The sequence below is a fragment of the Parafrankia irregularis genome (genome assembly GCF_001536285.1).
GTDB classification, from domain to species: domain Bacteria; phylum Actinomycetota; class Actinomycetes; order Frankiales; family Frankiaceae; genus Parafrankia; species Parafrankia irregularis.
The window spans coordinates 57672-115082 of the sequence record NZ_FAOZ01000003.1 but is presented as its reverse complement, the minus strand read 5'-3'; the positions used below and the strand labels follow the sequence as shown (position 1 = coordinate 115082).

General features: G+C 71.0%; 51 protein-coding genes and 1 pseudogene. 24 read left to right on the top strand and 28 right to left on the bottom strand.

Annotated features, from left to right (window positions below; translation table 11 throughout):
* Nucleotides 1–246 precede the first annotated feature (246 nt).
* From AWX74_RS05535 to AWX74_RS05525, 3 genes are all read right to left on the bottom strand, one after another.
* A complete protein-coding gene (locus AWX74_RS05535) occupies nucleotides 247–738 on the bottom strand; it encodes a beta-class carbonic anhydrase (RefSeq protein WP_091272281.1) in 492 nt (163 codons plus the stop codon).
* A 293-nt stretch (nucleotides 739–1031) separates the two neighbouring features.
* A complete protein-coding gene (locus AWX74_RS05530; protein WP_091272279.1) occupies nucleotides 1032–1601 on the bottom strand; it encodes a heme-binding beta-barrel domain-containing protein in 570 nt (189 codons plus the stop codon).
* 156 nt (nucleotides 1602–1757) lie between these two features.
* Nucleotides 1758–2828, bottom strand: coding sequence for an alpha/beta hydrolase (locus AWX74_RS05525; RefSeq protein WP_091272276.1), 1071 nt, complete (start codon nucleotides 2826–2828; stop codon nucleotides 1758–1760).
* 923 nt (nucleotides 2829–3751) lie between these two features.
* On the opposite strand from AWX74_RS05525, the gene AWX74_RS05520 reads away from it, so the two are divergent.
* Together AWX74_RS05520 and AWX74_RS05515 are read left to right on the top strand one after the other, a co-directional pair.
* A complete protein-coding gene (locus tag AWX74_RS05520) occupies nucleotides 3752–4183 on the top strand; it encodes a Zn-ribbon domain-containing OB-fold protein (protein WP_054567376.1) in 432 nt (143 codons plus the stop codon).
* Between the two features lies 1 nt (nucleotide 4184).
* The gene (locus AWX74_RS05515; RefSeq protein WP_091272273.1) at nucleotides 4185–5330 is read left to right on the top strand and encodes a thiolase family protein; all 1146 of its coding nucleotides are present in this window, start codon (nucleotides 4185–4187) and stop codon (nucleotides 5328–5330) included.
* A gap of 61 nt (nucleotides 5331–5391) precedes the next feature.
* On the opposite strand, the gene AWX74_RS05510 is transcribed toward AWX74_RS05515, so the two are convergent.
* The gene (locus AWX74_RS05510; protein WP_091272271.1) at nucleotides 5392–6021 is read right to left on the bottom strand and encodes an SAM-dependent methyltransferase; all 630 of its coding nucleotides are present in this window, start codon (nucleotides 6019–6021) and stop codon (nucleotides 5392–5394) included.
* 557 nt (nucleotides 6022–6578) lie between these two features.
* Here AWX74_RS05510 and AWX74_RS05505 point away from each other — a divergent pair.
* Complete coding sequence (locus AWX74_RS05505; protein WP_006538464.1) at nucleotides 6579–7073, top strand: MaoC family dehydratase; 495 nt, start codon at nucleotides 6579–6581, stop codon at nucleotides 7071–7073.
* Between the two features lie 50 nt (nucleotides 7074–7123).
* On the top strand, nucleotides 7124–7930 hold the full coding sequence (locus tag AWX74_RS05500; RefSeq protein WP_091272269.1) for an HpcH/HpaI aldolase/citrate lyase family protein: 807 nt from the start codon (nucleotides 7124–7126) through the stop codon (nucleotides 7928–7930).
* A 132-nt stretch (nucleotides 7931–8062) separates the two neighbouring features.
* Here the strand turns inward: AWX74_RS05500 and AWX74_RS05495 are convergent, their stop codons facing one another.
* Entirely contained in the window at nucleotides 8063–9553 is a 1491-nt protein-coding gene (locus AWX74_RS05495) for a CoA-acylating methylmalonate-semialdehyde dehydrogenase (RefSeq protein WP_091272266.1), read from the bottom strand.
* Between the two features lie 160 nt (nucleotides 9554–9713).
* Nucleotides 9714–10889, bottom strand: coding sequence for an amidohydrolase family protein (locus tag AWX74_RS05490; protein ID WP_091272263.1), 1176 nt, complete (start codon nucleotides 10887–10889; stop codon nucleotides 9714–9716).
* A gap of 25 nt (nucleotides 10890–10914) precedes the next feature.
* Here AWX74_RS05490 and AWX74_RS05485 point away from each other — a divergent pair, with 25 nt between their 5' ends.
* From AWX74_RS05485 to AWX74_RS05475, 3 genes are all read left to right on the top strand, one after another.
* Nucleotides 10915–11778, top strand: coding sequence for an alpha/beta fold hydrolase (locus tag AWX74_RS05485; RefSeq protein WP_091272260.1), 864 nt, complete (start codon nucleotides 10915–10917; stop codon nucleotides 11776–11778).
* A gap of 103 nt (nucleotides 11779–11881) precedes the next feature.
* Complete coding sequence (locus AWX74_RS05480; protein ID WP_091272257.1) at nucleotides 11882–12544, top strand: nitroreductase family protein; 663 nt, start codon at nucleotides 11882–11884, stop codon at nucleotides 12542–12544.
* Between the two features lie 177 nt (nucleotides 12545–12721).
* Nucleotides 12722–13696, top strand: a complete 975-nt coding sequence (locus AWX74_RS05475) for a PaaI family thioesterase (RefSeq protein WP_091272255.1) — start codon at nucleotides 12722–12724, stop codon at nucleotides 13694–13696.
* 70 nt (nucleotides 13697–13766) lie between these two features.
* Here the strand turns inward: AWX74_RS05475 and AWX74_RS05470 are convergent, their stop codons facing one another.
* The 7 genes from AWX74_RS05470 to AWX74_RS05440 all read right to left on the bottom strand — a co-directional run bounded on the left by AWX74_RS05470 (nucleotide 13767) and on the right by AWX74_RS05440 (nucleotide 23919).
* Nucleotides 13767–14948, bottom strand: a complete 1182-nt coding sequence (locus AWX74_RS05470) for an ABC transporter ATP-binding protein (protein ID WP_423212962.1) — start codon at nucleotides 14946–14948, stop codon at nucleotides 13767–13769.
* A complete protein-coding gene (locus tag AWX74_RS05465) occupies nucleotides 14929–16032 on the bottom strand; it encodes an ABC transporter ATP-binding protein (protein WP_226930877.1) in 1104 nt (367 codons plus the stop codon). Before AWX74_RS05465 ends, AWX74_RS05470 begins: the two co-directional genes overlap by 20 nt.
* A 38-nt stretch (nucleotides 16033–16070) precedes the next feature.
* Nucleotides 16071–17642, bottom strand: a complete 1572-nt coding sequence (locus AWX74_RS05460; protein WP_091272878.1) for an ABC transporter substrate-binding protein — start codon at nucleotides 17640–17642, stop codon at nucleotides 16071–16073.
* Nucleotides 17643–17872: 230 nt separating this feature from the next.
* A complete protein-coding gene (locus AWX74_RS05455; RefSeq protein ID WP_091272251.1) occupies nucleotides 17873–18880 on the bottom strand; it encodes an ABC transporter permease in 1008 nt (335 codons plus the stop codon).
* Complete coding sequence (locus tag AWX74_RS05450; protein WP_091272249.1) at nucleotides 18877–19830, bottom strand: ABC transporter permease; 954 nt, start codon at nucleotides 19828–19830, stop codon at nucleotides 18877–18879. The genes AWX74_RS05455 and AWX74_RS05450 overlap by 4 nt, the downstream gene beginning before the upstream one ends.
* 1153 nt (nucleotides 19831–20983) lie before the next feature.
* Nucleotides 20984–22555, bottom strand: coding sequence for an alpha/beta hydrolase domain-containing protein (locus AWX74_RS05445; RefSeq protein ID WP_242666085.1), 1572 nt, complete (start codon nucleotides 22553–22555; stop codon nucleotides 20984–20986).
* A gap of 140 nt (nucleotides 22556–22695) precedes the next feature.
* Nucleotides 22696–23919, bottom strand: coding sequence for an RtcB family protein (locus AWX74_RS05440; protein ID WP_091272246.1), 1224 nt, complete (start codon nucleotides 23917–23919; stop codon nucleotides 22696–22698).
* A gap of 406 nt (nucleotides 23920–24325) precedes the next feature.
* On the opposite strand from AWX74_RS05440, the gene fabG reads away from it, so the two are divergent.
* Nucleotides 24326–25087 (top strand): 3-oxoacyl-ACP reductase FabG, encoded by a 762-nt coding sequence (gene fabG / locus AWX74_RS05435; protein WP_091272244.1) that lies wholly within the window; start codon nucleotides 24326–24328, stop codon nucleotides 25085–25087.
* Between the two features lie 91 nt (nucleotides 25088–25178).
* Here the strand turns inward: fabG and AWX74_RS05430 are convergent, their stop codons facing one another.
* From AWX74_RS05430 to AWX74_RS05420, 3 genes are all read right to left on the bottom strand, one after another.
* On the bottom strand, nucleotides 25179–26027 hold the full coding sequence (locus tag AWX74_RS05430; RefSeq protein ID WP_193209667.1) for an SAM-dependent methyltransferase: 849 nt from the start codon (nucleotides 26025–26027) through the stop codon (nucleotides 25179–25181).
* 201 nt (nucleotides 26028–26228) lie between these two features.
* Entirely contained in the window at nucleotides 26229–27098 is an 870-nt protein-coding gene (locus AWX74_RS05425; protein WP_091272242.1) for a fumarylacetoacetate hydrolase family protein, read from the bottom strand.
* A 173-nt stretch (nucleotides 27099–27271) separates the two neighbouring features.
* The gene (locus AWX74_RS05420; RefSeq protein ID WP_054567360.1) at nucleotides 27272–28429 is read right to left on the bottom strand and encodes an acyl-CoA dehydrogenase family protein; all 1158 of its coding nucleotides are present in this window, start codon (nucleotides 28427–28429) and stop codon (nucleotides 27272–27274) included.
* 235 nt (nucleotides 28430–28664) lie between these two features.
* On the opposite strand from AWX74_RS05420, the gene AWX74_RS05415 reads away from it, so the two are divergent.
* A complete protein-coding gene (locus tag AWX74_RS05415; protein WP_091272241.1) occupies nucleotides 28665–29525 on the top strand; it encodes an LLM class F420-dependent oxidoreductase in 861 nt (286 codons plus the stop codon).
* A gap of 64 nt (nucleotides 29526–29589) precedes the next feature.
* On the opposite strand, the gene AWX74_RS05410 is transcribed toward AWX74_RS05415, so the two are convergent.
* Nucleotides 29590–30453 (bottom strand): alpha/beta fold hydrolase, encoded by an 864-nt coding sequence (locus AWX74_RS05410; protein ID WP_091272238.1) that lies wholly within the window; start codon nucleotides 30451–30453, stop codon nucleotides 29590–29592.
* A 416-nt stretch (nucleotides 30454–30869) separates the two neighbouring features.
* On the opposite strand from AWX74_RS05410, the gene AWX74_RS05405 reads away from it, so the two are divergent.
* Nucleotides 30870–31565 carry a TetR/AcrR family transcriptional regulator gene (locus tag AWX74_RS05405; RefSeq protein WP_091272234.1) on the top strand — a complete coding sequence of 232 codons (696 nt, stop codon included), beginning with the start codon at nucleotides 30870–30872 and terminating at the stop codon, nucleotides 31563–31565.
* A 28-nt stretch (nucleotides 31566–31593) separates the two neighbouring features.
* Here AWX74_RS05405 and AWX74_RS05400 read toward each other — a convergent pair whose 3' ends face one another.
* From AWX74_RS05400 to AWX74_RS05390, 3 genes are all read right to left on the bottom strand, one after another.
* Nucleotides 31594–31782, bottom strand: coding sequence for a ferredoxin (locus tag AWX74_RS05400; RefSeq protein ID WP_091272231.1), 189 nt, complete (start codon nucleotides 31780–31782; stop codon nucleotides 31594–31596).
* Complete coding sequence (locus tag AWX74_RS05395; protein ID WP_091272229.1) at nucleotides 31782–33071, bottom strand: cytochrome P450; 1290 nt, start codon at nucleotides 33069–33071, stop codon at nucleotides 31782–31784. The genes AWX74_RS05400 and AWX74_RS05395 overlap by 1 nt, the downstream gene beginning before the upstream one ends.
* Nucleotides 33072–33306: 235 nt before the next feature.
* On the bottom strand, nucleotides 33307–34563 hold the full coding sequence (locus tag AWX74_RS05390) for a cytochrome P450 (protein ID WP_091272227.1): 1257 nt from the start codon (nucleotides 34561–34563) through the stop codon (nucleotides 33307–33309).
* A 409-nt stretch (nucleotides 34564–34972) separates the two neighbouring features.
* On the opposite strand from AWX74_RS05390, the gene AWX74_RS05385 reads away from it, so the two are divergent.
* From AWX74_RS05385 to AWX74_RS05335, 10 genes are all read left to right on the top strand, one after another.
* Nucleotides 34973–35479, top strand: coding sequence for a PaaI family thioesterase (locus AWX74_RS05385; protein WP_006543892.1), 507 nt, complete (start codon nucleotides 34973–34975; stop codon nucleotides 35477–35479).
* Nucleotides 35476–36765 (top strand): cytochrome P450, encoded by a 1290-nt coding sequence (locus AWX74_RS05380; protein WP_091272225.1) that lies wholly within the window; start codon nucleotides 35476–35478, stop codon nucleotides 36763–36765. The genes AWX74_RS05385 and AWX74_RS05380 overlap by 4 nt, the downstream gene beginning before the upstream one ends.
* A gap of 455 nt (nucleotides 36766–37220) precedes the next feature.
* Nucleotides 37221–38183: a LysR family transcriptional regulator gene (locus AWX74_RS05375; protein ID WP_091272223.1), complete on the top strand. Its 963-nt coding sequence runs from the start codon at nucleotides 37221–37223 to the stop codon at nucleotides 38181–38183.
* A 267-nt stretch (nucleotides 38184–38450) separates the two neighbouring features.
* Entirely contained in the window at nucleotides 38451–39392 is a 942-nt protein-coding gene (locus AWX74_RS05370) for a PDR/VanB family oxidoreductase (protein WP_165615494.1), read from the top strand.
* A gap of 267 nt (nucleotides 39393–39659) precedes the next feature.
* Nucleotides 39660–40787, top strand: a complete 1128-nt coding sequence (locus AWX74_RS05365) for an ABC transporter ATP-binding protein (protein ID WP_091272221.1) — start codon at nucleotides 39660–39662, stop codon at nucleotides 40785–40787.
* An 86-nt stretch (nucleotides 40788–40873) separates the two neighbouring features.
* On the top strand, nucleotides 40874–42280 hold the full coding sequence (locus AWX74_RS05360; RefSeq protein WP_091272220.1) for an ABC transporter substrate-binding protein: 1407 nt from the start codon (nucleotides 40874–40876) through the stop codon (nucleotides 42278–42280).
* Nucleotides 42281–42526: 246 nt separating this feature from the next.
* The gene (locus AWX74_RS05350) at nucleotides 42527–43477 is read left to right on the top strand and encodes a carbohydrate ABC transporter permease (RefSeq protein ID WP_091272218.1); all 951 of its coding nucleotides are present in this window, start codon (nucleotides 42527–42529) and stop codon (nucleotides 43475–43477) included.
* A 99-nt stretch (nucleotides 43478–43576) separates the two neighbouring features.
* Nucleotides 43577–44542, top strand: coding sequence for a carbohydrate ABC transporter permease (locus AWX74_RS05345; RefSeq protein ID WP_193209668.1), 966 nt, complete (start codon nucleotides 43577–43579; stop codon nucleotides 44540–44542).
* A 170-nt stretch (nucleotides 44543–44712) separates the two neighbouring features.
* The gene (locus tag AWX74_RS05340; RefSeq protein WP_091272217.1) at nucleotides 44713–45678 is read left to right on the top strand and encodes a TIGR03564 family F420-dependent LLM class oxidoreductase; all 966 of its coding nucleotides are present in this window, start codon (nucleotides 44713–44715) and stop codon (nucleotides 45676–45678) included.
* A 360-nt stretch (nucleotides 45679–46038) separates the two neighbouring features.
* Nucleotides 46039–47175, top strand: coding sequence for a hypothetical protein (locus tag AWX74_RS05335; RefSeq protein ID WP_091272216.1), 1137 nt, complete (start codon nucleotides 46039–46041; stop codon nucleotides 47173–47175).
* A gap of 25 nt (nucleotides 47176–47200) precedes the next feature.
* On the opposite strand, the gene AWX74_RS05330 is transcribed toward AWX74_RS05335, so the two are convergent.
* Entirely contained in the window at nucleotides 47201–49057 is a 1857-nt protein-coding gene (locus tag AWX74_RS05330; protein ID WP_091272215.1) for a M3 family oligoendopeptidase, read from the bottom strand.
* 654 nt (nucleotides 49058–49711) lie between these two features.
* Between AWX74_RS05330 and AWX74_RS39410 the strand changes: the two genes are divergently transcribed.
* Nucleotides 49712–50356, top strand: coding sequence for a hypothetical protein (locus AWX74_RS39410; protein WP_131799405.1), 645 nt, complete (start codon nucleotides 49712–49714; stop codon nucleotides 50354–50356).
* Nucleotides 50357–50476: 120 nt separating this feature from the next.
* A pseudogene (locus AWX74_RS42810) lies at nucleotides 50477–50581 on the top strand (IS5/IS1182 family transposase); the annotation flags it as partial.
* A gap of 113 nt (nucleotides 50582–50694) precedes the next feature.
* Here AWX74_RS42810 and AWX74_RS05320 read toward each other — a convergent pair.
* Nucleotides 50695–50949: a GlsB/YeaQ/YmgE family stress response membrane protein gene (locus AWX74_RS05320; protein WP_054567345.1), complete on the bottom strand. Its 255-nt coding sequence runs from the start codon at nucleotides 50947–50949 to the stop codon at nucleotides 50695–50697.
* A gap of 101 nt (nucleotides 50950–51050) precedes the next feature.
* Entirely contained in the window at nucleotides 51051–51329 is a 279-nt protein-coding gene (tatA, locus tag AWX74_RS05315; protein WP_091272214.1) for a Sec-independent protein translocase subunit TatA, read from the bottom strand.
* A 267-nt stretch (nucleotides 51330–51596) separates the two neighbouring features.
* On the opposite strand from tatA, the gene AWX74_RS05310 reads away from it, so the two are divergent.
* Nucleotides 51597–52064, top strand: coding sequence for an NUDIX domain-containing protein (locus AWX74_RS05310; RefSeq protein ID WP_054567343.1), 468 nt, complete (start codon nucleotides 51597–51599; stop codon nucleotides 52062–52064).
* Between the two features lie 500 nt (nucleotides 52065–52564).
* Here AWX74_RS05310 and AWX74_RS05305 read toward each other — a convergent pair whose 3' ends face one another.
* From AWX74_RS05305 to AWX74_RS05285, 5 genes are all read right to left on the bottom strand, one after another.
* Entirely contained in the window at nucleotides 52565–53950 is a 1386-nt protein-coding gene (locus tag AWX74_RS05305) for a cation:proton antiporter (RefSeq protein ID WP_091272213.1), read from the bottom strand.
* 16 nt (nucleotides 53951–53966) lie between these two features.
* Nucleotides 53967–54449, bottom strand: a complete 483-nt coding sequence (locus AWX74_RS05300; protein ID WP_076824423.1) for a cation:proton antiporter regulatory subunit — start codon at nucleotides 54447–54449, stop codon at nucleotides 53967–53969.
* 469 nt (nucleotides 54450–54918) lie between these two features.
* Nucleotides 54919–55317 (bottom strand): hypothetical protein, encoded by a 399-nt coding sequence (locus AWX74_RS05295; RefSeq protein WP_091272212.1) that lies wholly within the window; start codon nucleotides 55315–55317, stop codon nucleotides 54919–54921.
* Nucleotides 55318–55442: 125 nt separating this feature from the next.
* Nucleotides 55443–56078: a DUF4232 domain-containing protein gene (locus AWX74_RS05290; protein ID WP_242666084.1), complete on the bottom strand. Its 636-nt coding sequence runs from the start codon at nucleotides 56076–56078 to the stop codon at nucleotides 55443–55445.
* Between the two features lie 63 nt (nucleotides 56079–56141).
* The gene (locus AWX74_RS05285) at nucleotides 56142–56501 is read right to left on the bottom strand and encodes a hypothetical protein (RefSeq protein ID WP_091272870.1); all 360 of its coding nucleotides are present in this window, start codon (nucleotides 56499–56501) and stop codon (nucleotides 56142–56144) included.
* 170 nt (nucleotides 56502–56671) lie between these two features.
* Here AWX74_RS05285 and AWX74_RS05280 point away from each other — a divergent pair, with 170 nt between their 5' ends.
* Entirely contained in the window at nucleotides 56672–57397 is a 726-nt protein-coding gene (locus tag AWX74_RS05280; protein WP_226930878.1) for an O-methyltransferase, read from the top strand.
* Nucleotides 57398–57411: the final 14 nt, after the last annotated feature.

Below are 57411 nucleotides of genomic sequence, written 5' to 3'. Positions count from 1 at the left end.
CCTGCGGTCGGCGGTGCCGCCTGGTCGTCGTTCGACCCGAGATCCGCCTGCCACATGTCCGGTCCCGTCAATGTGCTGCGCGAAGGGGCCGCGACCGCGACGATCGAGTGCCGCGCCTACCCGACACGGTGCCATAGCCGCGCGACCGCGTCGGCGACCGGTACGGGTCCGCACTGGCGGCGGGCCGGACCCGGTCGGCACCGCGGCGGCGGCATCAGGACGGGACGAGCGGCCGGTTGGCCTCCGTCAGCTGACCTCGGTGAGGGTGCCCTTCTCGACCGAGTAGACGAAACCGCGGACCGCGTCGGTGTGCGGGATGAACGGGCTGGACCGGATCCGGGCGATCGACTGGCGGACGTCCTCGTCGAGGTCGGTGAAGGCCTCGGCCGCCCACGGCGGGCGGATGCCGGTGTCGGCGGCGACCTGGGCCTTGAAGCCGTCGTCGGTGAAGGTCAGCATCCCGCAATCGGTGTGGTGGATAAGGATGATCTCGCGGGTTCCGAGCAGGCGCTGGCTGATCGCCAGCGAGCGGATCTCGTCGTCGGTCACCGCGCCGCCGGCGTTGCGGATGACATGGGCCTGACCTTCGCTCAGCCCGAGCAGGCCGTAGACGTTCAGCCGGGCGTCCATGCAGGCCACGACGGCGACGCCGAGGGCCGGGGGCAGTGGCAGGTCGCCCTTGTCGAAGTCGCGGGCGTAGACGGCGGCGTTGGCCAGCAGGTCATCTGTTGCGCTCATGAGCGGTATCCCCTGACGACATAATCCACGAATACCCGACCGGTTAAGTCGGAAACGCCCTCAAGCCTACGTCGTCAGTGCCGGGAGCAGGCTGTGGCGTCGCGAGGGTCCGTCGTGGATCAGCGGGATACCGGCCGGGACGCTCCCGGCCGATGGGTGTGGGCGAGGGACGTCGCGCGGGCACCTGGGAGACGGGGCCGTGGTGAGCGCGCGGAACCGTCGTGAGTTCCCGGCCACGCTCAAATGGCACGGCCCCGGTCGGCCCGGGTGCCGCCGTTGTCAGATACCCAGGCCTATGCGGACAGCTTCCGCAGCACGTTGCGGTCGGTGTGGGCGACCGGGTCGGCGACCCGCGCGTGGTCGATCGTCGTGGTCTCCTCGTACTCCAGGCACCCGTCCGGACGGACCGTGACGGTCACCTGGTAGGCGGTGGTGTTCGCCGCGCGGGCCAGGTAGGGGTTGGAGAGGATCCCGTAGGTGGTGGAGCCGAGGTCGGAGCGCAGCGTGAAGCTGGTCGCGTCCGGAGCCGCGGTGCCGGCGGCGATCAGTGCCTGGCCTCGGGGCACCATGAAGCAGCGCATGACGTGGCCGAGCACGGAGTCCCACAGCCAGTAGCCGATCTCGGTGTGGAACGCCTTGTCCTTGCCGAGCGGCCACGCGATCATGTGATAATCCAGCCCGTAGAGCTGCTGGGCGCCGTTGTTCACCGGGCCGAACGGCTTGAACGTCATCTTCTCCCGGAACGGCGTTGTGATCATTTTGCCTTCGGCGTTACCGAAGGCGACGTCCACGCCCTGGTCGCCCTCCCATTCGCCGGCCAGAGCCGCCAACGGACCGAACTCCGGACCAATCTTCTCCGCCACCGCCGAGCCCCTCCTTGGACCGGAACCGCCCGCAAACTGAACGAAGCGGATATTTCGCCATTTAGGCTGAAGATACGTGGCGAATCGACGAAATCACTCTCTGTGGGTCACAAGCAGCAGTGCTCAGCGACTTTGGTCATGCGGCCGGGCCGTGGGTCACCGCCGGCGCATGACACCCGCCGACCGCTGGTTCGGCCCCGGCCCGAGCTCCGGCCCCGACCGGAGCTCCGGTCCCGACCTGAGCTCCGGTCCCGGCCCCACCCTCAGCTGCGCCAGCGTCGCCCGGCCCAGAGGCGTGGCCGGGTCTCCCAGGCCGAGCGGCAGGTCGAAGTGGTGACGCGCCGCGGCCACCAGCGAGGTCACGTGCGCGCCCGCCTGGCGCAGTGCGGCCTCGTACCATCCGTGCTGGGCGGCGAAGGCCGCGGTCTCCCGCTCCCCACTGGCGAGCACGAGTGGCGGAAGCCCCGCCCCGGGCTGGTGTGCCCGGGGCGCGCGGTTCGCCGCCCGGAACACGTGGCGCAGCGGGCTGTTGCGGGCGGCCTCCGCCGCGCTGAGGCCGAACGCCTCCCCGAGGTACGAGTGCCGCAGTGTCTCCAGCTCGTACACACCGCTGACCAGGCAGGCCCCCCGGATGACGTCGCGCACCCGCAACGTGATCGGCAGCCAGTGGTCCACCAGGCACATCGCCGCCAGCTGGGCCCCGGCTGAGGCGCCGGCGAGAAAGATCTGGCCGGGGTCGACGCCGAGCTCGGTCGCGTGCCGATAGAGCCACAGGACGCCCCGTCGTACCTGGGCCACGATGTCGTCCAGCCGGAACTCCGGCGCCGGGCCGTAGCCGAGCGCCGCGAAGGCCGCGCCCGCGCGCACGAAGTCCGCGGCGGCGAAGGATGACTCCCAGCGGCTCGGATCCCGCCAGTAGCCGCCATGTATGAAGATCATCAGTGGGGCTCCGCGGTGAGCCGAGTACGGCGCGCGCGAGGCGTGGACCGCGCTCGACCTGGCCGCCGACGTCGAGCCGGCCACCGCGGGAAAGAAATGGAGGGCCTCGGCGTAGGACGGGCCGTAGGAGATCTCCTCCCAGCGCAGGGTCCGCCGGGCGAGCGCCGATCGCGCCGCGTACTCGTCGAGGTGGTAGGCCAGGTCGGGTACGTACAGGCCGGGCGAATAGGCCTGGTCGAGCAGGACCCGGTCGTTCTCCCATGTGCGCTGTGTGGTCGCGCGGTTCACGGGTGGGCCACGTCGGCCGGTTCGGTCGTGCTGGTGGCACCCGTGTGCGCGGGTGGGATGAGAACGGCGCGCATACTCCACAGCTCCGGACGAAACCTGAGGGAGAGACGGGCCGGCAGGCCGGTCTGCGACGGGCGGCGGGCCGGTCGGGGACCGCAGCGGTGTCGGCGACCGCCGTTCCTCCTCCCGCGGTACCACGGTTTGGTCCGCATCTGCGAATCTATCAGGAACTTTCGGCCGTATCTACGGATTTCTGCAGGTCAGCGGGTTGCGACCGGCCTTGGCGGTGGAAAGCCAGGGGTGGCGCCGGGACTGGCGGAATCCGCCGCTGCCGGCGGCGCCTCGTGGTCGTCGGGCCGAGAGGGGCGTTCTCTGCAGGCGGAAAGCACAGAATCGGGTTGGCGTGGCCTGGTATGTCGGCATGGTCACGACGCTGCGGGGCCTGCGCGGGGCTGGCCCGGACCACGGCGGCGTGCCAGGGGCATCCGCCCTGGTCCGGCCTGGATTGGCGTCGCCCGCGGCGGAGATCCTTATCGTGCGGGTGCGGGTCGGATGCGCATATGCTCCTCCTACCCGAAGGCCGCCGGCATTCGCCGGCTGCTGATCGCCGTCGTCCGGCGAAACGAAGCTGACCACGCGGAGGGTTGGAATCCGTTGCATGCCGTCCCCGTACCGGCCGTGCTGCGCCAGCCGCAACCACCAGGCGGGCAGGGGCGGTGTCTGGCAGGGGAGTCGGCGGTGCGCTTTCGCCGGCGGCCGCGTTCCGGCGCGGCGCGGTTCCGCTCCCACCGGCCTTTTCCGGCTCAGGGCGCACGGTCAGGGGCGACGCGCGTTCGCGTCGAACGACGGAAAAGACTCATTCATTCACCTGGGCAAAGCCGGTGACCACGTTACGGGCTGGTCGAGATGCTAGGAGTGTTCTGATGGCCCAAGTTCCCTTTGCTCCGGACGTCTTCACCTGGCCCGCGGAGAAACCACAGCTCATCGGCGCGCGGTGCGCGAGCTGCGCGGCGGTGACCTTTCCCGCCCAGGATTCCTGCCCGCGGTGCGGAAAGCTGGAGATGGAGCAGCTCCTGCTGCCGCGGGAAGGAACCCTGTGGACGTGGACGACGCAGGACTTCCTGCCGAAGGAGCCCTACGCCAGCGGTGAGACCCCGCAGACCTTCAAGCCGTTCGGGATGGGTCTGGTGCAGCTCGGCGACGACGTGCGCGTCGAGGGCCGCCTGACCGTGAGTGATCCCAAGCAGATCCGCTTCGGAATGAAGCTGGAGCTGGTGATCTACCCGTTCCGTACCGACTCCGACGGCACCCAGGTGATGTCCTACGCGTTCGCGCCGGCAGAGGAAGGAAACTGAGATGGAGGACGTCGCGATCATCGGGGTGGGCATCCACCCCTTCGGGCGTTTCGGTGACAAGTCCGCTATCCAGATGGGGGCCGAGGCCATCCGGTCCGCGCTGGCCGACGCGGGCGTGGAGTGGAAGCAGGTGCAGTTCGCCTTCGGCGGCAGCTGCGAGGTGGACAACCCCGACGCGGTCGTCGGCCTGCTCGGGCTGACCGGCATCCCCTTCATGGACGTCTACAACGGCTGCGCCACCGCCGCGACCGCACTGGATCTCACCGCCGACGCCATCCGTTTCGGCAAGTACGACATCGGCGTGGCCGTCGGCATGGACAAGCACGCGTTCGGCGCCTTCACCGCGGACCCGGTCCACTACAGCGCTCCGCCGTGGTACGGGGATATCGGCCATTTCCTCACCACGAAGTTCTTCGGCATGAAGATCAACCGTTACATGCACGACCACGGGATCTCGCACCAGACGCTGGCGCGGGTGGCCGCGAAGAACTACCGCAACGGTGTGCTGAACCCCAACGCGTTCCGCCGCAAGGCGATCTCGGAGGAGGAGATCCTCTCCTCCGCGATGCTGAACTACCCGCTCACCAAGTACATGTTCTGCAGCCCGGACGAAGGGGCGGCCGCGGTCGTGCTCTGCCGGGCCGACATCGCGCGCCGGTACACGTCGAACCCGATCTACCTGCGGGCGAGCGTGCTGCGGACCCGTACCTACGGGGCCCACGAGGTGCACAGCTCCTGGGCCGCGGTCGAGCCCGCCGAGGCGCCGACGGTCTACGCCTCCCGGGCGGCCTACGAGGCGGCCGGGATCGCCCCGGGCGATGTGGACGTCATCCAGGTCCAGGACACCGACTCCGGCGCCGAGATCATCCACATGGCGGAGAACGGCTTCTGCGCCGACGGTGAGCAGGAGAAGCTCCTCGCCGAGGGCGCGACCGAGATCGGCGGTCGGCTGCCGGTCAACACCGACGGCGGTCTGATCGCGAACGGCGAGCCGGTCGGTGCCTCCGGCCTGCGCCAGATCCACGAGCTGGTCCTGCAGCTCCGAGGCCAGGCCGGCGAGCGGCAGGTCCCCGGCAACCCCCGGGTGGGCTACGCCCAGCTCTACGGCGCGCCGGGAACGGCCGGTGTGTCGATCGTGACCACCTGACGCGACTGAACCGCTCGAACCGCCTGATCCGCCTCCCGGCGACGGGCGCGGCCGCCCGGTCTCAGACCGGGCGGCCCAGCCGCAGCGCGTTCTCGACCCGGAAACCCACCTGCCCGTTCGGGCGGGACATCGGTGCCTCGTACATCTCCCGCAGGTCCACCGACCACCCCCGCACCGTCGTGCCGAGCTCGGCGAGCACGTCGTCGGGGGTCGTGAGGCGGGTGTGCGGGCTGGTCCGGGGCTGCCACGACGGGGCACCGGAATGGCCCACCACGAGGAGGGTGCCGCCCGTGGCGACACGCTGCGCCGCGGCGCGGAGCACCTCGCCGCGCGGCATGCCGACCGGTGAGTGCAGGAACATCGCGACGACCAGCCCGAACTCACCGGACGGCGGCCCACAGGCCAGGTCCCGGCACAGCGGCGTCACGCGTTCGGCGACGCCGGCGGCCCGCGCGGCATCCCGCACCCGCTCCAGCGCGGTGGGCGCGATGTCGACCGCGGTGACCTGCCAGCCGCGCGCGGCCAGCCAGACCGCGTCGCCGCCCTCGCCGCAGCCCAGGTCGAGGGCCGTGGTCGGTCCGACGGAGCCGATCTCGCGGACCAGCAGCTCGTTCGGAGCGCCCGTCCACATCCGTTCCGTCTCGCGGTAGCGGTTCTCCCAGAACGTACCGCAGTCATCCGTCCGTGCCACGAGTCATTGTCGGTTTCGGTGCCGTCCCGCCGGCCGCGACCTGTTTCCCGAGCAGGGCCGGTCCTTCGACCTGTCCGGCACCGTCACCGAACCGGCGGAGCCGGGCCGCAACCGCGTCTGGTGTCGCTACCGGACAAGCGTGAAGGATCCTGGTCGTTCTGACGACCAAAAACTTTCACGCTTGTCACTCCCCAAACCCCTCCAACGACTCATAGTTCTCATGCGAGAGCGGGTGGTAACCATATCCCGCCAAACTCCCCGCGATCCCGAAGGGTGGCGGATCTGTGCCACAGACTTTCACCCCGACCACGCTCGCGGGTGGCGGCCTCCAGGCTGATCGGGAATTCGAATACAGGCTGACATCACGACCGACATCGAAAAGCGATATTGGCCACCGTGAAGGGTGGTCGGCTCGACCGGCACCGGAAAAACTGATATGAGTCCGGCCGGGTCGCGTGCCGACGGGTCGGTGTAAACGTTGACAGTCGTCTTGCCTCCTCCGTACAGTACAGGATGTTGTGCGGCTGGGAAAACGGCGGATACATTCGGGTGGAGATGTGAAGCGAATTCAGCAGCGAGGGCTTTATTTCGAGGAACTGCAGACCGGTGTTGTCTACGCCCACAGCCCGGGCCGTACGGTCGGCGAGGCGGACAACACCCTCTTCTCCACGCTGACGATGAACCCGCAGAGCCTGCATCTGGACGCCGCCGCCAGTGCGTCGACGGAGTTCGGTGAGCGTCTCGTCAACAGCATGATGACCCTTTCCATCCTGGTCGGGCTCAGTGTCGCGCAGCTCACGCAGGGCACCACCGTCGCGAATCTGGGGTTCGGTGAAATCCGTTTCCCGGCCCCCGTCTTCGCCGGCGACACGCTCTACGCGGAGACCGAGGTGCTGTCGAAGCGGGATTCCCGGTCACGGCCGACGAACGGAATCGTCGTCTTCCAGCACCGGGCCCTGAACCAGAAGGGTGAGCTGGTGGCGCTCGCCGAGCGCACCGCGCTGATGTTGCGGGTTCCGGCCGGCGAGGCCGATTCGGATGCGGCGGGCTGAATCCCGGTGGGCATGAGTTCTCGCCGGTTCTTGTCGAGGTTGGAGAAAGCGTGACCGAGTGGACCCTGGGCGCATCCCTTCTGTTCTGCCCCGCCGATCGGCCGGACAGGTACGAGAAGGCGCTGGCCGCCGCCGAGACGGTGATCCTCGACCTTGAGGACGCGGTTTCCGCGGCGCGCCGGCCGCTGGCCCGTGAGGCGCTCGTCGAGCACCCGGTGGATCCGTCGCGGGTGATCGTGCGGGTCAACCCGCGCACCACCGCCGACTACGACGAGGACCTCCGCGCCCTCGGGCGGACCGAGTATCGCGTGATCATGCTGGCCAAGGCGGAGAGCGCCCGCCAGGTCGAGGAAGCGGCGCCGTACCAGGTGGTCGCGCTGTGCGAGACGGCCCGCGGGGTGCTGGCCTCCCCGGAGATCGTGCAGGCGTCGAACCTGGCGGGCGTGATGTGGGGCGCCGAGGACCTGATGGCCTCGATCGGCGGCAGCGGGAGCCGGCTGGCGGACGGGAGGTACCGCGACGTCGCGCGGTACGCCAAGTCCACGGTGCTGCTCAACGCCGCGGTGGCCGGTGTGCCCGCGATCGACACGGTCTTCCTCGACACCGCCGACGCGGTGGGGCTGCGGGCGGAGGCCGACGAGGCGGTCGCGTCCGGTTTCGTGGCGAAGGCCTGCATTCATCCGTCGCAGGCGGCGGTGGTGCGTGAGGCGTTCCGCCCGTCCGCGGACGAGGTCGCCTGGGCGGAGAAGGTCGTGGCGGGCAGCACCGACAGCGCGGTGTTCCTGCTCGACGGCCAGATGATCGACGCGCCGCTGGTCGCGCAGGCCCGCCAGATCCTGCGCCGCGCGCCGCAGTAGGAACGCGGGAGCAGGGAAAGCGGGAGCCGGGAACGCGAGCCGGTAAACACGGGGAGGCCGGCCGGCCGATCGACTCTGATCGGCCGGCCGACCGGTTTCTGGTGGGCGCGTCGGCAGGTGGGCCAGCGGTTGTCAGCGGTTGGCGGGGAAGACCAGGTCGACGGCGCTGACGGCGGCGGTTTCGGGCCACCGCGAGGTGACGACCTTCGGGCGGGTGTAGAAGCGGATTCCCTCGGGGCCGTAGATCGGCGCGTCGCCGAAGATGGAGGCCTTCCAGCCGCCGAAGGAATGCCAGGCCACCGGGACCGGGATCGGCACGTTGATGCCGATCATCCCGACGTCGACCTGCCGGGTGAACCGGCGGGCGGCGCCGCCGTCGCGGGTGAACAGCGCGACGCCGTTGCCGTACTGGTTGTCATTGATCAGGGCGATGGCGTCGTCGTAGGTGTCGACCCGCACGACGCTGAGAACGGGGCCGAAGATCTCGTCGTCGTAGACCCGCATTCCCGGCTTCACCCCGTCGACCAGCGAGCATCCGACGAAATATCCGTCCGGGCGGCCGGCGGTCTCGCCGTCGACGACGACACGGGCACCCTCGTCGGTCGCCCGCTGCACGTACGAGCGGACCCGGTCACGGTGCTCCGCGCTGATCAGCGGGCCCATCTGCGAGGATTCGTCCGTAGCCGGACCGACGACGACGTCCGGAATGCGGGCCGCGATCGCCTCGACGAGCCTGTCACCGATGTCGCCCACGGCGACGACGACCGAGATCGCCATGCACCGCTCACCCGCCGACCCGTAGCCGGCCGAGATGGCGGCGTTGGCGGCCGCGTCGAGGTCGGCGTCGGGCAGCACGACCATGTGGTTCTTCGCCCCGCCCAGAGCCTGCACCCGCTTGCCCGCCGCGGTGCCGGTCTCGTAGATGCTGCGGGCGACCGGCGTGCTGCCGACGAAGGAGATCGCGTCGACGTCCGGGTGGGCCAGCAGGCCGCGAACCGCCTCCGCGTCACCCTGGAGCACGTTGAAGACGCCGGGGGGGAAACCGGCCCGGGTGACGAGATCGGCCAGCAGCAGCGACGCCGACGGGTCCTTCTCCGACGGCTTGAGAACGAACGTGTTGCCGCAGGCGATCGCGTTCGAGAGCATCCACAGCGGCACCATGACCGGGAAGTTGAACGGGGTGATCCCCGCGACCACCCCGACCGGGTGCAGCTCGGTGTGGACGTCCACCCCGCGGGAGACCTCCGAGCTGTGCGCGCCCTTCAGCAGATGCGGGATGCCGCAGGCGAACTCGACGCATTCGATGCCTCGGGCGACCTCGCCGAGCGCGTCGGAGTGGACCTTGCCGTGCTCGGCCGCGATGGCCGCGGCGAGTTCGTCCCGGCTGCCGTCGAGCAGCTCACGCAGCCGGAACAGCAGCGTCGCCCGCTGGGAGAGCGAGGAGGCGCCCCAGGTGCGCGCCGCCTCCACCGCCGCGCGGACCGCGGTGTCGACATCCGCCGGTGACGCGAGAGTGACCTCGGCGGTCTGCACCCCGCGGGCCGGGTCGAACACCGGGCCCAGGCGGCTCGGGTCCGAGGGGGCTGCGGCGGTGCCGTTGATCCAGTGGCCGATCGTCTTCACGCGGGCGTACTCCTGACTCGCAGGCAGGCGCCGGGCCTGCTGCGGTGGCGGACAGGGGATGCCGCGGTGGCCGGGAACGGGAGGAGCGGGCCACCGCGGCGGCGATGCGTCAGAGCTGGTGCAAGGTCAGCGCTGGTACAAGGTCAGAGCCGGTGCAGGGTCAGAGCCGGTACAGCTTGCGTGCATTCTCCCCGAGAATCTTCGCCCGGGTCTCGGGAGCGAGCGTCGCCAGCTTGGGCGCGACGGTCTCCAGCGGGTTCGGGTACAGGCAGGTCGGATGCGGGAAGTCGGTCTCGAAAAGAATGTTGTCCTCGCCGACGGCCTCGATGAGGGCCGGTAGCTTGTTCCGGTTCTTCTCGAACCAGAAGGTGGCGTAGATGTTGCTGCGGAAGTACTCGGAGGGCGCCTTGCTCAGTGCGGCGAGTTCTTCCGGAGCGTTCTCCGACATCTCGTAGTCAAGGGCCTCGAGAATGAAGGGGATCCAGCCGACGCCGCTTTCCACCGACACCGTCTTCAGCCCCGGATGCCGGTCGAAGATACCGGAGAGAATGAGATTGGTGACGACCCTGGCGTTCCCGATGAACAGCAGTGTGCCGCCGATGGCGAGCTTGGTGTTGCTGCTGTGGGACTCCCACGGGTACTTGCCGTAGAACGTCATCGTCGTGACGCTGGCCCCGATGTGGAAGTGGACCGGCAGCCGCAGCTCGGTGCAGACCTCCCAGAACGGGTCCCAGGCCCGGTTGGCCAGGTCCGGGGCGCCCAGGTCCTGCGGGTCGGAGGTCATGTTGACCCCGCGGGCGCCGAGCGCGTGCACGCGCCTGGCCTCCCGCACGCACAGGTCGACGTCCCAGGCGGGCATCAGCGGCAGCGGGAGCAGCCGGTTGTTCGAGTCGCTCTGGATCTCGGCCATCGCGTCGTTGTAGATCTCGACGGAAAGCCTGGTCAGCGCCGGGTCGCTGGCGGCGCCGAGGTCCTGGCCGCCCAGGCCGATCGTGCTCGGGAAGATGATCTGGGCGTCGATGCCGCACTCGTCGAGCACCCCGAGGCGGACCTGGGGGTCGTAGGCCCCGACGTGCACCTGGTCGACCGTCCAGTGGTGCAGGGCGATGTCGGCGGCCTCCTTGCGGCCGTCGCGCCCGATGACACCGGCGGCGCTGAAGCGCCCCACCGGCTTGCCGTCGAAGATCCACATAGGAGTGCCGTCGACATCGGCCACCCGCGGAACCCGGTCGCGATACGCCTCCGGCGCGCGCCTGGTGAACAGATCCGGCGGCTCGGACCAGTGGGAGTCCGCGTCGACGATGAACAGGCCACTCTCTTTTAAGGAACTTGACATAGATATCAATGTTAATATGTGAGCCATGGCACTAGCAACGGTTGACGGGTTATCGATCTCCTACGACCTGATCGGCACTGCCGGGCAGCCCTGGGTGATTACTCCGGGTGGTCGGTACAGCAAGGACGATCCGGGAATCCGTGAGCTTGCGGCGGAGATCGCCGCCACCGGTCGGCGGGTACTGGTCTGGGACCGTCCCAACACCGGCGAGTCGGACGTCTGCTTCGATGGCGAGTCCGAGTCGCAGATGCAGGCCGACGCCCTCGCCGGGCTGATCCGCCACCTCGGCCTCGGCCCGACCGTCATCGCGGGTGGCTCGGGCGGCTCCCGGGTCTCCCTGCTCACCGCCGCGCGCCACCGCGACATCGCCGCCGGCCTCGCGATCTGGTGGCTCAGCGGGGGCGTGTACGGCCTGATGAGCATCGGCGTGCACTATGCGGCGGGCTCCTTCACCGCTGCCTGGCACCACGGGATGGAGGCCGTGGCCGACCTGCCGGAATGGCAGGAGCCCATCACCCGCAACCCGGCCAACCGCCAGCGCATCCTCGACCAGGACCGCCGGGAGTTCCTGGCGACCATGGAGCGGTGGATGGCGGTCTACAGCCCGCGCGACGGTGAGCTGGTCCCGGGCCTGCCCGACGACGACGCGCGCGGCCTGGACATCCCGGCCCTGGTGTTCCGCAGCGGCGAGAGCGACCTGCACCACCGGCGCGAGACCTCCGAGCACATCGCGCGGCTGCTCCCGCGGGCCGTGCTCGCCGAGCCGCCGTGGGGTGACACCGAGTGGAACGACCGGCACACCCCCGAGGCGAGGGAGGAGGGCCTGTTCGCCCGTTGGCCCCTGCTCGCCCCGCCGCTGCTCGCATGGGCGGACAAGGCCCTGGCCTGACCGGCCCGGCCCCGCTGTCGTTCAGCCACGTCGTCACCGCTGTCGTTTCCCTCATGCCGCGTCGTGTCCGTCCAGGGGCGCGGTGCCGAAGGAGTAAAGCCGAATGAGTGATTCCGAACCCGGGACCGCGCCCACCATCGACCTGCGCGAGGCCATGCGCACCGCGCGCTCGCTGCGCCGGTTCCGCCCCGACCCGGTGCCGGACGAGGTGCTCGCCCGCTGCCTGGAGGCGGCGACCTGGGCTCCGTCCGGTTCGAACGCGCAGGCCTGGCGGTTCGTGGTCCTGCGGTCGCCCGAGGCGCGGGCCGTGCTGGGCCCGGCTTTCCGCGAGGGCTGGGACTGGGTCCGCACCATCTACGGCCAGTCGGCCGAGCCGCCGGCCCCCGACGACATGTCACGCCAGGCCCGGCTCACCCGCACCATGCTGCACCTGGTCGACAACTTCGAGAAGGTGCCGGTCTACGTGCTGTTCTGCTACCGCCTGTCCGGGTTCGTCTCCGAGTTCATCGAGGCCGGCTCGATCTTCCCCGCCATGCAGAACTTCCTGCTCGCCGCCCGGGCCGAAGGGCTCGGCACGGTGCCGAGCACGTGGTTCACCTTCGGGGAGGACAAGCTTCGGTCGGTCATCGGGATGCCGGACGACTGGCGGATCGCGTCGCTGGTCGCGGCCGGCTGGCCGGAGGGCAGGCACGGTCCGGTGCGGCGCCGCCCGGTGGGCACCGTGACGGCTCTCGACACCTGGGACAACCCGTTCCTGCCGAGCTGACACCTGGCCCGACGCCTCGCCCGCTGCCCGGCCCGGCTCGGTGCCCGGAATGTGTCTTTGCTGACACGCAGGCGTCCCCGGCTTGTCCGGGCGGCGGAGCGGACCGCAGGATGCGAAGGCTGATCCTGCTGCCGCGGCACGAACCATGCGTCCGGACCTCGTGGCGGAGACGCCGCAGTGGACGAGCATGGAGGGCATCCGTTCGTGACCAGTGGTTTCGGCCTGGCGACAGGCCCGTCCGTTCCGTCTGTGCCAACCCCGGCCCCGGCCCCGGCCGCGGCGGCCACGGACGCCGCGGCTGATGAGGAGATCGGCGGGCCACAGGCGATCTTCCGGGTCGGCGGCTACCGGCAGCGGCCCGACGGCGCCGAGCTGACCATGGGGGTCGGCCCCTGGCTGACCGGCGTCGGCGCCACCACGGCGGTCGGTTCCCTGGGCGTGCTGGTCGACGATGTTCTCGGCCGGCCCGTCTTCATGGCGCGCCCCACCGGGAGTCACCTCGTGACGTTCGAGCTCTCGGTCGAGATCGTCACGCCGCCGCCCTGGTCCGGGCCGCTGCTGCGGGCATACGGCACGGTCGTCGACGTCGACGCGGCGCGTGGGCTGTCGCACTGCGAGATCGTCGACGGCGCGGGCCGGCTGGTCGCCACCGGGCGTGCGCAGCTGCGTTTCGTCGCCGCCGGCTGGGCGCAGCCCGAGCGGACCGGCGCGACGGCCGTGGCCGGGGCGAGCGATCTGTCAGCTCTCGACGTCCTCGGGCCCGCCGCGTCGAACGGTTCCTCCGCCTCCTCCGCAGCTGCCCGGACGTCCGCGGCTGCCGCAGCCGTGGCCGGGTCGGGCGACACCACGGGCGGCACGCGGATCGTGGTGCCGGCCCGCCCGGAGTTCGGCAACGGCAGCGGTGCCGTGCACGGGGGCATCCTGTTCTGCGGTGTGGAGCAGGCCGCGGTGGCGGCCGACGACCCCGAAGGCCTCCTGCGGACGACCTCGGTTACCGTGCACTACCTGCGCCGGGCCGAGGTGGATGCCCCGGTCAGCTACGACGTCGTGCCGGAGCACCGCGGGCGCACGGTCGCCGTGTACAAGGTGACCGCCCGCGGGCCGGCCGGCAAGCCCTACTGCGTCGCCACCGTCGCCCGCACCGCCCTCTGAGGCCGCGCTGCCGCCGGTTCAGCCGGTATCGCGGGTTCCGGCGCGGCCGGTCGAGGCGGTTTCCGGTGGATCACCCGGTGGCGTCCGGGCCGCTGAGCACCTTGGTCGTCTTCTGCCCGGTGGCCGGCTCGGCTTCGTTCGTGGACGTGGGTTGGGCCGTGAGCGTGGCATCGGGCGTGGGCGTGGGCGTCGCATCGGCGGTCGGGGTGGGCTCCGGCTCGACGGCGGTGTCCGCCGGTGCGGCCGACACGGCCACCGTCACCGGCGTCAGCGGGAAGTGGCAGGCGGCGAACTGTCCGGGACGGATCTCGAGGACCGGTGGCTCCTCGGCCTCGCAGCGCTCCTCGGCCCGCGGGCAGCGGGTCCGGAAGCGGCAGCCGGACGGCGGCGCCAGCGGTGAGGGCAGGTCCCCCTCGAGCGCGGGGCCGGTGAAGCCGCGACCGGCGTCGGTCAGCGGCACCGAGTCGAGCAGCGCCCGGGTGTAGGGGTGCGCGGGCTGGTCGTAGACCAGGTCGGCGTCGCCGAACTCGCACACCTTGCCGAGATACATGACCAGGACGTCGTCGCTGACCGCCCGCACCACCCCGAGGTCGTGGGCGATGAACACGACGGTCAGGTCGAACTCGGCCTTGAGCTCCTCGATCAGGTTGAGGATCTGCGCCTGCACGGAGACGTCCAGCGCGGAGACGGGCTCGTCGCAGATCAGCAGGCGGGGCCGCAGCGCGAGCGCGCGCCCGATCGCGACCCGCTGGGCCTGCCCGCCGGAGAGCTGGCGCGGCAGCATGTCGGCGAACCGCTCGCCGCCGAGCCCCACCTGCGACAGAACCTCCGCCGAGGCGGTCGCGCGCTCGGACTTCGGTACCCCGGCGACGGCGAGGCCCTCGACGACGATGTCTCTGACGGCGCGCCGGGGGTTCAGCGACCCCACCGGGTCCTGGAAGATCATCTGGATGGAGCGGCGGAGCTCGCGCATCCGGTTCTCGCTCACACCGTCGATGCGCTCGCCGGCGAAGGTGATCTCGCCGGCGGTGAGGCGGTCGAGGCGCAGCACGGCCCGACCGGTGGTGGACTTGCCGCAGCCGGACTCGCCGACGATGCCGAGCGTCCTGCCGGGCAGGACGTCGAAGCTCACCTTCGAGACGGCCTGCACGACCCCGCCGCCCGTCGGGTACTCGACGACCAGCTCCCGCACGCTGAGCAGGGCTTCCTCGCCACGTAGATGCGCGGTCCCGCTACCGGCCAACGAGCTCACCTCCGGTGAGGTTCTCGGTACCGGTCTGCGCGGGACGCAGACAGGCGACCTGGTGGTCAGCGCCGACGGAGGCCATCGTCGGCCCCGGCTCGGAGCACGCGGCGTCGGCGTGCGCGCATCTCGGCGCGAACCGGCAGCCCGCCGGTGGGTCGGTCGGGTCGGGCAGGGAGCCGGTGATGAGGCGCATCGGTGAGTGGCGTTCGTGGGTGAGGGTGGGTGTCGCCTCGAGCAGCGCGTGGGTGTAGCGGTGCCGCGGCGCGCCGAAGACCTCGCCGGTGGAGCCGGCCTCGGCGAGCCGGCCGGCGTACATCACCGCGGTCCGGTCGGTGCGTCCGGCGACGATGGCCAGGTCGTGACTGATGAGGATCATGGACATGCCGTGGCTGCGCTGCACCCGCCGCAGCAGGTCGAGGATCTGGCGCTGGACGGTGACGTCCAGCGCCGTGGTCGGCTCGTCGGCGATCAGCAGCGTCGGCTCGCACGCCAGCGCGGTCGCGATCATGACGCGTTGGCGCATCCCGCCGGAGAGCTCGTGCGGGTAGTTGCGCAGCCGCCGTTCGGGGTCGGGCACCCCGACCTCCCGCAGGAGGTCGAGGGCCCGGGTGTGCGCCTCGGTACGGCTGACGCCGAGATGGCGTCGCATTCCCTCGGTGAGCTGGCGCTCCACCCGGACGACCGGGTTGAGCGACCGACCGGGGTCCTGGAACACCATCGCGATCTGCTTGCCCCAGATCTCGGCGCGCTGCCGGCGGGGGAGGGAGAGCAGGTCCCGGCCCTGGAACAGGACCTCACCCGAACAGGCGGACCGCCCGGGCATCAGCCCCATGATCGCCCGAGCCATCACCGACTTGCCGGACCCGGACTCGCCGACCACACCGAGCGCCTGGCCGTGGTCGAGGTCGAGGGAGACGTCGTCGACGGCCCGGACGACACCGCGTGGGGTGCCGATGTACGCACGCAGGTTGCGCACCTGCAGAACAGGCCCAGCGCTGCCGGTGGGCTCAGTGCTGTTGGTGGGCTCGGCGCTGCCGGTGGGCTCGGCGCTCGTTGCCTGCGGAGCGCTCTTGACGGACTCGATGCTCATGGGATGCGGGACCTCTCCTCCGCCCTGCGGACGACCGGCTACTTCTTGATCCAGACTTCCTCGGGCAGGAGCGAGCCGCTGCCGTACTGATGCAGACCGCCGACGTCGGTACCGGCGATCGCGGCGAAGTTCGGCCGGGTGTAGAACACCAGCGGCGAGAGCTCGGCCAGCCGCTTCTGCACCGTGGTGTACGCGGTCTTGCGTTCCGCGTCCGTCGTGGCGACCCGCCCGGCGGCGAGGGCATCGGTCAACGCCTTGTCCTCGATGCCGGAGAGGTTGGCGGCGGAGCCGCTGGCGAACGCCGTGGTCAGCCGCGGGTCAGGGTTGGTGAAGAAGGCGGAGCTGACCAGGATGTCGAAGTCATAGGTGCTGCGTAGTTTGGGCACCTCCGCGTAGTCGACGACCTTGACCTCGACCTTGACGTTCTTGTAGCTGCTGAGCTGCGCCTGGATGTTCTCCGCCAGCGTGCGGTTCTCCGTGCTCGCGAACGAGGTGAAGGTGAAGGTGACCGGCTTGCCCTCGGCTGCCAGCTCGTCGAACAGCTGCTGGGCCCTCGCCTTGTCGGTCTTGTGCAGCGGGACGTCCGCGTAGAGCGGTGAGTCCTTGGTGAACAGCGTCTCGGGGACCTCACCGGTGCCGTTGTAGACGGCCAGGTTTGCCGCGTCCAGATCGATCGCGGCGTTGAACGCCTGGCGGGCCCGGATGTCGTTGAACGGCGCCCGGCGGGTGTTCAACGCCATGAAGAAGCCGCCGTTGAGCGCGGCCACGTTGACGTTGAGGTCCGCGGAGTTGCCCTTGTCGATGTTGACCGGGTTCGAGTCGATCGCGATGTCGGCGCCGCCGCTGGTCACCGTGTTGATGCGCTGGCCGGCGTCGGTCACCGCCCGCACGACGAGGCTGTCGAGGTAGGGCTTGGGCGCGTCGTAGTACTTCGGGTTCTTCACCAGGCGGAGCTCGGCCTGGCGGGTCCAGCTCGCCAGCTTGAAGGGGCCGGCGCCGACCGGGTTCTTGTCGAACTCGGCCTGGCCCTTCTTCAGTGCGTCGGGCGAGGCGATCCAGTTCAGCGAGCTGTTGATGATCGCCCCGGCGAAGGACGGTACCGGGCTCACCATGGTGGCCTTGAGCGTGACGTCGTCAACCACCTCGGTGGAGGCGATCAGTGATCCGTCCGCGAGGTACGTCGAGCGGTTGGCCGGGTCCCGGAACCGGTCCCAGTTGAACTTCACGGCCGCGGCGTCGAGCGGGGTGCCGTCGGAGAAGACCAGGCCCGCGCGCAGTTTGAGGGTGAAGCTCGCGCCCTTGTCTGTCGTCTCGAACGACTCCGCCATCCGGTAGACGACCTTGCCGTCGGCATCGTCGATCATCAGCGAGCCGTAGAGCGCGTTGCCGATGACGCCGGCGATGACCGCGTTGTTCCCGCTGACCACCGGGTCGAGACTGCTCGGTTCGCTGAGCGCGAGGATCCGCGCCTCGCCACCGGCCACCGGTTGGCCGGTGACGCCGGATGTCGACGTGGTGTCAGCGGTGTCGCTGCCACCGCCGCATGCGCCCAGGGCGAGGACCGCGCCGCCCACGATGGCGGCCACGGCAGTTCGGGTCCTACGTAACATTTGCTGCCTTTCGCTGTGGTGGAGCACGTCGATGTCCGGGCGGGCCACGGCGTCCCGACCGTCGCCCGAGGTGGCGGACATCCCGGTGAACCGCACGTGTGGCAGGCACCGCGGCCGACACCGCGCCCACGGGCCGGGTCCGGCTGCGGCGGCGGCCGCGCATCCTGCGGTCAAAGAGGTGGCTGGTCGCGCCCGGTGCTGGTCGCGCCCGGTGCTGGTCGCGCCCGGTGCTAGTCGCGCAGAGTGCGGTCGAATCGGTGGCGTAGATGGTCGCCCGCCTGGTTGAGGGCGAACACGGTGAGGAAAATGGCGGCGGCCGGCACGAAGACCATGTGCGGGGCGTTCTCGATGGCGTCCTTGCCGTCGGCGATCATGCCGCCCCAGCTCGGCTGCGGTGGTGGGATGCCCACGCCCAGGAAGCTCAGCGAGCCTTCGGCGACGATCAGGGCCGCCATCACGACGGGCAGGAACGCCCCCAGCGGGGGGAGCAGGTTGGGCAGGATCTCCTTGACCAGGATCCGGCCGTGGCCGGCGCCCATGTTCCGGGCGGCCGTGACGAACTCGCGCGACGACCAGGCGATGGTGTTGGCCAGCGCGAGGCGCACGAAGGTCGGAATGATCAGCAGTGTCAGGCCGACCAGCAGGGTCCGCACGCTGGGGGTGAGGATCGAGGACAGGGCCAGCAGCAGGATCAGCGGCGGGAAGGCCAGCATGGCGTCGGTGATCAGGCCGATGACGGCCTTGGTACGCCCGCCGAGGTAGCCGGCGAGCATCCCGAAGAAGGTGCCGATGGCCGCGCCGATGAGGCCGGCGGCGGTGCCGACGAGCAGGGACACCCGGGCGCCGTAGATGCAGCGGGAGAGGATGGATCGGCCCTGCTGGTCGGTGCCCAGAAGCATGTCGAACGACTCGAAGCTCGGTGGCTGGCGCGGCCGGCCGATCGGCACCGAGTAGGACGTCAGCGGCAGCAGGTCCGCGATGGCGGCCAGCAGGATCATCGCGATCAGCCAGCCGAAGGACAGCGCGACCAGGATCGAGCGTCGCTCGTGCACCGCGGGCACGTCGGGAAGCGCGCCGGGCGCAGCCGTGGCCGGCGGTGGGGTGTTGTCGGGCGGGGTGTTGTTGGGCGGGGTGTTGTTGGGCGAGGTGCCGTCAGGTGTGGTGCCGTCGGCTGTGGTGCCGGCCGGGGCGGTCCTGGATCCGGTGGTGGTGTTCGCCACGACATCGGGGCTGGTCACGCGGTGGCCGCCTTCCTGACGCGCGGGTCCAGCCAGCCGTAGCTGAGATCCACGAGCATGTTGATGGCCACGTAGACCACGGCGATGAACACGACGACGCCCTGGACGGTGATGATGTCGCGGGCGGTGATCGAGTAGATGACGAGCTGCCCGAGCCCGGGCAGGGAGAAGAAGGACTCGACGATCACCGTGCCGCCGATGAGGCGCCCGAGGTTGATGCCGACCAGCGTCACCAGGGAGAACGACGAGGGGCGCAGGGCGTGGCGGGCCATCACGTAGCCGGGGCTCATGCCCTTGGCCCGGGCCGCGCCGATGAAGTCCTCGCGCAGCGTTCCGACCAGGTCGGTGCGCAGCAGCCGGTGGAACGAGGCGATCTCGGTGAGCGCGATGGCGATGACGGGCAGGATGACGCCGCGCAGGTTCTCGCCGGGGTCCTCGCTGATGCGGGTCCAGCCCGTCACGGGGAACCAGCCGGCCTGCAGTGCGAACACGTAGACCAGCACCGGCCCGGCGATGAACGCGGGGACGGAGAGGAAGACCGAGGACAGGGCGGTGATCGCCCGGTCGAGCAGGGAGCCCGGCCAGGCCGCGGAGGCCACCGCCAGGGGCACGGCGACCAGCAGCGCGACGAGCAGGCCCAGCGCGGCGAGCTCCAGCGTGACCGGAAGACGTTCGATGATCGCGTCCAGCACCGGCTGATGTGTGATCGGCGAGGTGCCGAGATCACCGGTGACGGCGTCGCCGATCCAGTGCACGTACTGTGACCACAGGGGCCGGTCGAGCCCGAGCTCGGCGTTCAGGGCGTCGATCGCTTCGGGCGTCGCGTTCTCGCCCAGGATGACTGAGGCCGCCGACCCCGGAGCCAGGCTGAGAAGTGCCACGGCCCCCATGGTCACGAGTAAGACCACGAGCAGGGCGCGGCCAATACGGCGCGCAGCGGTGAGCAGCATGCAGCTCGCTTCCTTGATCGTCTGAAGGTCGCGCGGACAACGACCGAACTGACCCGAGTTCCTCACTGAGGGCGAATACGGCGATATGGCGTGGGCACCGTTATAGCCGTAGACGGCGCCGTTGCCAACATTCCTCGGGGAGGTTGACGGTCGCCGGCAGAGCTGTCTGTCGGTCCTTGGATCGGGCGCTCGCCCAAAGTTTCGGAGCTGCCACGAGATAGATGATCATGGAGGTCGCGGGCCCGTTTGGCGACATTTCGGACATCGTATTTCCATCCGAAGGAGTGTGATATCGAAATTTCGGAAATGGCGTTCTAAAGATTTTCTGGGCATTGTTAATGGCGCTGCGATGGATTCTGGAGGCGGGTTCGACCCCCGGGCCGGGCCCGGCCTCGGAGCGGGCCGCGGTGGACTCGCGGTAGCACCCGGAATGTGGGCGGATGTGGTCGAGGCCACTGTTTTGTCGGCGGGTGGCCGACCCCGACGTCCCGGGTGAGCGCAGGTCCGGCCTTCCTGGCAGTGACGGCGGTCACCAAATAGTGGACGGATCCACGTGCGTCGGACGGGAAAACCGGTGACGGATCATCCGGATAGCCGTCGATGTTGAGCCTGTCGGGGTCGACAGACAGGTGATGCCACGGCACCGGCTTCGGTTCCGCCGAGGCCCGCATCCGCCGGTTGGTGCTGGCGCGGTGGCCGTGTGCGGAGGTCGGCTGGGGGTTCGCCGCCGGGGTCGTGGCAGTGATCCGTGTCGGGCGCCAGACCGAGGCCCGAGGCGGCCGCGGCCGGCCGGTCCGCACCGGTGCGGACCGGCCGGGAAGCCCGAGAAGTCATTGAGTTGACGGGGTGCCGGCACTCGGCGCGCGGCCGTGTGGTCGCCCGTGTGGTCGATGTCGCGGGTGGCTGGCCGCGGGGGCGTCCCCCGGCGTCCCAGGCCGCGTGCGCCGCGCCGGGCCGTGTGCGTTGTGGCGCGGACGGGGAAGGACGCGGTGGCGGGCGGCGTCGACGTGGCGTTCGGCGTCGACCGGGGCGCGGTCGCCGGCTGGCGACCAGGCCGTGGATTCTCTCCCCGTCGCGACCCTGACCGAACGGTTTCCGCTGGCTGCAAATAATGCGGTTGAGAACGTGATTGGTGATTTCGGAGGATCCTCGATCAGGAGGGGATCACGGTCGTGTCGGTGGCTTTACGTAGTGATTCGAGATCTGCGGTCAGTATGAATCCGGAGTTGACCGCAGATTTGGCCGACTCGTCGTAGCGGTGACGGTAGTCGGCTGCCGACGAATAAAGTTCGCCCAACCGGGAGGAGGTGAAAGGACGGGATGAACCGGCCAGCGCGCAGATCGTCGACGTGTTCGGGCCGCCGGCACCGGAGAGGGCCGAGACGGGCACGTCGACCGGTGGTGTGCGAATTCCGCCGACGGCGATGCCGTCGGCGTCCCGGGTGATGTGAGGCTCGCTGCCGGCGGCGACCTCGATGCGGGGTGCCACCGGTGGCTGCGCGCCGGTCGTGAGCCAGACCGTCAGCGCCCGCAGTGCCGCCTTGGCCACGAAGTGCAACGGACCGTTGTTGATCGGCACGCCGCAGTCGAGGACGGCCGCCGCGGGGCCGAGCAGACGCGTGTCGGCGTGAGCGGTGCCCGCCACCTCCCACAGCCGCAGGTGTGGGTTGTCCGGCTGCCGGGCGCGGGCGGAGTTCAGCACCCCGGTGAGGTCGCTTTCGGTCTGGACGTCCAGCACCGGCGCGTCCAGATCGGTCCGGAAGATCGTCGGCGTGTCGTTGAGCACGCTGACCAGGTCGGCGTTCTCGCCGGGCCCGACCAGCCCGAGCCCGGTCGCGCCCCGGCTGTGGACGAGGAAGCCGTCGAACGCGCGGGTCAGGGGCTGCACACCGTTGTGATAGGTCACCAGGGCGTACGCGGACTGCGACTCGCCGGCCGCGATGAGGCGCTGCGGCCGCAGCCCGTCCAGGCCCGCGCCGCTCCGCACCGCGCGGGCGACCTGGGTCAGGATGTCGTAGGAGAAGCCGTCACCAGGATGGTTCAGCGTGCTGTAGCGGGCCGGGTCGATCGTGGTGAGGCCCTTCCCGGCGAGCCCGGCCGCCCCGGTGACCGGAACGAGCACCGGCCCGCCCTGGACCCCGATCCGCTGGGCGGACACCCCGACCCACACATCGCCGCGCCGGGTGATCTCCTCGTGCAACGTGGTCCACTCCGCGTCGCTGTCCAGACCGACGCTCACGTTCAGCCATTCGACGATGACCGTGCCGCTGAACCGCTCGGCCGCCGTGGGACGGCGGACCAGGACCCTGGTCCGGTAGGGCGCGCTGGTGTCGGGGGCGAACGTCCAGCGGCCGTCGGCCCCCAGCGCGCCCACCGCCCGGTAGGACGACGCGGTGCCGGTGGCGGCCACCTCCCGCTGGGTGTACCCGGCGCTGCCCAGATCCGCCGGTGTGCCCGCGGCGGTGAAGGGACCGTTGCCACCGGACAGTTCCGTGGCGAGGTCGGCCGCCGGGCCGGCCGGGCGTGCCGACCTGCCGGACCCGGCGGACGGGCCGGCGCCGGCTGTGCCCGCGTCGGCCGGGGCGGCGCTTCCCGAAGTGCCCTCGCCGTCACCTGAGCAGGCGGAGAGCAACGCCAGGATGAGTGCCAGCACCAGACCGAGGGCGGGCGTGGCCGTCAGCGCCCGGTTTCCACCATGACGTCCAGATCTCCTCCGATGCGGCACTGGTCACGGCCTCCTCCGGTCGGCGCCCGTTCGTGGCGCAGACGCGGAGACTATGAGCCGGTGCCGCGACGGACATCATGAGGAGCCTGGTTCCCGGGGATCATCCCGCCGTCGGGTTCGGGCACCCCGCCGCCGTGCCGCTAACCCTTCACGCACATCACGGCGTGCAGCTCCGCGGCGACATCGACGAGATCACGCTGGTAGGCGATGACGGCGTCGATGTCCTTGTACGCGGCGGGGATCTCGTCGAGCACGCCGGGGTCCTTGCGGCATTCGACGCCGGCGGTCTGGGTGACGAGGTCCTCGGTGGTGAACTCCTTGCGGGCGCGGGTACGGCTCATCCGCCGGCCCGCGCCGTGCGAGGCGGAGTGGAAGGACTCGGGATTGCCCAGGCCGCGCACGATGTAGGAGCGGGTGCCCATGGAGCCCGGCACGATGCCGTACTCACCGGCCCGCGCCGAGATGGCCCCCTTGCGGGTGACCAGGACGTCGGCGCCGTAGTGGTGCTCCTCGGAGACGTAGTTGTGGTGGCAGTTGACGGCGGCGAAGGCGGCGTCGCCCGCGTGCGGGCCGTCGGTCGGCGGTGTCGGCACCCGCAGCTGCGGAAGGTGGGTGCGCAGCGCGTCGACATAGAGCGCCAGCATGGTCTCCCGGTTGTGGCGGGCGTAGGTCTGGGCCCAGGTGAGATCGTGCCGGTAGGCGGCCATCTCGGGGCTGCCGGCGAGGAAGACCGCCAGGTCCCGGTCTGGCAGCCCGGTGTTGTGCGGCAGCTTCTTGGCCGCCGCGATGTGCAGCTCCGCCAGCGTCTTGCCCACGTTGCGCGACCCCGAGTGCAGCATCAGCCATACCGCGTCCGTCGAGTCCAGGCACAGCTCGACGAAGTGGTTGCCCGAGCCGAGGCTCCCCAGCTGGGACATCACCCGGTCGATGGCCCCGCTGCGCCCGGACACCTTCGGGTGCAGATCACCGAACGCCGTCCACAGCTCGCCGTAACCGCGGACCCGCCGGGAGATCTCGGCGTGCCCGCGGTGCCCGACGGGAATGGCCCGCTCGACCGCGGCCCGCACCGGGCCGAGGTCGTCCGGCAGGTCGGCAGCGGTCAGGTTGGTCCGCAGCGCGGCCATCCCGCAGCCGATGTCGACGCCGACGGCGGCGGGGGAGACGGCGTCGCGCAGCGCGATGACCGAACCCACCGTGGCGCCCTTGCCCAGGTGGACGTCCGGCATGACGGCGACGTGGTGGTGGACGTAGGGCAGGTCGGCGATCGTGCGGAGCTGGTCGAGGGCGGCGCTCTCCACCTCGTGCGGATGGGTCCACATCCAGATCGGGGCCGCTGCTCCCGCCAGCTCGTCAACCGGGGGCACGGGGATCACTCCTTTGTCTCTTGTGTGGGTCTCTCGCGTGTCTCTCGCGGGCCGATGGTCTCTCGGTGGGACCGCCTCGCGTCGCGCTCCACGATCGCTGGTGCCGCGGCTGTTGGCGAATGATTTTGCGTGCGCTCCTCGTGCTTCTGCGTCCCGGCCGGCCAGCCGGTCAGTCAGCTGGCCGGCCGACCGGCTAGCAAGTGTCCGCCCACCGGGCAGCCGGCGCGAACCGGGCCGGCCATGCCGTGCCGCCCGCCGTGGCACCCACCGGCGCTGGCCGGTGGGCTCGGGACGCGATGCGTCTGCCGGTGCCGCCTGACAGACTTCGGTACCAACGACCTGATCTGCCCCCGAGGGCCGCCTGCGGGCACTCGGGCCATCACCCGCATAGTGGGAGGACTTCAGCATGTCCGCTGTCAAGGAACGCGTCGCGATCGTCACGGGTGCCGCGCGGGGGCTCGGTGCCGCGACGGCCCGGCGGCTCGCGGCCGACGGCCTGGCCGTCGCCGTGCTCGACCTGGAGGAGGCCGCCGCCAAGGAGACCGTGGAGGCGATCGTCGCGGCCGGCGGGAAGGCCATCGCCGTCGGGGCGAACGTGAGCGACGCCGAGCAGGTCGCCGCCGCGGTGGAGCGGGTCGTGGCCGAGCTGGGCGCCCCCACGGTCCTGGTGAACAACGCCGGCATCACCCGCGACAACCTGCTGTTCAAGATGACGGAGAGCGACTGGGACGCCGTCATGGGCGTGCACCTGCGCGGCACCTTCCTGATGACCCGCGCGGTCCAGAAGTACATGGTCGACGCCGGCTGGGGGCGGGTCGTCAACCTGTCGAGCACGTCCGCGGTCGGCAACCGCGGGCAGGCCAACTACTCGACCGCGAAGGCCGGCCTGCAGGGCTTCACCAAGACCGTGGCGATCGAGCTCGGCAAGTTCGGCATCACCGTCAACGCGGTGGCGCCGGGCCTGATCGCGACGGAGATGACCCGGGCGACCGCGGAGCGGCTGGGGCGCACGTGGGACGAGTACGCGGCCGCACGGGCCAAGGACATCCCGGTGGGTCGGGTCGGCGAGCCCGACGACATCGCCAACACCGTGTCGTTCTTCGTCGGTGAGGGTGCCGGGTTCGTCACCGGCCAGGTGATCTACGTCGCCGGTGGGCCGAAGACCTGAGCGGCGATCCAGGTCAGGCCGGGCCACGGGCCGGGTCGGGCCCGGGCCGGTGCCGCCTCGCCGTGGGCGACGGCGGCACCGGCCCGCCGGGTCACGGCTTGCGGGCGAGGCCGCCGGCGACCAGCCGCTCGGTGAGGGTGAGCGGGTCGGGCAGCGGCTCCTCGGGGCGCCACAGCGGCGTGTAGGTGACGCCCGGCTCCAGCAGCTCGAACCCGTCGAAGAACGCCGTGATCTCGGCGATCGTCCGGAAGCGGCCCCGCCCGAGGTCGGCGAGCATGACCTTCTCCAGCTCCGCGGTCTCCTCCCCATGGGTCACGAAATGGCTGAGGAACAGGTAGCTGCCCGGCGCCAGGTGCTCGCGGTAGGTGGCGAGGATGCCGGCGGGATCCTCGGCGTCCTCGATGTGGTGCACGACGGCGAACAGCAGCAGCGCGACGGGCTGGTCGAAGTCGATGATCCCGGTCAGCTCGGGGTGGTTGAGCACCTGCTCCGGGCTACGGAAGTCCGCGGTGAGCACGGAGGTGTTCTCGTTCTCGGCGAGCAGCGCCCGGCCGTGCGCGAGCACGATCGGATCGTTGTCGACGTAGACCACCCGGGCGTCCGGCGCCGCGGCCTGCGCCGTCTCGTGGGTGTTCTGCGCCGTCGGCAGACCGGAGCCGAGATCGATGAACTGACGGATGCCCTGGCTGGCCATGAACCGCACACCCCGCCCCAGCAGCGCCCGGTTGTACAGGGCGGACTGCCGGCCCCGCGGCGCCAGCCGCATCAGCTCGTCGGCCACCGCGCGGTCGACGGGGAAGTTGTCCTTGCCCCCGAGGATGGCGTCGTAGACCCGGGCGATGCTCGGGACGGAGGTGTCGATTCCCTCCGGGCTCCACCCGGCGGGTGGCTCGTGGATGGCGCGCGCCAGCGGATTCCGGGCTGGCTTGTCCTGGCTCACGGGACTCCTGTCATCGGTACGCGGCTGATACGTCCTGTCGCCGGTCGCGCCCGTGCCGCGCTCCGCGGCAGTCGTTCTGCGTGACGACACCGGCTCATCGCGGCACATCATAGGACTTTCGGGTAGGTCCTCAGGCGGGTGCGTCCCCGTGCGGAGGTACCTTGTCGGATCAGCGTCCGATCGCCGACCGGGACTGATGCGCTATGACTGTGCTGCTGTGACGGGGTTGCGGATGGTGCCGAGGGTCTCGATCGAGACCTCGACGACGTCACCCGGGACGAGATAGCGGGGCGGGGTGCGCGTGTAGCCGACTCCGGCGGGCGTCCCGGTGATGAGGACGTCCCCGGGATCCAGCGGGATGGTGCGGCTGACGAAGGACAGGATCGCGCCGACCGTGAAGATCATGTCGTTGGTGTTGCCGTCCTGCATGACCTCGCCGTTGACCCGGGTGACCAGGCGCAGGCCGGCGGCCGGGTCGCCGGCCTCGTCGGTGGTGACCACCGGTCCCATCGGCCCGCTGCGGTCCGAGTTCTTGCCCAGGGTCCACTGCGCGGAGGCGCCCTGGGCCCGGCGGGCACTGAGATCGTTGAACACCGCGTAGCCGAGGACGCCCCGCTGGGCGGTGGCCTCGTCGACGTCGACGAGCCGGGTCCCGACGACCGCGGCGAGCTCGCCCTCCCAGTCCAGCCCGCGCTCGCCGGGCGGCACCGGGACGGGTGTGCCGTCCACGGTGAGCGACGCGGTCCAGCGCGCGAAGATCGGGGGCTTGCGGGGCAGCTCGAGGCCGGTCTCCGCGGCGTGGGCGTGGTAGTTCAGGCCCATGCCCAGCACGCGGGCCCCGGCCGGCACGGGCGGGGCGAGGCCGGGGCTGGCGGCGACGTCCGCGAGATCGTCCAGATCGGCGCCGCCGTGGCCACTCGCCGTGATCTCGCGGGCCGCCGACAGCCAGTGGGGGAGATCGGCGTAGAAGTCGTCGACGTCGGCGATCCGCGCCAGCTTCGACACCCCGGCGCGTTCCAGCACCAGGCCGACCACGGTCCGCCGACCATCCCGCACGCCCACGAAACGCATCGCCCAAGCCCTCCCGCCGCGCCGGCCTTCCGGCTGCACCGCCCGACGCTATCCGCCGCGGGGCAGGTGGCTATGTGTTGCCCGGCCATGACCCGGGCCATGACGGCGACCGCGTCTGGTCCGATGGTCGGGGCGGTTCCGCGGAACCGCCCCGCGCTCGGCTGCCGCTGGTGCTAGCGCACGCCCGCGTCGCGCAGCAGCTGGCGGGCGATCACGATCTGCTGGATCTGGCTGGTGCCCTCGTAGATCCGGAACAGGCGGGCGTCGCGGTAGAAACGCTCGACCGGCACACCGCGCATGTACCCGGCCCCGCCGTGGATCTGCACGGCGCGGTCCGCGACCCGCCCGACCGCCTCGGAGGCGAAGTACTTCGCGCAGGACGGCCCGATCCGGGTGTCGCTTCCGTCGTCGAAGCCGGCCGCGACCTCGGTGACCAGCGCCCGCGCCGCGTACAGGTCGGTCGCGGAGTCGGCGAGCAGGCCCTGCACGAGCTGGTGCTCACCGATCACGCTGCCGCCCTGGACCCGGCTGGCGGCGTACGCGACGGACTCGTCCAGCAGCCGTTGGGTCAGGCCCACGCACAGCGCCGCGATGTGGATGCGGCCGTGGGCGAGGCAGCGCATCGCGGTCGCGTAACCGCGCCCGACCCCGTCCTCCCCGCCGATCACCGTGCTGGCCGGCACGCGGACGTCGTCCAGCGTGACGTCGGCCGTCCAGGCGCCGGCCTGGCCCATCTTGTGGTCCTTCGGGCCGACGCTCAGGCCGGGGGTGCCCCGCTCCACCATGAAGGCGGTGATGCCGCGGCCGCCCTTGGCGTCTGGGTCGGTCCGGGCGAAGACCATGAAGACGTCGGCGACCGGTGCGTTGGTGATGAAGCGCTTGGCGCCGTTGATGACCCAGTCGTCTCCCTCGCGGCGGGCGGACGTCGCCAGGCCCGCCGGGTCCGAGCCGGCGTTCTCCTCGGTCAGCGCGAACGACGCCGTCCACTCGCCCGAGGCGACCAGCGGCAGATAGGCCTTCTTCTGCTCCTCGGTGGCGCCTTCGAGCAGCACATGACCGGCGATGCCGTTGTTCGTCCCGAACATCGACCGGAAGGCGGGGGTGGTGTAGCCCAGCTCGAAGACCAGCCTGGCCTCGGCGCTCATGTTCAGGCCCAGGCCGCCGTACGTCTCGGGGATGGCGAAGCCGAACAGGCCCATCTCGGCGGCCTCGCGGCGCAGGTCGGGGGGTATCGCGTCCGACTGCTCGATGTCGGCCTCGGCCGGCACGACCCGTTCGCGCACGAAGCGGCGGGTGGCGGCGATGATCTGGCGCACATCGTCGTCGAGCACGCGATCTCCCTTCAGACGCTGGTTCGCGACCGAGCCCGCGACGGGGCCCGCGACGCGCGGCGGGAGGTGACGGGCCTGCTGAGACGCCCGTTCCCGAATTGCATACTTTATCTAAAGTACCGCCTAGTGCGCCAGCCGGGCGGAGCCGGCCACGGTCGCGGCGTCGCCCGACGTCTGATAGTCAACGTAGCGACAGCGGCCGCCGGGCGACCGGCAAGTGGACGGGATGGCTGGGATGGACCTGTCAGGCATTGGCGTGTGGAGCCAGCAGCTGCGCTACGGCGATCCGGCGGAGGTGACGGACGCCGCGGCGGAGCTGGAGGATCTCGGCTACCGCGCGCTGTGGATCCCCGACGTCGGCGGCCCGGTCCTCGACGCGGTCGGCGCCCTGCTCACCGCGACCAGCCGGGTGACGATCGCCACCGGCATCCTCAACCTGTGGATGCACGACCCCGTGGACGTCGCCGCCGGCTTCGCCGCGCTGACCGCCGCGCACGGTGACCGGTTCCTGATGGGGATCGGCGTCAGCCACGCGCCCCTGATCGACGCGGCGGAGGCCGGCCGGTACCGGCGCCCGCTGGCGGCGATGAGCGCCTTCCTCGACGGCCTCGACAAGGCCGACACCCCCGTCCCGGCGCAGGACCGCGTGCTGGCGGCGCTCGGCCCGAAGATGCTGGAGCTCGCCGGCAGCCGCGCCCGTGGAGCCCACCCCTACCTGGTCACGCCCGAGCACACCCGCCAGGTCCGCGAGCGCCTCGGCGCGGGGCCGCTCGTGCTGCCGGAGCAGACGGTCATCCTCACCACCGACGCCGACGAGGCCCACACCGTCGGCCGCGGCTGGCTCGCGGGCTACCTGGGGCTGCCGAACTACGCGAACAACGTGCGCCGCCTCGGCTTCACCGACGAGGACATCACCTCCGTGAGCGACCGTCTCTTCGACGCCCTCATCGCCTGGGGTGACGAGGAGGCCGTCGGGCGGCGCGTCGCCGAGCACCACGCGGCCGGCGCGGACCACGTGTGCATCCAGGTGCTTACGGCCGACCAGCAGGCCTTCCCGCGCGAGCAGTGGCGCCGCCTGGCCGCGGCGCTGCTGTAGGACGACGGTCGCCGCAGGATGTCGATCGTTCCAGGGTGACGATCGCCGCCGCCGGCGCGCGGATTCAGGTGAGCGTGTCGGCGGCCCAGGAGGTGAGCACCGGAGCCAGCAGCGGCCAGCGCACGAACAGGCTGCCGGCCCGTGCCATGTCGGCCTGACGCTCGAGGTACTCGCGGTCGCCCCACGGCGGTTCCGCCAGCCGGGCCTGCGGCAGCGCCGCGGCGAGTGCCTCCGAGACGGCCCGCGGGTGGAACGGGTCGCTCGCCCCGCTGCGCAGCACGAGCGCCGGAACCCGCACCGACCGCGCGACATCGTCGGGCAGGCCCGGGATCACCTCACCCGGCCGCGCGCTGAAGGCGGCCATCCATCGCTGGAGCGTGGCGACGAACTCGGCGCGGTCCTGGGCGAGCAGCCGCTGCCGGTTGCGCGCGTTGGCGGCGAACGACGGGCCCCACTCCGGCAGGGCGGCCACCGCCTCCATCCCGGTCGTCCACGCGGCCGTGACGGACGCCGTGTAGTAGGCGTTCGCGAGGATCGTCAGGCCGGGCACACCGCCGCTGACCCACCACACGGCGAGCCCGGCCGCCACCTGGGGATGGTAGGCGGCGGTGAGCAGCGAGACATGGGACCCGACCGTGGCACCGGCGAGCACCGCCGGGCCGAGGTCGAGCTCGGTGAGCAGCGCCGCCAGGGTGTCGGCCTGCATCCGCGGCTCGCTTCCGCCGGCGAAGCAGAGGTCGGATTCGCCGCTGTTCGGCCGGTCCCACAGCAGCACCCGGTTACCGGGCGTGGCGAGCGCCGCGGCCAGCTCGGGCACCCCCGGAGTCCGTCGGGTGAACCGGCCGCCCAGGGTGAGGACCCAGGTCCGGTCGCCGTCGCCGACGAGGTCGTAGCCGATGCCGAGACCGTTGACGATCGCCTTTGCCACCAGGCGGACAGTAGCGGCAACGGCCTGCGGGCGAAACAGTTCGCGCGCTGTCGGGAGCCGCCGGCCGCACCGGTTCCGCGGTTTCCCGGTTTCCCGGCCGCGCCGCCGTCGCTGCCGGGCAGGCCACGGGATTTCTTTCGCCGGCCGGGCCTGCCAGGCATAATCCTGCCCACTCGTCGCCCGACCGGCCCGTGGCCAGGTGCGGGAGCACCGTCGCCAACCGCTCGCCGCGCGCTCTCGGGCGCACAGTCACCTGACACCTGTCGTCACGCACCACGAGACGGCCATCACGCACCACGAGACATCAAGGGAGCAGCGATGTGGCAGCTGCGCACCATCGGCTTTCGCTTATCGGGCCCGTCGATCGCGTTATGCCCGCATGCCCCCGGCCGGATTCCGGCAGGGGAGCGGGCGGCATGACCGCGGCGTCCCCGGTCCGGTTACGGGCCGATGCCCGGCGCAACCGAGGCAAAATCATCTCCGCCGCGGTGGCCGCGTTCGCCGAGGACGGCCCCAACCTGCCCATGGAGGAGATCGCCCGACTCGCCGGGGTCGGCGTGGGGACGCTGTACCGGCATTTCCCGGACCGCCAGAGCCTGGTGCTGGCCGTCGTCGAGGACAGCCTGGCGGCGATGCTCGCCCGGGCACATGCCGCGGTGGAGGTGGGCCCGCGGGCCTGGGATGCCCTGATCGCGGTCCTCGGCGGGTCGCCGGAGCTCAGGTTCGCGCTGCGGACCCCGAGCCTGTTCCAGGCCGCGATCACCGAGGCGATCCGGACCGATCCGCGGGTCGGGCGCATCCGGCGCGAGCTCATCGAGCTGATCGAGGAGCTCGTCGAGGCGGCGAAGCGGGAGGGAACCCTGCGGCCCGACGTCGGGGCGGGTGACGTCACCCATCTCTTCGCGGTGCTGCTGCACGAGTCGCACCGGATGCCCGGCGAGGTGGCCGACCTCGTCTACGAGCGGGCCCGGGAGATCGTCCTCGACGGACTGCGCGCACGGCCCGGTGGGTTGCCGGGCCGCGCGCAGACCGTCCTCGACGTGACCGCGGACCGACCACGGCCGCCGAGCCTTCCGCCACGGCCGGACGAGCGGCCGGCCGTCGACCGGTGAACGGCCAGCCGTGGATCGCCGAAAGGGGTCAGGACGCGCTGATGGCCTGCTCGGGGCAGTTGCTGACCGCGGAGTGGACAACGCTTTCGAAGTCCGGCGGAACCTCGTCCACGATCACCACGGCGAAGCCGTCATCGGAGAGGGAGAAGACCTCGGGACACAGCGTGCAGCAGGTCGAATGCCCGCAGCAGCGGTCCTCGTCGACGAAAACCTTCATCACACGTTCCTCGGCGCCAGCGTGAATTCCAGGTTGAGGTGGGTCAGCCCACGCAGGATGAACGTGGGCAGGTAACTGTAGCGCCGGTCGCCGGCCGGGCCGTGCACGCTCTCGGAAACTCGGATCTCGGTGGTCCGCTCCAGGATCCGTTCGATGGCGGCCCGCGTCTCGGCCCGGGCGAGCGGTGCGCCGGGGCAGGTGTGGATGCCGCGCCCGAACGCGACGTGGTGGCGCGCGTTCGGGCGGGCCACGTCGAAGACGTTGGGGTTCTCGAACCGGCGCGGGTCACGGTTGGCGGCGCCGTTCACGACCATCACGGTCGTCCCGGCGGGCAGGTCGACCCCGCCGACGGTCGTCGGCACCCGCGAAAGCCGGAAGTCGCCCTTGACCGGGCTCTCCAGCCGCAGCGTCTCCTCGATGAAGTTGCCGACCCGCTCGGGCTCGGAGCGCAGCAGGTCCTGCAGCTCGGGATCCTCGGCCAGGATCTTCAGCGCGGAGCTGAGCAGCCGCACCGTCGTCTCCTGCCCGGCGGAGAACAGGTTCGCCGCCACCCGGACGGCGTCGATGACCTCCGGGGTCGAACCGTCGGGGAAGGTCGCCTGGGCCAGCCCGGTGAGCACGTCGTCGCGGGGCTCGGCGCGCCGGTCCTCGATGTAGGCGGTGAACTTGTTGTAGAGGAACTCCAGGGGGTTGTGCGCGAGATGGTCGTCGCCGGTGCTGCCGATGCCCGACTGCGACTCGGGCCGGCGCTGCAGCCGGTCGAGGAACTCCTCCTGGTCCTCCTCCGGCACGCCGAGCAGGTCGGCGATGATCAGCAGGGTGAACGGCCCGGCGAAACCGGAGATGTAGTCACCCTCGCCGCTGGCCAGATACGGGTCGAGCATCTGGTCGACGAGGTTCCAGATCTGGGCCTCGTTCTCCTTGAGCCGCTTCGGGGTGATCAGCCGCATCAGCAGCGCCCGGTGCGCGGTGTGGGTCGGCGGGTCCATGACGGGCAACTGGTCGCTCATCGGCAGCTCGTGGCGGTGCGCCTCGATGAGCGCGGTGACGTCGTCGCCCTCGAGCGGCACGGGGAAGCCGGGGAAGGGGCCGGTCACCGAGGTGCACGAGGAGAAGGTCGCCGAGTCGTGGAAGACCTCGACGGCTTCCTCGTAACCGGTCACCATCACCACGTCGTGATGGTCCTCCCGCAGCACGGGGCAGCGATCGCGCATCTGCTCCAGGAACGGGTACGGGTCGGCGACGAGCTGCGCATCGCGGAAGTAGTCCGGCGTCTCAAGGTCACTCACAGTGCGGGGTGCTCCCTTCCCAGTCCTGCGAACTAGTCTCCCATCCAGGTTCGACACGACACAAACGACGCGAGAACCGGACTCTCCCTCACTGTAACTGGACGTACCAGTGGACTTCGGGAGAGCCCGGCTGCGGTCCGGCGCCGGGCGGCGCCGGATGGGCTGCGGGAGCTGGGCCGGGCTGGGAGCCGGGCCGGGCTGGGTCGGGCCGTCCAGGGTGGGGCTGGGTCGGCGGTCAGCTGATCCGGACCGGGAGCGTGGCCAGCGCTCGATGGATGAGGCTCGGGAGATAGACGAGCTCACCCTCGTCGATGGCGAGCTCCAGGTGGGTGGATCCCGCGAGCAGCGCGCCGATCGCGGACGCGGCCTCGATCCGGGCCAGCGGCGCCCCGAGGCAGAAGTGGATGCCGACGCTGAAGCCCAGATGGCGCCGAGCGGGCGTCGGGCCGTGGAAGCGGGTGATGTCGAAGCGGTCCGGCTCCGCGTAGGCGTCGGGATCGCGGCCGGCCGCGGCACTGACCAGCAGCACGCCGTCGCCGCGCTGGAAGGTGCGCCCGCCGACCTCGGTCTCCCGGGCCGCGGTGCGCATCGTGAACTGGGTCGGCGGGTCGAACCGCAGCACCTCCTCCACCGCGGAGGCCAGCAGCTCCGGCCGCTCGCGCAGCAGCGCGAGCTGGTCGGGGTGGCGAAGCAGGGTGAGTACCGCCGACCCGATGTAGTTGATGGACGTCTCCATCCCGGCGACGACCATCAGCGAGGAGACCCCCAGCAGCTCGGTCTCGCTCAGGGCGTCGTCCCGGTCGCGCGCCGCGGCGAGCTTGCTGACCAGGTCGTCGGTGGGGTGCGCCCGGCGCTGCGCGATGAGCTCCTCGAAGTAGCGATGGAAGTCCAGCGTCGCCTTCTTGCGGGCGGCCAGCTCGTCCTCGCTCAGCAGGTTGTCCGGGTCGGTGCCCCGGGCGATCGCCAGCGCCCATCCCCGCAGCGACGCGCCGACGTCGTCGGGCACGCCGAGCAGCTGCCCGAGAGTCCCGCTCGCCATCGGTGCGGCGTACTCGCTGATGACCTCCAGCGTGCCGGTCGCACGGGCGTCCGCGACCAGCCGGTCGGCGTGTGCCCGGATGCGCGGCTCCATCGCGTTGACGATGCGCGGGGTGAACGCCTTGTTCACCAGCCCGCGCAGTCGGGTGTGGTCCGGGGGGTCCATGCGCAGGAAGGAGCGGGGCGCGCTGGCGTTGCCCTCGCGGAACGGGCTGATCCCGGCGTCGTACCCGTGCACCCAGTCGTCGCTCTGCAGCACGGCCTCGCAGTCGGCGTACCGGGTGACCACGGTGACGGGGATGTCGCCGAGCATGAACGGGCACAACGGCCGGGTCTGGCGCACCTGCCCGTAGTTGCGGTACGGATCGGCCTTGTGGGCCGGGTGGAAGGCGGTGAACTCCACCTGGTCGGACTCGGCCTGGGTGGGCTCGGTGGAGACGTCTCCGGCGACCATGGCTGTCCCACTCCTGTCGTCCGCGCCGGCAGGCCCGCACCGGCACATCGGCACCGGGCACGTCCGCAACGGCACTGTCGTCGTACGCCTGTCGTACGCGGGGGCGTGGCGGCGCGACCGCGCCGACGGGACGCACGATGTCCGATCGCACCGCCGACCGACAGCATGAGCGGCACAGTCCAATCGGGCGATTGCGCCAGCCGAGCCGGTCGGGCGACTGCGCCGGTCGGGCGACCGCGCCGCCCGGGCGGCAGCCTGGTCCGTCCCGGCTGTGGCGGCCGGGAGGGTGTGGGTGGACCCGATCGATCGATTCGGGCTGCGAATGCATCTCGTCAGTCGCCGATCCCCGGGGTCACGATGCGGCGCGACGCATAGTTGGCCGACACCGACGCGCGGGGAGCCGCCGACCATGGACCGCACCCTGGACCTGGACCGTGCCACCGAACCGGTGGTCACCGTCGACCAGCCTGACCAGGCCCGCCGCCTGCGGGAGCTCGCCGACCTGGTGACCCACGGCCTGCGTGCGGGCATCGGCGTCGGCCACTCGCTGGGCGTGCTGCTGACCGAGCTCGGTGACGGCTCGTCGGTCTGGACGCTCACCCCGTCACCAGCCGCGGCGAACGCGATGATGACCGTCCACGGCGGGGTGATCAGCACGCTGATGGACACCGCGATGGGCAGCGCCGTCTACACCCAGCTGCCCGAGGGCGTGCTCTACACGACGCTGGAGCTGAAGGTGAACTTCATCCGAGCGGTCGCGCTGGACGACGACCTGCTCACCTGCGTCGGGTCCGCCGTGCACGTGGGACGTCGTACCGCGACCGCCGAGGCCCGGGTGACCAACCGGGCCGGCGCGCTGGTCGCCCACGGCACGTCGACCTGCCTGCTGATCGAGCCGGCGGTGCGGGCGTCATGACGACCACGGCGACCGGCCCGGAGGGCCAGGCTCCCACGGACGCCGCGACCCAGATCGCTCCGGCCGGGGGGATCAGCGCCGAGGTGCTCGGCCAGGCGGTGATCGACTCCTTCGACCCGGCCTGGCGGCACGACCCCTACCGGGCATACGGCATCCTGCGCGCGGCGGGCACCTTCCTGCCGGGGCCGCTGGGCACGTCGCTGGTGCCCGGCTACGCCGAGTGCGCCGCGATCCTGGCCGACCCGGTGTGGAGCCACGCCGAGGAATCCGAGCTGCTGCACCCGGCCAGCGACGTCGAGCTGCCCGGATCCTTCCTGTGGATGGAGCCGCCGGACCACACCCGGCTGCGTGGCCTGGTGAGCCGGGCCTTCACCCCGCGGACGATCGAGGCGACCCGCCCGACGGCCCGTCGTGTGGTCGACGAGCTGCTCGACCGCGCGCTCGCCGTCGGCGAGCTGGACCTGATCGAGGAGTTCGCCTACCCGCTGCCGCTGACCATGATCTGCGAGCTGCTCGGCGTCCCCGCCTCCGAGCACGCCGCGGTGCGCCGGATGTCGGCCGGGATCGCGCGCGGCCTGGACCCGGACGATCTTCTCTCACCCGCCGAGCTCGCCGAGCGCACCGCCGCGGTCGGGGAGTTCCGGGAGTTCTTCGGCGCCCTCGTGGCGGACCGCCGGGCCGACCCACGCGACGATCTGATCAGCGCGCTCGCGCAGGTGCATGCCGAGGGCGACCGGCTCACGACGACGGAGATGCTCGGCACCCTGCTCATCCTCGTGGTCGCGGGCCATGAGACGACGGTCAACCTGATCGGGAACGGTGTGCTCGCCCTGATGCGCAACCCCGATCAGCTGGACGCCCTGCGGCGTGCGCCGGAGCTGGCGCTGCCCGCGGTCGAGGAGATGCTGCGGTTCGACCCGCCGGCGCAGGTGACGACACGCACCGCACGCGGGGAGGTGACCGTGGCCGGCAGGGTCTTCACCCCGGGCGAGGCGGTCATTCTCGTGCTCGGTTCGGCCAACCGTGACCCGCGGGCGTTCGACGAGGCCGACCGGTTCCGCATCGATCGCTATGCGGGCGGGGCCCGGGTGAACCGCCATCTCGCTCTCGGGATGGGCCTCCATTACTGCCTGGGTGCGCCGCTGGTGCGGCTCGAGGTCAGCGAGGCGTTGCGCGCGGTCGCGACCAGGCTGACCGGGATCACGCTGCTGGCGGATCCGCCCCCGTACCGGCCGAACATCGTGGTCCGTGGCATGTCGGCACTGCCGGTGCGCGTCGCGGGCTGACCCGTCGGGACCGGGCACGCCCTGGTCTGGGCATTCCCTGGTCCGGGCATGCCCGGACCAGGGCCGATCTCGTTGTGGCCTGATCCGGGCCGCCGGCCGGTGGCGTCGGTCGGCGGAGTCGGTCGGCGGAGTCGGTCGGCGGAGACGGCCCGTGACACGGACCCGCGGTTTGCGAACGCCTCGTGCAGCCGCCCGTGCGACTGCCCTCCCTATTGCTCGCGCAAATTCCCGCCCCATCCGGTTCTTCATAGCGTGTCGTCGGGATATCCGCCCGGAGTCGACGAAAAAGCGGCGCAGGACACATTGCGGTGCGGCTGCGGAATAAATTCCGCACCGATCCGCAGGCGTGCCGGCGCACCCTGGCAGCCGAAGAATTACTCGTGGCTTACTCGGGCTTCATCGTCTGTTAGGCAGCCACACTAGACTGGCGAGCGGGGGAATGAGGGAGGACGCTCGTGGAGTTCCGTCATCTGGTCTCTTTTCTCGCCATCGCCGATGAAGTCCACTTCGGTCGGGCCGCGCGCCGGCTCAACCTGACCCAGCCCTCACTGAGCCAGCACCTGGCCCGCCTTGAACGCGAGGTCGGTGTGCAGCTGGTCGCGAGAAACTCGCGTGAGGTGCGTCTCACTCCCGCCGGTCATGCGTTCCGGGGTGAGGCCAAGAAAATCCTCGAGCTGAAGCGCCGAACGCTCGAAATCACCCGCGACACGGCCGCTGGCCGGGCCGGGAAGATCAACATCGGATTCAACCTGCCGGCGGGGCACCGCATTCTTCCGCCGACGCTCGCCCACATGCACACGTCCCACCCGGGAGTCGTGCCACGGCTGTGGGAGCGGCGGACCGGCCCCCAGATCAAGAGCCTGCTCAGCGGTGAGCTGGATGTCGGCTTCATCTTCGGGCTGCCGCCCACCTCCAGCCTGCACTCGAAGGAGGTGCTGCGGGTCCGCATTCTCGCGGTCGTCGGTGAGCATCATGAATGGGCCGCGCGGGCGCAGGTGCCGTTCGGTGACCTGGAACGCCAGCCATGCCTGCTGTTCCACCGCACCCAGTGCCCGGCGCTCTACGACACGATTTCCCGGGCGGCCGACCGGGCCGGCATAAAGCTCCGGGTCGTGGCCGAGGTCGACGATCCCGGCGCGAGCGCATTGTTGGTCACCACCCGGCCGGTGGTCGGATTCGCCTCACAGGAACGCGCGCTCGGTATCGCGGGTGCGCGTGCGGTACCACTCGTCGATCCCGTGCCGACGATACCCGTGCACGTCGTGTGGCGCCCGCCACGCACCCGCCTGGTGGAAACCCTGCTGGACAGCCTGGAACACGCCGAAGCCGACCTGGAGCGCGAGCAGCAGACCACGGAGGCGAAAAGCGATCAGTCTGCCGCGGCCCGGCGATCGAACTTTTCAATGATGGCACCCTGAGCGGTTCGCCGGCCGCCGGGGCGTCGCTACCGTGGGAAGGCCCTGACCTTTTCCAGAACCAGCGATCGCTCACCATCTCGCGGGCCACGGCCAGCTGCCGTGAGACCGCGTCGACGATGGAAAAGGATTCAGTATCCGTCGGGAATTCCCGGGAGGTCGTCCGTGTCCTTGTCCTCGTCTGTGGCACCGCCTGCCGCCCCAGGGCCGGATCAGTCCGGAGCATCTGGATCGCGGCGTGATCCGTCCGGGGGCGGACCGGAGTTGACGCTGGTCGTCCGCGCCCGGCGTTCCCTGGCCCTCGACGTGGTCTGCTTCGACCTGGCCGACCCCGCGGGCACCCCGCTGCCGGCGTGGACGGCCGGCGCGCACGTCGATGTCACCGTCCGGCCGGGCCTGACCCGTCAGTACTCGCTGTGCGGTGACCCGTCCGACCGGGGGGTCTGGCGGATCGCCGTCCTGCGTGAGGCAGCCGGCCGGGGCGGTTCGATGCACCTGCACGACCGGGTCGGGGCCGGCACCACGCTGACGGTCAGCCACCCGCGCAACGCCTTCGCGCTGGTCGACGCGCCGAGGTACCTGCTGGTCGCGGGCGGTATCGGGATAACCCCGCTGATGCCGATGGTGGCCGACCTCGCGGCGCGCGGTGCCGACTGGAGCCTGCTCTACGGCGGGCGGGCACTGGCGGCGATGGCATTCGCCGAGGAACTGGCCCGGTACGGTCCGCGGGTCGTCCTGCACCCGCAGGACACCCACGGCCTGCTCCCGATCGGGGACGTCCTCGGTGACCTGGCGGGCTCCGGCGCGCACGAGGGGACCGCGGTGTACTGCTGCGGGCCGGAAGGCCTGCTCGGCGCGGTCGAGGCGGCCTGCGCGGCCTGGCCGGCCGGTGCGCTGCACACCGAGCGCTTCCGGCCGGCGGAGCCGGCTGTCCGCGACGGCGACCACCCGTTCGAGCTGCGTCTCGCCCGCAGCGGGCGGGTGCTCACCGTCCGGCCTGGACAGTCCGTCCTGGCGGCGTTGGAGTCCGCTGGCGCGGCGGTCACGTCGTCCTGCCGGGACGGCACCTGCGGCACCTGCGAGACAACCGTGCTCGGCGGCGATGTGGACCACCGCGACACCGTTCTGAGCCAGGCCGAGCGCGCGGCCGGCCGAACGATGATGGTGTGCGTTTCGCGCAGCCTGGGTGAGCGTCTGGAACTGGACATCTGAAATCCACCAGAAATTACTCCCGGCCAATTTCAGGAGAATCAGCCGGGGTCTGGTCATCCGTCTGGGCAATCGCCTCATCCATAAATGCAATCGGCTGACTCCGGAATAAGCGTGGACCGTATTCTTCACCCGCGCGCTCTCCACACCGAGCCGGTATCCCACCGGTCTCGGGTCGGGCTGGCTAGGCCATCGGAGCCGGGGGAGCCGGGGGATCAGCGCACGGACAACGGGACACCACAGGTCGCGCCCGGGGGAGGAGCCAGCAGCGTGGGCAGGATCGTGCTCGACGGACTGACCAAACAGTACGGAGACGTCGTCGCCGTCGACGGCATCGATCTCGACATCGCCGACGGCGAGTTCCTCGTGCTGCTCGGTCCGAGTGGCTGCGGGAAGTCGACGCTGCTGCGGCTGATCGCCGGCCTGATACAGCCGTCCGGCGGCCGGGTGCTGCTCGACGACGAGGACATCACCTACGCCCCACCGGCCCGGCGTGACCTCGCGATGGTGTTCCAGAGCTACGCCCTGTACCCGCATCTCACCGTCGCGCGCAACATCGGTTTCCCACTGCGGGCCGCGCGGATGCCTCGCGCGCGGATCCGGCAGCGGGTCGAGGAGGTCGCGGCCCTGCTGGAGCTCGACGGCCTGCTCGAACGGCGGCCGCGGGAGCTGTCCGGCGGCCAGCGCCAGCGGGTCGCGGTCGGCCGAGCGATCATCCGTGATCCGCGTGCCTTCCTCATGGACGAGCCGCTGTCCAACCTGGACGCCAAGCTGCGCCAGGCGACCAGGGCGCAGTTCCGCACCCTGCACGAGACCCTCGGCGCGACCGTCGTCTACGTCACCCACGACCAGGTCGAGGCGCTCAGCCTGGCGACCCGGATCGCGATGCTCGACGGCGGCCGACTGGAACAGGTCGGCACCCCGACCGAGGTCTTCGACGAACCGGCGTCGGTGTTCGTCGCCGGTTTTCTCGGCTCCCCGCCGATGAACCTGCTCCCGGCCCGGGTGGAAGGACACGACGGCCGGGTGCGGGTGGTCGCCCAGGGCGTGGAGGTCGACCTCTGGCCAGGTGAGGAGGTCGAGAGCCGGGACGTCATCCTCGGCATCCGGCCCGAACACCTGCGCCAGACCGACAGCGCGGGACCGGTCGGGACACCGGTCCTGCGCGGGGAGGTGCAGGCGGTCGAGAACCTCGGCGCGGAGGAATCGGCCCAGTGCACCGTCGGTGGCGCCATCGTGCAGTTCCGCGGCGCCCGGCCGCTCGGCCTCGCCGCCGGGCAGCCGGTCGTGCTCACCACCGCCCGCGACCACATCCACCTGTTCGACCGGAGCAGCGGGCGCCGGCTGGCCTGGCAGGCACGCCAGAAGCAGCCGACGCCCGTCGCGCCGCACCGCTGAGGAACGTCAGCGCGCCGCGACGATCCGTCGCTTACGACGACAACGCATCACATCGACGCCAGGTACGACTGCAAAAGGAGCAAGACGTGATTCGACGGCGCTCTGCCCGGGGCGTGGCAGCCGCCTGCGCTGCCGCCCTCGCGCTGACACTCGGCCTCGCCGCGTGTGGATCGGACGACGGCGACGAGACCGCGGCGTCCCCCGCCTCCCCCACCGTGAAGGCGGTACCGGAACTCGGTCCGGACCAGAAGGTCTCGATCGTCTTCGAGAGCTACAACCTCGCCCAGGCCTCCTGGACGCCGACCTTCGACGCCCTGGTCGCGGACTTCCAGAAGAGCCACCCGAACATCACGGTCACCGCGCAGAAGCCGCAGACGTCCACCCTCAAGGGCTTCGGCACGGCGGCCACCGCCAGCATCCAGGCGCAGCTGGCCACCGGCAACGCCCCCGACGTCGCCCAGCTCACCTTCGGCGATCTCAACTACGCCGTCGAGTCGCTCGGCGCGAAGCCGCTCGACGACATCGTCGGGCGCGACGCCGTCCAGGAGAACTTCGGCGGGACGCACCCGTTCGCCCCGGCCGCCAAGACCCTCGGTGACGTCGACGGCAAGACCTTCGGCGTGCCGTTCGTGTTCTCGACGCCGGTGCTCTACTACAACGCCGACCTGTTCCGCGCGGCCGGCCTCGACCCGGAGAAGCCGCCGACGACCTGGGCGGAGTTCAAGACCGCCGCGCTGGCGATCAAGGACAAGACCGGCAAGCAGGGCGCCTACATCGACTGCCTCACCAAGGTCTCCGGTGACTGGTGCTACCAGGCGCTGGTCGCCTCCAACGGCGGCACGGTGATCTCCGGGGACAAGACCAGGATGACCTTCGCCGAGGCGCCCGCCGTCGAGGCCGTCACCATGGCCCAGGACCTGGTGAACTCGGGCGCCAGTCCCAAGCTGTCGCAGGACCAGGCCTACCCGGCCTTCTCCCGCGGTGAGATCGGCATGATCATCGAGAGCAGCTCGGCGCAGGGCGTCTTCATCAAGGGCGCGGCCGGCTCCAAGCCGGCGTGGACGCTGAAGGCCACCACCATGCCGGCGTTCGGCGGCAAGCCCGTCGTCCCGACGAACTCCGGTGCCGCCCTGTTCATGTTCTCCAAGGACCCGGCGAAGCAGCGTGCGGCCTGGGAGCTGATCGAGTTCCTGACCAGCGACGCCGCCTACACGAAGATCACCAGTGGCATCGGCTACCTGCCGCTGCGCACCGGCCTGCTGGACGACCCGAACGGCCTCAAGACCTGGGCCGCCGAGAACCCGCTGATCAAGCCGAACCTCGACCAGCTGGCCAAGCTCAAGCCGTGGGTGTCCTTCCCCGGCAAGGACTACGTCCAGATCCGCACCGCGATGCTCGGCGCCGTCGAGAACGTCGTCTACAACGGCGCGGACCCGAAGAAGACCCTGACCGACGCCCAGGCCGAGGCCACGAAGCTGCTGCCGAAGTCCTGAACGGCGTCGACGAACCCGCGGCCGTCGGTGAACCGGCGGCCGCGGTGACGAACCACTGGGAGAACCCAGATGCTGGTCGCCCCCGGCGTGCCGTCCCGCCCGCCGGGGGCGACCAGCATCGGCCGGACCAGCGCCGCGCTCCGGCCGCCGCGCAGAACCGGCCGCCGCGCAGAACCGGCCGCCGCGCAGAACCGACTGCCGGACAGGCACACAGACCGCACAGAACAGAACGCGTGAGGACCAGGAATGTCCGGAACCTTCGTCGAGGTCGCCGCGATACCGCGGGCGACCACCGTCGCCACGGCGCGCCGGCCGCCGCTCGCCCGGCGAGCGGCGCAGGGCGTGACGCCCTACCTGTTCCTGCTGCCCGCCGTCGGCTGCCTGGCGGTCTGGACGTACCGGCCGCTCGCCGCCGCGCTCAACCTGTCGTTCTTCTCCTGGAACCTGCTGCCCACCACCCCGAAGGAATACGTCGGGCTGGACAACTACCACCGGCTGCTGGACCTGCCCGAGCTGCGGACAGCACTGTGGATCACCGCCATGATGACGCTGGCGCTGATGCTGTTCACCGTCGTGCTGCCGACCATCGTGGCGCTGTGGACGTCCGCGATCGGCGGCCGTGGGCGCACCGTCTACAGCGCTCTGATCTTCGCTCCGGTGCTGGTGCCGCCGGTGGCGGGTGCGGCGCTGTGGCAGTGGATGCTCGACCCGCACAGCGGCGCCGTCGACAAGGTCCTCGGCGTCGAGATCAACTGGATCCACGAGACCCGGCCGGCGCAGATCGCCATCGTCGTGATCACCGGCTGGCACCTGCTCGGCTTCGCCGTGCTCGTCGTCAGCGCGGGGCTGGCGGGCATCGACGAGGAGTACCGCAACGCCGCCGTGCTCGACCGGGCCTCCCGCTGGCAGATCACCCGGTGGATCACCCTGCCGCTGCTCTCGCCGACGCTGGTCTTCCTCGCGCTCATGACCGTTCTGATGTCCGGCACCCTCACGTTCCCGCTGATCGACACCCTCACCCAGGGCGGGCCCGACTCGCAGACCACGAACGTCTACTACCTGCTCTGGGAGTACGGCTTCCAGAACTTCGACACCGGCTTCGCCAGCGCCGCGGGACTGCTGTTCTTCGTCGCCTTCGGTGTGATCGCGGTCGGGCTGATCCGCCTCTCCGACCGCCTGACGTTCCACGACTCCTGACGTTCCACGAGTCCTGACGGTCCCCCGCGGCCGCGACGTCATCCCGAACGCCCCCGAACAGTCCCGAACACCACCGAACGCCCTCGAAGGGAGCCCCCCATGGCAGCGGCCGACACGGCGATGCCGGCCCCGGCAGGCCCGCCGTCCACACCGGCCACGCCTGACGCGCCCGCGCCACGGCGGGTGTCGGCACGGGCGGCGACCGGCCGCTCCGGCCGCTCCGGCGACGACGGCCCTGCGGGGGAGAGCGGCTGGCGTGACCGGGTGCGCGCGGTCGTCGGGCACGGCGTGCTGGCCGGGCTGAGCCTGTTCTGCATCTTCCCGATCTACTGGATGTACGCCACCTCGCTGCGCCGGCCGGACGAGGTCTACAACGTCACCCTGTTCCCCTGGCCGCTGTCCATCGGCAACTACACGCACGTCACCGACGTCCTGCCGATGGGCCAGCTGATCCTCAACACGTTCCTGGTGGCGCTGGCCGTCGCGGTCGGCCAGATGCTGGTCGGGCTCCTCGCCGCCTACGCCTTCACCGCCTGGAAGTTCCGCGGCCAGACGCTGCTGTACCTGGCGTTCGTCGGCACCTGGCTCGTCCCGTTCCAGGTGACGATGCTGCCGAACTACACCTTGCTGTACCGCCTGGGCCTGCTCAACGTGCTACCCGGCGTGATCATCCCGAACCTGGTGTCCGCGCTCGGCGTCCTCCTGCTGCGCCAGCACATGGCCAGCTTCCCCCGGGACCTGATCGACGCCGCCCGCATCGACGGCCGCTCGGCCTGGTCCATCCTGTGGACGGTCATCGTGCCGAACCTGCGGGCCCCGCTCGCCGCGCTCGCGATCGTGCTGTTCATCAACGCCTGGAACGACTACTTCTGGCCGGCGCTGGTGCTGCAGCGGGCCGAGTCCGTCGTCCAGCTCGGCCTGCGCGGGCTGTTCGTCGGTGTCGAGGGCCCCGACTGGGGCGGTCTCATGGCCGGGTCGGGCCTGGCGTGCCTGCCCATCTTCGCCATCTACCTGATGCTGCAGCGCCACGTGGTGAGCGCCTTCGTCCGTTCCGGACTGAAGTAGGCCGCGGCCGGGTCGGCGCCGGCCGCAGCCCCGGCGCCGACCCGGCCGCGGACCCACCCCGTGTGAGTGATCGTCTCGGTATCGTCCGAAGCGCTTCGTCCCGCCGGCGGCTGCCGACGGGTGCCGGCGGACGGGTGATCTGCCGCCGATCCACTGGAGGGGCTGCCACGATGCGCATCGGGACGATGATCGGTTCGGACCGCGACCGGCCCGCCCGGGACCGGGCGGCGAACCTCGCCGCCGATGCGCGCCAGGCCGAGGAGCTCGGCTTCACCTCGATGTGGGTGCCGCAGGTCCCCGGCTACTTCGACGCGCTGACCGCCGTCACGCTGATGGGCCAGGCGACCAGCCGGATCGAGCTGGGCACCGCGGTCGTGCCGATCCAGACCCGCCACCCCGTCGCGATGGCCCAGCAGGTGCTGTCCACCCAGGCCGCCTGTGGCGGCCGGTTCACGCTGGGGCTCGGGCCGTCGCACCACTGGATCGTGACCGAGCAGCTGGGCCTGCCCTACGAGCGTCCCGCCCGCCTGGTGCGCGACTACCTGGAGGTACTGAACGCGGCGTTCGCCGGAGCGGGGCGCGTCGACGTCGAGAACGACAGCTACCGGGTGCACAGCCCGCTCGACGTCCTCGACCCGGCCGCGACCGCGCCGCCGTCCATCCTGCTCGCGGCCCTTGCGCCGGTGATGCTGGGACTGGCCGGGGGCCAGGCGTCCGGCACCATCCTGTGGATGGCGGACGAGCGGGCCATCGCCGACCATGTCGCGCCGCGGCTGGCGAAGGCCGCCGAGGCCGCCGGCCGGCCGGCCCCGCGGATCGTCGCCGGCGTGCCGGTGGCGCTGTGCGCACCGGGTGAGGTGGACGCGGCCCGCGAGCACGCCGAACAGACCCTCGGGCATGCCGAGCTCTCCCCGAACTACCTGCGGCTGCTGGAGCAGGGCGACGCCCGCGGCATCGGCGACGTCATGGCCGCCGGCGACGAGGCGGCGATCCTCGACCGCCTGCGCCGCTACCGCGACGCCGGTGTCACCGACCTCGGCGCCCGGGTGATCCCGCTCGGCGCGGACCTGGCGGCCCGGGTCGAGTCCCGCCGCCGGACCACCGAATTCCTCGCCACGCTCTGCCCGATGCTCTGAGCCTCCGCCTCCGCCTACGCCGGCCGTCGGGCCAGGTGCCGGCGTCGACACGCCAGTTCCCGCGTTGTGAATGAATTGACTGAGCATGTCGCTGCCGGCAGGGAAAGCGCCGACTGACAACAGTTGGGCCGTCACATCTTTCGGTGCCCAACAGGCGCGGGGGAATCCCCGATGTCGAGACCGGGACGGGCCGCCTGCCTCTCCTGCCGGTAGGGTGCGGGAAATGCGGGTCGTGCCGTTGTCGGCGCGAGGCCTTTTCCACGGGGGACTGTTTTCTGGGGCGCTTTGTGCCTGCCGGGTATCGAACTGCCGGTTGGACATCGCCGCCGTCGGGTGAGACACGTGAGGTGGGAATCAGGCATGCGGCGATGGGTGTCGGTGGCTGTCACCGGAATGGTGATCGGGTGCTCCGTCGCCTGCGCAGGCCAGGGATCCGGTGATGGTGGGGCCGGGACCGACGGCGCGGCGGCACGCGCTGTTGACGGACCGGTCGACCGGGGCACCCTGGGCGACGTCTGCGACGGCGACGTCGCCCTGACCGGCGCGCCGCCCTACGCGGGGCCGGGCCCGCATCCGGTGACGGTGTTCAGCCAGCCGCAGGGGAACGACCCCACCGGCCCGAAACTGTCGATCCGCCTGCTGGCCGACACGGACCAGCAGGAGCGGGCGGCGTTCGGGGCCCCGATCGCGCGGACCCAGCTGGTGGCGTGTGCCGAGCGGGACAGGCGGAAACCCACCGACATCATCTGCCGGTTCGACATCGGCGCCGTCGACGAGGTGCCGTTCTTCCGCACCTCCTACCTGATCACCGTGCGCGAGGCACACACCGGCGCGGTCGTCGCCACACTGCCGGTCGACCCGGCGGCCGCCGGCTGCCCGACCTCGGTCAAGGTCGCGTGGGCGGGCGCCGAGGTGTTCAGCGCCCCCACCGACCGCCAGCTCGTCTCCGCGCTCGCGCCGCTCACCTCCTGGGACGGCGCCGGATCCCCGGCTCGCGCCGGTGGCCAGGAGGACGCCCCGGCGCCGGCCGGCACCGCCGCGGGCAGCGCGGGTTCCGTGCAGCTGACGATCGCGGCCGGGGTGGACCCGAACAGCCCCGTCCTGCGTGATCATCTCGCCTTCTGGGCCGCGTTCACCGGCATCCAGGAAAGCGACCGCCCGGATCTGCGTGCGCTGCAGGCCCGGGTGGACTCGAGCTTCATGAGCAGCCTGATGAGCCTGGTCGACCTGCTCCGGGGGGACGCGGGCCGCTCCACCCGGGGCCCGGTGCACCTGCTCGTGACCTCGGTGTCCGAGCAGGGCGGCAGCATCGCGGTGGACAGCTGTGTCGACGAGACCGCGCGGGAGAAGCTCCGGCTGGCGGTTCCGACCGGGGAGGTCGGCATCCGGTCCAGAGTCCGGGTGACCCTGGTACCAGGCCGCGACGGGTACCTGGCGACCGGCTTCGCGGACGCGCCCCCCGCCGCGTGCCCGGCACCGGCCGGCCGGATCGGCTGACGCCACTGCCGGGCAGGCGCCAGGCTCAGGCCGGTGCGATCCGCCCGGCGTCGTGGGCGGCCGACTCGGCGGCCTGTAGCTGGCCCTCGACGAGGTCGAGCCCGGCCGACCAGAACCCCGGGTCGGCGAGGTCGATGCCGACGATGCGGCCCAGCTCCTCCGGGGAGCGTGACCCGCCGGCGGCGAGCATCTCCAGGTAGTGCGGCACGAACGCGGCACCGTCCTCGACGTAGCGCTGGTACACCGACAGTGCCAGCAGCTGCCCGTACGCGTAGGCGTACACATAGCCCGGCGTGCCGATGAAGTGCGGGACGTAGCTCCACCACGTCCGGTACCCCTCGGTGAGCTCCACCGAGTCGCCGAGCAGCTCCCGCTGGCTCGCCACCCAGGCCTCGTTGAAACCGTCGACGGACAGCTCGCCCGCGGTCCGCCGCTGTGTGTGGACGGTCTGCTCGAACTGGTTCATCGCGATCTGGCGGAAGACGGTGGCGATCGCCCCCTCGACCGCCTCCGCCAGCAGCGCCAGCCGCTGCTCGGGGTCGGACGTCTGCGCCAACAGCCGGTTGAACACGATCGTCTCGCCGAACACCGACGCCGTCTCGGCCACGGTCAGCGGTGTGTTCTGCTGCAGGATCCCCTGCTTCGCGGCGAGCGAGAAATGAATTCCGTGGCCCAGTTCGTGCGCGAGGGTCAGCACGTCCCGGCGCCGTGAGGTGAAGTTCAGCATGACGTACGGATGGACCGTCGGCACCGCCGAGCTCGCGAACGCGCCTCCCCGCTTACCCGGCCGCACCGGTGCGTCGATCCAGTTCTCGTCGAAGAACCGGCGGGCCTGGCGGGCCATCTCCGGTGAGAACGCGCCGAAGGAGTCGAGCACCAGATCGCGTGACTGCTCCCAGCCGAACTGCTCGTCCGCGGTCGTGACCGCGGCCATCCGGTCATAGTCGGCGAGCCGGGGCAGTCCGAGAATCCGCGCCTTGAGCCGATACCACCGCTGCGGGATGTCGTACCGCTCCCGGACGGCGGCGACGAGCGCCTGGACGGACTCGTCCGACACCTCGTTCGCCAGGTTGCGGCTGGTCAGCCAGGTGGGATAGCCGCGCAGCCGGTCGTTCACCGCCTTGTCGTGGATCAGCGTGTTGAAGATGTAGGCGCGGGTGCGCAGCCCCGGCGCCAGCGCTGCGGTGACCGCCTCGGCGGTCGCACGCCGGACCTCACGGTCACTGGACGCCAGCCGGCTCAGCGCGACGTCGAGTGCCTCTCCACCGGCCCCCGCATCGCCCGCCCCACCAGCGCCGCCCGCTGCGCCTGCCCCACCCGCGCCGACCTCGATCGCCGAGACCTGCTCGGAGAACAGCCGGCTCCACGCCGCCCGGCCGGTCACCGACTTCTCGGTGAGCAGCTTCTCCTCCGGCTCACTGAGCAGGTAGGGGCGGTAGCGCCGTTCCGTCCGCAGGTAGTGGCGGGCCTGGTCGAGGCCGTCCGCGGCGAGCAGCCGCTCGGCCGCATCGTCGTCCAGCGCCGCCCACTCCAGGCCGAAGAACAGCAGGGTGGTCTCGATCGCGGTCGAGCGTTCCCGCACCTTCTGCATCAGCGCACCCCGGCCGGGATCGGCCGTGTCGGTGGAGAACCGCAGCGACGCGTAGCTGCCCGCCCGCCCGATCAGCTCGTAGATCGCGGTCAGCTCGCCGATCGCGGCGACCAGCCCCGGCCCGTCCAACGCGGCGACCTGGCCCGCGTGGCGCCCCGCGAACGCCTCGGCGCGTGCCTGGGCGTCGGCGAGCTGCCCGTCGATGCTCTCCTCGCCCTGGCCGCCGAGCAGCGGCCCAAGATCCCAGGCGGTGCTCTCCAAAGCCAGATCAGGCTGAGTCCCGGTTGCCATCTCCGTAAGTTACCGGCCCTCGGCCCCCTGACCAGTCCAGCGCCACCCCGGCCGTCAGGCGTGCTTCGGCCGGCTGCCTGCGGCCTGGAGCGCGAGATCCGGACCGGATCCGGCGGGGCGACCTCCGGTACCGCCAGGACCGCTGCCCGACCTGCGATTCTCGCCTCCAGTAGCCACTGGCGTGGTCCGTTTTCTAAATTCCGGCGGACTGTTTGCCGGTCGATGGAGGGTGGAGAGGCCGGCATCTCCACCGGTTGCAGGATGGTGGAGTGTGACCTTGCCGAGATCCGCCGGTGCCCGTCGTAGCGCCGCCGGCGTCACGTCAGACCATCTGGCGTCCAGCGGGGAACACGACCCGCCAGAATGGCCAGGCCAGGACCTGCCCCGGGGGCAGTCCTGTTGTTGATCCTCGATCGCACACAGGCACGACTCGACCAATCTGTTCTGTAGGCCCGCGCACTGTCCGTGGAGGCCTACAGGTGGTCACAGCTCTTGGAGTACAAGTTCAACAACGCTGACCGCGTGCGTTCGCCCCCAGGGGCAAGTGTCCCACTTTCTTCTCTTCTTGGGTGTAGGATCGGATTTTGTGAAATGGTGTTGATCTCGAGGAGGAAGCCAAGCGCCGTGTCGACAGCTGTACGGGATTGGCTTGGGGTGGCTGCTGCTCTGATAGGCGCTGTCGGTACCGTAGCTGCGGTTTGGCTCGCGCTTTTCCTGCAAATCACCCTCGTTGAAAGAAGGCGTCCGGTTCTGTCGCTGGATTTCTCTGATGACTACCTTGATCAGGATGTCTCGGCGACAGAGTTAGAGGATTTAACTTGTCTGACCTACCGGATTCGTGTCTATGCCGAGGTGAATAAAGAAACGGCCAGAAACGTGGAAGTGTTACTTCTGAGGGCGCGGCGTCCCGAGAATGCTGTCAACGGCTTCCATATTCCAGATAGGTCATTCCGGTGGACTGGGCAAGACGACCGAAAGGTCGACATTCCCCCCGGGTCTTGGCGTAGGTTGGACTTTTTGAGTTATATAGTTGATAGTCGTAGTGAACCGCCGAGGTTCGCACTGCTTGCTGCCACGATACCGGACTCTCAAGAGCGGCCTTCGGGTGCCCCGCTGGATCGGCGATGGTACCTGGATGACCCCGGAACGTATGAGTTTGAAATAGCGGTCACTGCAGAAGGAATGAATGCGACAGGGTGGAAGTTGCGTTTTCAGTTTAATCCGGGCTCATTTCAGAGTCTGGAGGACCTTCGCCTGCACGTTGCGAATCTTTGCCACGAGCGGATATCGATTTCTTGAGAGCGTGTCTCTCGTGGCATAGTGGATCTTCTTGCTGATCTGAGGGGTGAGTGACCACCTTGCCCTGAGGCTGGTACCGGATGAGCTCTGGGAGCTCGTGGAGCCTCTGTTGCCCTCGTTCTTCACGACGGCCAAGCCCTGATCCCGCTGGTCACCGGGATCCCTGCGGTCCGTTCCCGGCGCGGTGCGCGGCGCCGCAAGCCGGGCAAGCTGCGCGGCGACAAGCACGGGCATCGAGTCCAGCGAGAAGCTCGGCCGCCACCAGTGGAAGATCGAAGTGACGATGGCCTGGCTCGGCGGCTGCCGCCGCCTCACCATCCGCGCCGGCTGAGCTGTGTCTACTGGTTGCGGCCGGTGGCCGACGCGGTGATCAGCACCAGTACGGCGGCGACGCCGATCTGCAGCAGGAGTGTCAGCAGCCAGGCGGCGTCGATGGCGTTCGCGATGGCCAGGCCGCCGGCGGCGCCGATCAGGCCGACCAGGATCGTCATGAGGCAGCCGATGGCCTGCCGCCCGGGAACCACGAGGCGGCCGAGCACCCCGATGACGAGCCCGGTGACGATCGCACTGATGATTCCGCTCGGTGCGTCCATACCGCTGCGTGCCCCTGTGTCCGTTGTCTGACCTGTGTGCCTCTGGCGTTCTGCAGCGCCGGCTTCCTCGGCGCTGCTCCGCTGGCCCAGCGCTGCTGGTGCTACCTGGCGGCGGCTGAGGGGGTTGCCTCGCCTGCGGCCGGGGTCGCGGCGTCGGGCACTGCCGCTGGGGCGACAGGTGCCGCAGTGGCGACGGCCGGTGCGGTGGCCACCGGTGCGGGCTCGCTGTGGTCGTCCTCGCGGAGGCCCTTCACCTCGGACTTGAAGATCCGCATCGAGCGGCCGAGGGAACGTGCCGCATCCGGGAGCCTCTTCGACCCGAACAACACCAGCACGACGATCGCGATGATCAGAATTTCCGGTGCACCCAGGTCGGGCATGACCCCTCCACGAAACGGTCGGCCGCGCGCGGGTTTCGGCGCATCCTCCGACGATGGTAGCCCCGCTGGGATCTCCTGGCAGGGTCGATGTCGCAGGAAAGGAGCCCCGTCTCGGTGGGCCGGTAGGTCTGGTGACTTTGCGTGGGCTTCTGGTGCGTTCCCGTGCGGATGCGGCCCGGCCGTCGCCATAGTGAGACCTGCGGCGCAGGGATGCCGGGCGGCCGCCGCTCGGCCGAACGGCCTGTCGAGACCAGGAGGTATTGCCTGATGGGACGCGTTGACTACTACCACGACCCTGACGCTCCCGCCGCGAACTCCCTGGTCGTCGGGGGATCTGCCGTGGTGGTCGATGGCGAGGGCCGGATCCTGCTGCAGCGGCGCGCCGACACCGGGAAATGGGCCCTTCCCGGTGGGCAGATGGACATTGGCGAGTCGTTCGCGAACTGCGTCATCCGGGAGACGAAGGAGGAGACCGGGTTCGACGTCAGGATCGACCGCATCATCGGTATCTACTCCGACCCGCATCACGTATTCGCCTACGACAACGGTGAGATCCGTCAGCAGTTCAACATCTGCTGCGCCTGCACCATCACGGGCGGATCGGTGCAGGTCAGCGAGGAGTCGACCGCGGTCGGCTTCCATGACCTCGCCACGCTCGACCAGTTGGAGATACAGGAGAGCAATCTCGCGCGCATCCACGACTACCTCGCCGACGGCCCACCGGTCCTCCGTTAGCCGTGGCGGCGTTCAGAGCCTCGGGCTGCGGCTTCGGGCTGCCGAGCGGGACCTGAGAATTGTGGTTGTGGGGGAGTGCCTAGCAAAATCTCTAGAAGCGGCGGATCCGGGGCCACCGATATTGATCTGGCGGTCCGCGTCCACCTGCCACATGGTGACCCACCGGGGTCCGGCATCGCCGCGCAGCGTTTGCAATTCACGCCAAGTCGGAAAAGTGGGACGCGGAATCCTTTGACGATCCGCAAGACTGAAGGATTTTGGTTGCTGTAGCAGCCAAAATCCTTAGTTCTTGCTCGGAGACAGCGGCAGAAGCAGCGGAATCCTCAGACCTTCGGGCTGTGGCTTCGGGGAGCCGGTGGTTCAGGCGTGGCTCGAGCCAGTGGTGCCGGGTTCTTCCCCGACGGCTCGGTGATCGTGCTGGTCGCCGGCATCGCGGCCCGAGCGCCGACCGCGGTCACGCCCTCGACGGACGTGCCGCGGGCCGGCGCCTGGGGCCGGAGTCAGTCGCGCACGGTGTCCCGTTGGGACTGTGGCCGATCAGCCGGATCGTCCCGGCCGGCCGCGGCCGGCTCGGCGGCGCCCTCGACCGACAGCGGGCCGCGCGGTTCTGGAGGAAGCGGGCCAGCCACCGCGACCGGGCTGGTCACGGCGAGCGAGGCAGTCGCCGGGGCTGATCTGATCGTGGGAGCTGAACCGGTCGCCGCGTGGGGGCCGCGCCGGCGGCGCAGTGCGGCCCGGGTGAGCGGCTCGACGACACGGGCTGCCACCGGGCCGATGATCGCCATCAGCAGCACATAGCTGGCCGCGAGCGGCCCGAGCCGGGGCTCGACGTCGGAGGCGACCGCGAGGCCGGCGATGACGATGGAGAACTCGCCGCGCGCGATCAGTGCCGCACCGGCACGGAAGCGTCCCATCGTGGCGATGCCGGAGCGCCGCGCCGCCCACCAGCCCGTGAACGTCTTCGTGGCGATGCCCGCGGCCGCCAGCCCCAGCGCCGGCAGCAGCGCCGACGGGATCTGCGCCGGGTCGGACTGCAGGCCGAAGAACACGAAGAAGACGGCGGCGAACAGGTCGCGCAGCGGGGTCAGCACCTCCCGCGCGCCTTCGGCCACCGGGCCGGACAGCGCGATGCCCACGAGGAAGGCGCCGACCGCGGCCGACACCTGCACCTGCTGGGCCACTCCCGCGACGAGCAGCGCCAGGCCCAGCGCGCGCAGCAGGATGATCTCGTCGTTGCGGTCGGACGTCGGGTTGTAGACCAGCCTGGTCACCCGCGCGCTGTGTCGCAGCGCGAGATACAGGACGCCGACCATGGCGCCGAGCGCGATCGCGAGCGACTGCGCCGCACCGGCGAACGTCGTGCCGGCCAGCAGCGCGGTCAGGACGGGCAGGTAGACCGCCATCGCGAGGTCCTCGAGGACGAGCACCGACAACACGACCGGGGTCTCCCGGTTGCCGAGCCGGCCGAGGTCCCCGAGAACCTTGGCGATGATGCCGGAGGACGAGATGGCGGTGACACCGCCGAGCACGACCGCCGCGCGCCAGTCCCAGCCGAGCAGGAACGCGGCGGCCACCCCGGGAGCGGCGTTGAGGGTGAGGTCCAGGCCGCCGGCCGGAGCGTTGCGGCGCAGGCCCACCAGCAGCTCACCGGCGGTGTATTCCAGGCCGAGGGTGAGCAGCAGGAGCACGACGCCGATCTCGGCGCCGATCGCGATGAACTCCTCGCTCGCGCCGAGCGGGATCAGCCCGCCATGGCCGAAGGCGAGGCCGCACAGCAGATAGAAGGGAATCGGGGAGATCCCGAACCGGGCCGCGCCGTGGCCGACGAGGCCGAGCAGGAACAGGACAGCGCCCAGCTCCATCATTATCGAGGCAAGATCATGCATATGGTCGCGGCGCCCCTCAGCCGGACCGCAGGAGCTCGCCGACAGCGGCGGTGTTCTCCGGTGTCCCGACGACGACAACGACATCCTCGGCCTGGAGCCTGAAGTCCGGCCGCGGCGAGGCGAGTACCTGGCGGTCGCGGACCACGGCCACGATCGACGCGCCGGTACGGGTCCTGGCCCTGGTGTCGCCGAGCAGTCGTCCGTCGTAGGGCGACCCGGCGACGATCGTGATCTGGTCGCCTACGAGGCCGGCGAACGCCCGGCTGATGTCGGCCAGCTTCTCGACGATGTGGGGAGCACCAAGTAGTTCGGACAGCACATCGCTCTCCTCAGGAGTCAGGTTTATCGACTCGGCGCAGGAATCGGGATCCTGGGCGTCATAGACCACCAGGACGCGGCGGCCGCTGTGATGCGACACCACACCGACCCGCCGGCCGGCGCGGGTCGAGAAGTCGTGCCGCAGGCCGATTCCCGGAAGCCCGGTTTCTTCGACATTCATGGGGATCCCCGTCAGTGAGGTACGTGCCGAGTTCAGGATGTGTATGCAGGAGCTGACGCCGGGCGGGCGCCCGTGACCGGCCGGCGGTCACCGATCGCCTTTGTTCGGCGGCGGCGGATCCTCGGCCGGCGGCGACTCGTCAGGAGGGCGGTCGGTGGTGTGCCGGCGCCCCGGTCAGCGGGCTTTCGGCCGGTGGACGGCGGTCGGGATCGGCCGGAAGCGTGCCGCCACGGGGCGCGGGGCCGGGGCGGATGAGGAGGTGATCCGCCCGCGATGTCCTCGTGTCGCCCGTGAAGTCACCCTGCCGTGAACGGCATCCGACCGCGAAGGCCCGGTGCACATGCGTACGACGCCGGGCCGGTACACAGTGCCGGGGCCGAAGCGAGGCGCTGGCGTGTGGCGGATACCCGCCGATCCGGCACCGCGGCCGGTCGAACGCGTTGACAGAAGGGGCGGCGCGGGATCGCGCTCAGACCGGGCATCCATCCCGCGCCGGCGGGGCGCGCGCGCCACCGGGGCCGACGGGGCGCAGCGGCCTGGCCGCGCAGCGGGAGCCCCGCCATCCCAGGAAGACCGCGCCGAGAACGAGCGGCACGAGCGTGGCGGTGAGGCCGACCTCGTGACCACCGGCCCACGACGGCGACGAGCTCGCCAGATGAGCGCCGCGGTCGAGGTGCGGGAACGGCAGGCCACCCTGGAGCGGCGGCACCGTGGCGAGGGCCGACTCGGCGGCCGCCCCCACGCTGCCGCCCGGGGGATGGCCGCCGGCCCACCCGCCTGCTCCGGAGCCGAGACCGAGCAGCGCCAGGACGGCGATGACCACCCATGCCGCCTGAGCGCGCACGCGGTGGCCGGTCGACATGCTCACAGGCTAGGGCATCCGTGACCGATCCGGCGTTACGCCCAGGCGTCGGGCGTCGGGCGTCGGGCGTCGGGCGTCGGGGGCCGTGGGTTGGGGAGCTGGGGGAGGGGCGGGGCGGGCGCGGGTCGAGGTCAGGCACCGGGCTGGAGCGCCGAGATGTAGGTGCCCGGGTGGGTGGCACCGTCCTGGCGCAGCAGTGGCCCCAGCGTCCACGCGATCCGGGTGGACTCCCGCTCGTCGGGTGCGGTGACGACGAGCGCCTCCGGGGTGAAGGCAACACCGGCGGTGCCCGGTGGGTTCGCGGGCAGGTAGGTCAGCGTCGCGTGCGCCGTCCCGCCGGGCGCCAGCGTGACGGTCCGCACCTCGACCTGGGAGGAGCGGGCGAGATCCCAGCTGTCCGCGGTGGACGTCCGCAGCTGGGCACCCGGGAAGCCGCGGACCGAGCACGGCTCGGCGGAGCGGTTCGTGAACAGCACGGAGACGTTCTGCTGCCGGGTGGGGTCGGTCGTAACCGCGGGCAGCGTGATGGTCAGGTCGGACGCCGAGCACCGGGATGCGCTCGCCGCCGCGTTGCGCGTCGGGCCCGAGGCCGTCCCACTGCCGGCAGGCTGGTCGGCGGTGGCCGATGGCGGAGGCGTGGTGGTACCCGCGGCCGGCTCGGGGGCGTCCGCGCAGGCCGGCAAAGCGATGATCAGCGGGAGAGCGATCAGGGCGGCCCGTGCGGTCGCGATCAGGCCGGGGGCGCGCCCCGCGTTGGATGTTCGCACCCGTGTCCTCCGAGGGGGGCAGGCCGCGGCCGGCTGGGCGCCGGGCGGACGGCATGGCGGTGATCAGCCTTCGGCGAGGCGGGCGCCGTGGGCGGTCTCGGCGGCGGTCACCGCGGAGGCAGTGCAGCCGAGCAGCCGCCAGCGGGTGACGGTACCGTCCGGGCCGCGCAGGGACCCGGCCCGCAGCGCCTCCTCGATGCGGCGGCGGACGGAAAGCTCTCCGGGCGGCTCGGTGGCGAACAGGATCCGCAGCCGCACCCCGTCCGGCGTGCGGACGGCGGCGGTGTGGTGCGGCGCGTCCGGGCACGGCGGCGGATGGTCCCAGTGCCCGCACAGAGCGACCGTCACCGCCGCGCCGGGCGCGCGGGTGTCGGCGTCGGAGGGCATCTCGACGAGGGCCTCGTGGGCGAACGCCTGCCGCATGACGACCAGTCTCCCGCGCTCCGGTGCCATCGCGGGCCTGTGGCGACCTGCTACCGAGCGGCGCCTGGTGGCGGGCGTGCGGCGGCTCGGCGCCGCGGGTACGCGGCTTTGCGGGCCGTCCACCCGTGGATAGTATCGCGATGTATCGCGATTGCTCGATGGAGGATCAGATGAGCGATGTTCAGATCGGCGATGTACTGAACGGACCGTTGCGGGATCCCGACGTCCACGCGGTGATCGAGCGTGTCAGGGCGCAGGGCAGGCCGCCCGGTCGGGGCCCCCGTCCCGGTGGCGCCGGTGGGCCGGGCGGTCCCGGTGGGCGGGGCGGGCGGGGGCCGAGGGCGGGGGGCGGCGGGTTCCCGCCGCGTGACCCGTTCGAGTTCACCGATGTCGCGTTCCCGATCGCGCCCGAGCAGGGCGACCTTCTCTACCTGCTGTGCCGTGCGACCGGTGCGACCCGGGTCGCCGAATGCGCGACGTCGCTCGGGATCTCCACGCTGTATCTCGCCGCCGCGATGCGCGACAACGGCGGCGGGCTGGTGATCGGGTCGGAGATCGTCCCGGAGAAGGCGGCGAAGGCGCGGAACAACCTCGCCGACGCGGGCCTGGAGCAGCTGGTCGACATCCGGGTGGGCGACGCGCTGGAGACGTTCGCCGACCTCGGCGGGCCCATCGACCTGCTGCTCGTCGACGGCTGGCCGACGGCGAACCCGCCGAGCCTGTCACGTTCGATCATCGGCCTGGTCGCCCCGCAGCTGCGACCAGGCGCGATCGTCGTCAACGACAACGCGGAGGAGGACTACCTGGAGTACGTCCGTGACCCTGCGAACGGCTTCGTCGGGATGTCCCTCCCGCTCAAGGGGAGCACCGAGATCTCCGTCCGGGTCGGGACGTGACGCGGCGCCGCGGC

Bases quoted from the DNA above. Each gene is read 5' to 3' on its own strand.
- AWX74_RS05465 (WP_226930877.1), bottom strand. From the start codon at position 16,032: ATGAGCATCGAGTCCGTCAAGAGCGCTCCGCAGGCAACGAGCGCCGAG.
- AWX74_RS05490 (WP_091272263.1), bottom strand. From the start codon at position 10,889: ATGTCAAGTTCCTTAAAAGAGAGTGGCCTGTTCATCGTCGACGCGGAC.
- AWX74_RS05340 (WP_091272217.1), top strand. From the start codon at position 44,713: ATGCGCATCGGGACGATGATCGGTTCGGACCGCGACCGGCCCGCCCGG.
- AWX74_RS05300 (WP_076824423.1), bottom strand. From the start codon at position 54,449: ATGAATGTCGAAGAAACCGGGCTTCCGGGAATCGGCCTGCGGCACGAC.
- AWX74_RS05460 (WP_091272878.1), bottom strand. From the start codon at position 17,642: ATGTTACGTAGGACCCGAACTGCCGTGGCCGCCATCGTGGGCGGCGCG.
- AWX74_RS05380 (WP_091272225.1), top strand. From the start codon at position 35,476: ATGACGACCACGGCGACCGGCCCGGAGGGCCAGGCTCCCACGGACGCC.
- AWX74_RS05400 (WP_091272231.1), bottom strand. From the start codon at position 31,782: ATGAAGGTTTTCGTCGACGAGGACCGCTGCTGCGGGCATTCGACCTGC.
- AWX74_RS05280 (WP_226930878.1), top strand. From the start codon at position 56,672: ATGAGCGATGTTCAGATCGGCGATGTACTGAACGGACCGTTGCGGGAT.
- AWX74_RS05285 (WP_091272870.1), bottom strand. From the start codon at position 56,501: ATGCGGCAGGCGTTCGCCCACGAGGCCCTCGTCGAGATGCCCTCCGAC.
- AWX74_RS05425 (WP_091272242.1), bottom strand. From the start codon at position 27,098: ATGCGTTTCGTGGGCGTGCGGGATGGTCGGCGGACCGTGGTCGGCCTG.
- fabG (WP_091272244.1), top strand. From the start codon at position 24,326: ATGTCCGCTGTCAAGGAACGCGTCGCGATCGTCACGGGTGCCGCGCGG.
- AWX74_RS05450 (WP_091272249.1), bottom strand. From the start codon at position 19,830: ATGCTGCTCACCGCTGCGCGCCGTATTGGCCGCGCCCTGCTCGTGGTC.
- AWX74_RS05310 (WP_054567343.1), top strand. From the start codon at position 51,597: ATGGGACGCGTTGACTACTACCACGACCCTGACGCTCCCGCCGCGAAC.
- AWX74_RS05320 (WP_054567345.1), bottom strand. From the start codon at position 50,949: ATGGACGCACCGAGCGGAATCATCAGTGCGATCGTCACCGGGCTCGTC.
- AWX74_RS05535 (WP_091272281.1), bottom strand. From the start codon at position 738: ATGAGCGCAACAGATGACCTGCTGGCCAACGCCGCCGTCTACGCCCGC.
- AWX74_RS05345 (WP_193209668.1), top strand. From the start codon at position 43,577: ATGGCAGCGGCCGACACGGCGATGCCGGCCCCGGCAGGCCCGCCGTCC.
- AWX74_RS05480 (WP_091272257.1), top strand. From the start codon at position 11,882: ATGAGTGATTCCGAACCCGGGACCGCGCCCACCATCGACCTGCGCGAG.
- AWX74_RS05515 (WP_091272273.1), top strand. From the start codon at position 4,185: ATGGAGGACGTCGCGATCATCGGGGTGGGCATCCACCCCTTCGGGCGT.
- AWX74_RS05390 (WP_091272227.1), bottom strand. From the start codon at position 34,563: ATGGTCGCCGGAGACGTCTCCACCGAGCCCACCCAGGCCGAGTCCGAC.
- AWX74_RS05330 (WP_091272215.1), bottom strand. From the start codon at position 49,057: ATGGCAACCGGGACTCAGCCTGATCTGGCTTTGGAGAGCACCGCCTGG.
- tatA (WP_091272214.1), bottom strand. From the start codon at position 51,329: ATGCCCGACCTGGGTGCACCGGAAATTCTGATCATCGCGATCGTCGTG.
- AWX74_RS05335 (WP_091272216.1), top strand. From the start codon at position 46,039: ATGCGGCGATGGGTGTCGGTGGCTGTCACCGGAATGGTGATCGGGTGC.
- AWX74_RS05485 (WP_091272260.1), top strand. From the start codon at position 10,915: ATGGCACTAGCAACGGTTGACGGGTTATCGATCTCCTACGACCTGATC.
- AWX74_RS05520 (WP_054567376.1), top strand. From the start codon at position 3,752: ATGGCCCAAGTTCCCTTTGCTCCGGACGTCTTCACCTGGCCCGCGGAG.
- AWX74_RS05405 (WP_091272234.1), top strand. From the start codon at position 30,870: ATGACCGCGGCGTCCCCGGTCCGGTTACGGGCCGATGCCCGGCGCAAC.
- AWX74_RS05415 (WP_091272241.1), top strand. From the start codon at position 28,665: ATGGACCTGTCAGGCATTGGCGTGTGGAGCCAGCAGCTGCGCTACGGC.
- AWX74_RS05350 (WP_091272218.1), top strand. From the start codon at position 42,527: ATGTCCGGAACCTTCGTCGAGGTCGCCGCGATACCGCGGGCGACCACC.
- AWX74_RS05385 (WP_006543892.1), top strand. From the start codon at position 34,973: ATGGACCGCACCCTGGACCTGGACCGTGCCACCGAACCGGTGGTCACC.
- AWX74_RS05305 (WP_091272213.1), bottom strand. From the start codon at position 53,950: ATGCATGATCTTGCCTCGATAATGATGGAGCTGGGCGCTGTCCTGTTC.